Genomic DNA, 57,087 nt, shown 5'->3' with positions numbered 1-57,087 from the left:
GTCTGCCGGGGGCGACGGTCGGTCGCCCAGGTGTGCGGTCGACGTGACCGCGGGGCCGCTCGCGCGGATCGGGGGGACGGCTCGCACGGGCGCGGCCGGGCGATCTGCCGCGGTGGCGGCCGGGACTGCCGGTGTTCAGCCGAATGCGGGCATGGTGGGACCTCCTGGGTCCGGTGTCTGGACGGCCGACCGCGCCAGGTGGGGATCGGCCCGAAATCCGGAGTAAGCTATCCGGAGGCATGGCTCCGGTCAGTTCCGGAGGGGTGCCTCCACTAACCTAGCGGAGGGGTGCCTCCGGTTGCAAGGCAGGAGAGGTGACGCCCGTCATGGCCAGCGGCGAGCAGCTGGGGGAGGTCCTCGCGCGGCGCCCGAAACGGGCGGATGCCCGGCGCAACTACGACGCGTTGATCGCCGCCGCGCGGGAGGTCTTCGGGGAGTGCGGTGCGGGCGCCTCGCTGGAGGAGATCGCCCGGCGGGCCGGGGTCGGCATCGGGACGCTCTACCGGAACTTCCCCAACCGGCGTGACCTGTTCGAGGCGGTCTACGTCGAGGAGGTGGGGGCGCTCAGCCGGTCCGCCGCCGACCTGGCGGACCTCCCGCCGTGGGATGCCCTGGTCGCCTGGCTCAACCGGTTCGTCGCCTACGTCGGCACCAAGCGGGCCCTCGCCGAGGAGCTGGTGCACGACTCCGAGGTGTTTCGCAGCTGCCGCACCGAGATCTACGCCGCGGGCGAGCCGTTGCTGCGCCGCGCCCAGGAGGCCGGGGTGGCCCGGCCGGACGCCAGCTTCGACGACGTGGTGCGGCTGATCAGCGGGATCATGGCGTACCAGTTCCCCGAGCCGGCCCAGCGCGACCGGGTGCTGGCCATCGCCCTGGACGGCCTGCGCCACCCGGCCGCGCGCCCCTGACGCCCGGGTAGGTCCGCGCGCCGGGTCCGGTCGCGTCGAGCGCAGCCGGTGGGCCGGGTCGGCGGTGCCAGGCCGGCAGCCGCCGAGGCCAGCACCGGACGGCTGGGGTGGTCCTGCCAAGCCGGCGGCCGGCGGCCCCTCGGGAACCGCCGGCCGCCGCAGGTGCTCAGGAGTGGTCAGCCGCCAGGTCGGCGTTGCTCGGCCGGCCCCAGGGGCCGGTGATCGCGAAGACGTAGCCGGGGGACTGGATGTTGGCGAACAGAATCTTCCCGTCCGCGCTGAACGTCGGCCCGGTGAACTCGCTGTCGTTGAGCTCGTTGCGGGCCAGCGGGTACGCCTTGCCCTGCTCGGTCACCCCGACCAGGTGCGACAGGCCCTCGCCGTCCTCGGCCAGGATCACCCCGCCGTACGGCGACACGGTGATGTTGTCCGGGCCGTCGTAGTTGCCGGTCTCCTCGTCCGGGTTCTGGTTCACCCCGAAGATGGTCTTCAGCGTGACGGTCTCGGTCCGCGGGTCGTAGAACCACACCTGGCCGTCGTGCTCGTTGACGCTGCCGTCGGAGTGCCGGGCGAAGCTGGCCACGAAGTACGCGCCGCCGTCGGCCCACCAGGCGCCCTCCAGCTTGCGGCTGCGGGTCACCTGCTCGTCGGTGAACTGCTTGCGCACCGAGACGGTCTTCGCGTCCCGGTCCGGCACGTCCACCCACTCCACCTTGTACCGGGTGCCCGGCGTCGTCGCCTCGGACAGGTCGGCGACGTGCTGGCTGCCCCGGAAGCACTTCATCGCCTGGAGGCTGCCGGCGGTGTCCCCGTCGGGACGCTGCGCCAGCGCGCGCAGCGCGCCCTTGCCGCCCCGGAAGCCGGCCGGCGGCGTCCAGCGGAAGTAGAGCCCGTTCGGTCCGCCGGCGTCCTCGGTCAGGTAGATCGCGTGGGTGTACGGGTCGACCGCCACCGCCTCGTGCGCGTACCGGCCGAGGAACTTCAGCGGCACCGGGTCCAGGTTGGCGGACCGGTCGTGCGGGTCGACCTCGAAGGTGTAGCCGTGGTCCTTCAGGTACCGCCCGCCGGCCTTCTGCTCGGTCTCCTCGCAGGTCAGCCAGGTGCCCCACGGGGTGATGCCGCCGGCGCAGTTGTTGTGCGTCCCGGCCACGCTGACGTACTCGCGCAGCCGCCGGCCCTGGGCGTCCACCTCGATGGTGGTGGTGCCGCCGCGGGCACCGGGGTCGTAGGTGAGGCCGGCCAGCGCGGGCACCGGGAAGGGCTCGCTGCCGCCGATCTCGTGGTTGTTGACCAGCACCGAGCCCTCACGGCCGAGGAAGCAGCCGGTGCCGTCGGCGTCGCTCGGGGTCGGCTGCCCGGACTCCAGCAGGGTCGCGCCGGCCTGCGCCACGATGGTGTACGAGAAGCCGGGCGGCAGGGCCAGCAGGCCGGCCGGGTCCGGAACGAGTTCGCCGTAGCCGACCGCCGGGCGGGCCGCGGCGCGCGCCGCCGCCGGTCCGGCGATGACGTCCAGGTTACCGGCCACCACGATGCCCAGGGCGCCAGCGGCACCGCCGCGCAGCATGGACCGGCGGGAAATGGGGGAGGAGCTCACGTCGTCGCCTTCCTGTTCACGATGCTTCCGTCAGCAGGCAAACGGCGGCCGGGGAACGCCGCCGACGCGGCCGGGGTCCGCGAGGTGAACAGTAGAGAAATCCTGAAAGCGCGTCACGTGCTGTGCCGGCTCGGCGCGCTTCCGTTAGGGTTCCCTCGATCGGGACCGCGACGGCGTCGGAGGGACGGGACGGTGGGCAGGCTCGCGACGGCGTACGGGCAGGCGGTCGCCTTCCACCGGCAGGCCGTACGGCGCTGGGAGGCCGCGCGGCGGGCGCTTGCCGCCGCCGGGCCGGTCGCCCCCGGCAGCCCCGAGCTCGTCGCCCGGCTGGCCCGGCTCGGCGCCGAGCTGGCCGCCGCCGCACCGGGCACCGCCCGCCCGGTCACGACCCCGGTGCCGGTCCGCATCGGCGAGGCGACCACCCTGGACGGTCGCTTCCCGGTGCTGGTGCCGCTGGCCGGCGGCACGCACCTCGCGGTCGACACCGACGCCCGCGATCCCCGGGTCGGTGAGCTGCTGCGGGCCGCGGTGGTGCGGCTGCTCGCCGCCGCGCCGGCCGGCACGGTCCGGGTCGCCGGCATCGACCCCGCCGCGTTCGGCGCCGCGTTCCTGCCGCTGCGCCCGCTGCTGGACGCCGGGGTGCTCGGCCCCGCCGCGACCACCGCCGCCGAGGTGGCCGCCCTGCTCGACGAGGCGGAACGGCACGCCCGCAGCGCCCAGCAGGCGGCCCGGGACGACCAGGAACTGCTGCTGGTGGTCGCCGCGTCCGCCCCGCCGCCCCGCGAGCTGGCCCGGCTCGCCGCGCTCACCCACGCCGGTCCGGCCGCGGCGGTCTGTGTGCTGCTCGCCGGCTACCCCGCCGCCGGTCCCGGCGACCCGCCACCGCCGCTCGGCGCCACCACCCAGCTACGGCTCAACGACCGGTACGCGCTGGTCGGCGACCCACCCGGGCAGCCGTTCAGCGCCGACGGCAGCGGCCTGCCCGCCCCGGTGGTGCTCGACGGCGATCCGGCGCACGCCACCGTCACCGGGCTGGCCCGGCAGCTCGCCGCGGCCACCCGCCGGGCCGAGGCGGTGACCTTCGCCGACCTGCTCCCGGCCCGGCGCTGGGCCGAGTCGTCCGCCACCGGGCTGCGTACCGTGCTCGGCCGGTCGGTTCGACAACTCCAGCTCGGCGCGTCTGACGCCGCGCCGCTACGACGTCAGTTCGGCCCGGCTGACGCCGCGCCACGATCTGCAGCCGTCGCTGGAGCCGTCGGCCAGCCCGTCACGGTCGCCTTCGACGACGCCACCCCGCACTGGCTGGTCGGCGGGCGGACCGGCGCGGGCAAGACGGTGTTCCTGCTCGACGTGCTCTACGGCCTGGCCGCCCGGTACGCCCCGGCCGAGCTCCAGCTCCTCCTGCTCGACTTCAAGGAGGGCGTCAGCTTCACCGAGTTCGTCCCCACCGAGCGCGACCCGTCCTGGCTGCCGCACGCCCGCGCGGTCGGCATCGAGTCCGACCGCGAGTACGGCGTCGCCGTGCTGCGCGAGCTGCGCGAGGAGCTGACCCGGCGGGCCGACCTGCTCAAGCGCCACGGCGTCACCAAGCTCGCCGACCTGCCGGCCGAGCACCGGCCACCCCGGATCGTCACCGTGGTCGACGAGTTCCACGTGCTGTTCGCCGGCAACGACGCCCTCGCCCGGCAGGCCGTCGACCTGCTGGAGGAGTTGGCCCGCAAGGGTCGCTCGTACGGCCTGCACCTGGTGCTGGCCAGCCAGAGCACCACCGGCATCGAGGCCCTGTACGGCCGGGCCGAGGCCATCTTCGGCCAGTTCCCGCTGCGGGTGGCGCTTCCCGGCGGGAGCGGGGTGCTCGACCCGCTCAACGACGCCGCGCGGGCGCTGCGGGTGGGGACGGCCGTGGTCAACACCGCCGGGGGTGCGGTCGGTGCGAACACCGAGGTCTGCTTCCCCGACGCGCACGCCGCCGGCGCCGACCTGGCCACCCTCCGGCACGAGCTGTTCCAGGCCCGGCCGGCGGGCGCGCGTCCGCCCATCGTCTTCCGCGGGTACGAGACGCCGCGACTGGCCGCCGATCCCACCTGGGCCGCGCTGCGGCCGGGCACCGAGCCGCTGCTCGCGCTGGTCGGCCGGACGGTGGACGTGGCCGGCAGCACGGCAGCCTTCCGCCTGGACGCCAACCCCGGCCGGCACCTCGCCGTGGTCGGCACCGCCTCGGCCGGGGTGGACGTGCTCCGCTCGGCCACCCTCAGCCTGGCCCGGCAGCAGGCCCCCGGCACGGCCCGCTTCCTGCTCGCCCCCCTGGCGCCCGGCACCACCGATGCCGTCGACGATCTGGCGATGACGCTGGCCGCCGCCGGGCATCCGGTCCGCCGCCTCGACATGGCGGCACTGCGCGCCCAACTCGCCGAGTTGGCCGCCGGACCCGGAGGTGAGCGACCGGGCGGCCCGTCCGGCGCCCCGGCTGGCTCGGGGGGTGGTACGGCCGGGCGCACCTACCTCGTGGTGTTCGGGGTGGACGCCGCCTCCGGCGTGCTCGCCGCCACCGACCCGGCCACCTTCCGCTCCGGGCACGACGACCTGCGGGCCGTGCTGCGCCAGGGGCCGGCGCACGGGGTGCACCTGCTCGGGTGGTGGCGCGGGCTGCGCCGACTCGGCGAGGACCTCGGCGGTACGCAGAACCGCGACGACCTGGCCTGCCTGGTCGCGCTGAACGTGCCTGGCGCCGACCTCGGCCTGCATCTGGGCTGGCACGACCTCGGCTATGTCCCGCGCGACGGGCGGGCCCTGCTGGTGGACCGGCACGATCAGCGGACCACCCTGATCGTGCCCTTCGTCGGTGACGGAGGCGACCCGTGAGCGGATTCGAGGAGTACGCGGCCCTGGCCCGGGAGCTGTCCGCGCGGCAGCGCGGCGAGGAGCAGGCCGTCGCCGCCGAGGCGGAACGCCGCCGGTCCCTGCACACCGCCGTCGACCAGCTCGGCCAGCGGCTCGCCGCCCAGGGCCAGCGCCTCGACCAGCTCGGCCGGGCCGCCGGACTGCCGGCTTCGCCGCCGGCGAACCCGGCGGACCGGGTCCTGCCACAGGGCGGACCGGCGATCCCGGCTGGGCCGGCACCGGCCTGGTCGACGCCGACCGGTGTGTCGAGTCTGGCCGGACCCGGGCCCAGCACGGGGCCGGGGGCCCAAGCGCCGCCGGCGGGTGCACCGCGCCTGGCGGGGGCACCCGGACCTGCGCCCGGAACCGGGGCGGGGGCGACCGGCGGGGCAGCCGCCGCGCCGGGGCGGCCGGGCGTCGGGGCGTACCCGGAAAATGCGGTGCCCGCCCCATGCGCGGAGGCGGACCCGGCGGCGGAGCTGGCCGCGGCCCGGCTACTGGTCGACGAGGCCGACCGGTACGGGCAGCAGGCCGAGGCGATCGCGCACCGGCCCGCGCTGCTGCCGACCTGGTCGCCGCCGGCCCGAGCGGTCGCGGTCTACGCGACCTGCGCGCTGGCCGGCTCGGTGCTGATGCTGGTCGCGCTGGTGGGCTCGCAGATCCCGGCCACCGGGCTCGATCTGGTGGCCGCCGCCTCGTGCGCCGGCGTGCCGCTGCTGTCGTTCCTCGCCGGGCAGCTGGTGCTCGCCCGCTGGGGTCGGCCGCCGGTCAGCTCCGACTCCCCGCCGTCGCGGTACGTCCCGCTCGGCTTCGTGATCTGTGCGCTGTTCTCCCCGTCGCTGTTCTGCGTCTACCTCCTGGTGTTCCGCCTGATGCGCTGACCGGGTCCGGCCGGCGTGATCGGGTGGTCGCGGGGCGTGCGGTGATCTCGTAGGCTCCATGGTGGCCGGTGCGGCGGTGCCCGTCGGGCGACGCGGCGGGATGGGGAGGGCGCGTGAGCGAGCGGAGCGAGCGAACCATTCAGTTCAGCAGCGCGGCGCCTCGCGCCGCCGTCGAGCGGAGCGAGGCGGTGGCGTGAGCGAGCGGAGCGAGCGAACCATTCAGCTCAGCAGCGCGGCGCCTCGCGCCGCCGTCGAGCGGAGCGAGGCGGTGGCGTGAGCGCAGCGCAGATCATCGCCAGGCTGGCGGCGGCGGCGCAGAAGCTGGACGAGGCGAAGGCCAAGACGGCGGCTGCGGCCCAGGACGCGGCCGAGGCGCGCGCGCTGGTGGCCGGCGCGCTGGAGGGCGTGGCGGCGGGACCGTTGCTCGGCGTGGTCGACGCCTATCGGCAGGCCCTGGCCCAGGCCGCCCAGGGCGGCGAGCCCGCCCGGCAGCATGTCCAGGAGACCATCGCCAAGGTCCAGGCGCTGGGAAACTGAGCCCGGGATGAGCGATCGGGACGGTTCCGTCGCCCGCGACGGCGGTGAGCTGGACGGCTTCCACGTCGGTCACGTGCCGGCCGGCGCCGGCACCGAGGTGTCGGACTTCGCCAGCGAGTGGGATGAGGTCAGCTTCGCCACCCGGGTCTGGGAGCGCCAGGTCGCGGAGGGCTACCGGGTCGACCTGCGGGTGCACGTGCTCCGGGGGGAGCGGCTCATCGACCTCACCGCGTTGCACGATTTCCTCGCCGACTACCACGAGCGCGACCCGGCTGGTGGGGAGTGGGTCGAGTTCGCCCATCCCGACGGCCCCGGCCTGATCGGTGTGGGGGAGGCGTTCTGGCTGGTCGAGCCGGGCGTCGCGGTCGACGTGCTGGCCGACCCGGAGCGGTGCGACCGGGCCGGGCTGGCGGCGACCGCTCGCGCGATCACCCGCGTGGCCGCCTCGGCGGGAGCGCCGCCGTCGGTTCGGCGGCCCGAAACCGGTGCGGGCGGTCCGGCGCGTCCCGCCACTCCATAGGGGAGAGTTGCCCGGTACGCCGGTTTGTGCATCTCGTGCAACAACGGGTTACCGGCGCGTAACTTTTCATTGACGTATGCGAAATCTGCCACGCATCATCGTTCCCACGATCGATCGGATCCCCTCACCCGTCCCTCCCGGTTCCCCGGGTGCCTCCCACCGGAGGTGCAGCCATGCTGCTCCGAAAGATCCTGGTCGCCACCACCACCGTCGCCGCCCTGCTGCTCCCCGCCACCGCCGCCCAGGCCGCCGCGGAGGGTGCCACCCGCGCCGGCGCCACCGAGACCGTCGGCCGCACCGCCGCGGCCACCGGCAACCCGGTCATCGTCGTCGGTGGCCTGATCGGGGTCTCCATCGCGTACGAGCCGATCGCCGCCCGGCTGCGCGCCGACGGCTACCGGGTCTCCATCTACCAGCTTCCCGACCTCGGCTTCGGCGACATCCGGGCATCCGCCCGCGCGCTCTCGTCCTACGTGGACCAGGTCCGCGCCGCCACCGGGGCGGCCAAGGTGGACCTGGTCACCCACTCCGAGGGCGGCCTGGTCTCCCGCTGGTACGTGAAGTTCCTCGGCGGCGTCGACAAGGTCGGCCGCTACGTCAGCCTGGGCACCCCCCAGCAGGGCACCTACGTCGCGAACATGGTGAAGTTCCTCGGCCTGGGCAGCTGCGCCGGCATCGTCGCCTGCCAGCAGATGTCGGTCGGCTCGGGTCTGCTCGCCGACCTCAACGGCGGTGACGACACCCCGGGCGCGGTCCGCTGGACCACGATCCGGACCTGGCAGGACGAGCTGGTGATCCCGGTCGACAACGCCATCCTCGCCGACGGCGCGACCAACGTGCTGATCCAGTCGTCGTGCCCGCTGCGAGTGGTCGGCCACCTCGGTCTCGTCCTCGACGGCACGGCCTACAGCATCGTCCGGCAGGCGCTCGCCGGCGCCGCCATCCACCCGAACTGCTTCGCCATCTGATCCGAGCATCCGACCGGCGGCCGAATGCCGCCCGCCGGTCCGGCCGTGGTTCACGCCAGCGGCCGTCCCCCGGGTCCCGGCGGCGGGGCGTCGACCGGCTACAGCGTGCCGTCGAAGCCGGCCAGGAACCGTCGTCGGGACGAACGGCGCGGCGGGTCGGGAACCCGGCGGCGCCCCGGGCAGTTGGGTCGAGCGACCGCGGCGGCCGTGCGAGCCGTGCGACGCTGGGCCGGGGCGTACGTCTGGAGGTGCGACATGACGGGAACACCGCAGGTCGACTTCGCGCTCGACACGTACGAGTGCATCGTGCTCTACCCGGGGCCGTCCGGCCGGGTCCTGCCCGAGGAGACGGTGCAGCGGTTGCAGGCCGAGCACCAGGAGCACATGCAGGCGCTGCTCCGGCGGGGCATCGTCCTGATCGACGGCTCGGTGGACGGTCCGGCCCGCGAGCCGGACCCGCCGATCGGCTTCGGCCTGGCGCGCACCGGCTCGGTGGACGACGTGCGTACCGTCATGGAGGCCGACCCGGCCGTGCAGGCCGGGCTCTACCGGGTGGACGTGCTGACCTTCCTCTGCCCGGCCGGCTCGCTGGAGTTCCCGCTGGCCCCGGCGCAGCGCTGAGCGCGGTCGGGCAACGGTCGACGCCGCCTCGACCGGCGCTCGCGGGTGGGTCGGGAGCGCCCCGACGGGAGCCGGCGGCGGGGGGTACGATTTCCGCCGCGGTCGCCGATGCCCGCGACCCACGACGTTCCGGCTGCGGTTCCTCTCCGCCCCGCCGCGCGGGGATCGCCCGTCGTTGGACAATTCCGCACTCTGAAAGGGGTCGGCCGGCAGGTCGACCCGGAGGAGAGACTAGCCTGATGGGCGTGACACGCCGCGCGAAGATCGTCTGCACCCTCGGCCCCGCCACCTCGTCCCCGGAGCGCATTCGGGGCCTGGTCGAGGCGGGCATGAACGTGGCGAGGCTCAACTTCAGCCACGGCAGTCACGCCGACCACGAGGCGGTCTGCCGGTTGGTCCGCGAGGCGGCCGAGGCGGCCGGGCGCCCGGTGGCGGTCCTCGCGGACCTGCAGGGCCCGAAGATCCGGCTCGGCCGGTTCGCCGACGGCCCGCACGAGTGGCGCACCGGCGACTCGGTGGTGATCACCGGTGACGACATCCTCGGCACCAAGGAGCGGGTCTCCTGCACCTACCGCAAGCTGCCGCAGGAGGTGAAGCCGGGTGACCGGCTGCTGATCGACGACGGCCGCGTCGCGGTCGAGGTCAGCGACGTCACCGGCAACGACATCCGCTGCCTGGTCACCGAGGGCGGCGCGGTCTCCAACAACAAGGGCGTCTCGCTGCCGAACGTGGCGGTCAGCGTCCCGGCCCTGTCCGAGAAGGACGCCGAGGACCTGCGGTTCGCCCTCGGCCTGGGCGTCGACCTGATCGCGCTCTCCTTCGTGCGCTCGCCGGAGGACATCAAGCTGGTGCACGCGATCATGGCCGAGGAGGGCGTGCAGCGCCCGGTCCTGGCCAAGGTCGAGAAGCCCGAGGCGGTCGACCACCTGGAGGCGATCGTGCTCGCCTTCGACGGGGTCATGGTCGCCCGCGGCGACCTCGGCGTCGAGATGCCGCTGGACCAGGTGCCGCTGGTGCAGAAGCGCGCCGTGCAGCTCTGCCGGGAGAACGCCAAGCCGGTCATCGTGGCCACCCAGATGCTCGACTCCATGATCGAGAATTCGCGGCCGACCCGCGCCGAGGCCTCCGACGTGGCCAACGCGGTGCTCGACGGCGCGGACGCCGTGATGCTCTCCGGCGAGACCAGCGTCGGCAAGTACCCGGTGCTCACGGTCAGCACCATGGCCAAGATCATCTCCACCACCGAGTCCGGCTCGATCGCCGTGCCGCGGCTGCAGCACGACCCGCGTACCCACGGCGGCGCCCTCACCGTCGGCGCGTCCTCCATCGCCCGGGCCATCGGCGCCAAGGCGCTGGTCGCCTTCTCGCAGACCGGCGACACCGTCCGGCGGCTCAGCCGGCTGCACTGCGACCTGCCGCTGCTCGCCTTCACCCCGGTGCCCGAGGTGCGCAACCAGCTCGCCCTCTCCTGGGGCGTGGAGACCTTCCTGATGCCGTTCGTCGCGCACACCGACGACATGTTCCGCCAGGTCGACCAGGCGCTGCTCGGCCTCAACCGGGCCAACCCCGGCGATCACGTGGTGATCGTGGCCGGCAGCCCGCCCGGCACCCCCGGCTCCACCAACACCCTGCGGGTGCACCAGCTCGGCTCGCTGGTCGACGCCGCCTCGGCCCGAGCGCTGCAGTGAGCGAGCGGGGCGCCCGAGCCATCCGGCTCGGTGGCGAGGCGCCCGGCGTGAGCGCGAGGAGTGAGCCGGTCTTGCGAGCCTCGCAGTCGCGAACTGAGGTGGCCCCGTGAGCGCGAGGAGTGAGCCGGTTTTGCGAGCCCCGCAGTCGCGAACTGAGGTGGCCCCGTGAGCGACCAGCCGGTGGCGACCGGCCAGGCCGCGGTCGACCAGCTCCTCGAGGTCCTCGACCTGGACAAGGTCGGCGAGATGATCTTCCGGGGGATCAGCCCGCCGGTCGGCCCGCAGCGGGTGTACGGCGGCCAGGTTGCCGGCCAGGCGCTGGTGGCCGCCGGCCGCACCGTCGACCCGGAGCGCTTCGTGCACTCCCTGCACGGCTACTTCGTCCGCCCCGGTGACCCGGCCGAGCCGATCGAATACCGGGTCGAGGACATCCGGGACGGCCGGTCCTTTTCGGTCCGCCGCTCGGTCGCGCTGCAGCACGACAAGCCGATCTTTTTCATGTCGGCCTCGTTCCAGCGGCAGGAGGAGGGGCTGGACCACCACGCGCCGGCCCCGCCGGACGTGCCCGGGCCGGACGAGATCCCGACCATGACCGACCGGCTCGCCCGCTACCCGGAGCGCCTCGGCATCTGGGGTCAGATCCCGCGCCCGATCGACGTCCGCTACGTCGGCGAGCCCGGCTGGGTACGCCCCGGCGACCGCCCCGCCGAGCCGCACCAGCGGGTGTGGATGCGCATCGACGGCAAGCTGCCCGACGACCCGCTGCTGCACGCCTGCGCCCTCACGTACGCCTCCGACCTGACCCTGCTCGACTCGGTGCTGTCCGTGCACGGCGAGGTGTGGGGGCCCGGGGGAGTGGTGGGCGCGAGCCTCGACCACGCGCTCTGGTTCCACCGGCGGTTCCGCGCCGACGAGTGGTTCCTCTACGACTGCTGGAGCCCGTCCGCCTCGGGCGCCCGCGGGCTGGCCACCGGCCGGATGTTCACCACCGACGGCCGGCACATCGCCAGCGCGGTGCAGGAGGGCTTGCTGCGCCGCGAGGGCGCCTGACCGGGCCACCGTGCCCGCTCGGGCGAGGGCCGGCAATCCGGCTGGCTGAGCAGCCGACTAATCTTGCCGGCATGCGTCTCTCCGCCCGGGTCGACTACGCCCTCCGCGCGGCCGCCGAGCTGGCCTCGGTCGCCGACGGGACGGTCACCGGACGGAGCCGCCCGGTGACCGCCGAGCAGATCGCCCGCGCCCAGGACATCCCGCCGAAGTTCCTGGAGAGCATCCTGCTCCAGCTGCGCCGGGGCGGGATCGTGCACGCCCAGCGGGGGCCCGAGGGCGGCTACTGGCTGGCCCGGCCGGCGGCGGAGATCTCCCTCGCCGAGGTGATCCGGGTGATCGACGGTCCGCTCGCCCACATCCGCGGTCAGCGCCCCGAGGATCTCGGCTACCAGGGAGCGGCCCGGGCGTTGCAGGACGTCTGGATCGCCCTGCGGGCCAGTGAGCGACAGATCCTGGAGCAGGTCTCCCTCGCCGACGTGGCCAGCGGTGCACTGCCCGGCCGGGTCAACGAGCTCGCCGCCGACCCGAGCGCCTGGAGCTGACCGACCCGGCCGTCCGCCGGCCCGCCCCTCAGCCCGTGACCGGGCTGCCCGCGCTCCGCCCGCCGGTCCCGCCCCGGCCGGCTGACCCGCGACCATTCCGCGCCGTCCGGTGCGTCCCACGAACTGGATGGGGGACTTGACCGGAGCGGTCGCGTACCGCATTGTCGACCAAGTCGATAGGAGATGCCGAAAAGTCGGAGGACCTCGTGCGCAAGCTGCTGATCCTCGCCCTGGTCGGGCTCGCCGCGCAGCTGGTCGACGGCGCGCTCGGCATGGCGTACGGGCTGACCTCCTCCACCCTGCTGCTGTTCGCCGGGGTGGCGCCGGCCGCCGCGTCCGCCTCGGTGCACCTGGCGGAGATCGGCACCACGCTCGCCGCCGGGGTGGCGCACTGGCGGTTCGGCAACGTCGACTGGCGGGTGGTCGCCCGGATCGCGGTACCCGGCGCGATCGGCGCATTCGCCGGCGCCACCTTCCTCAGCTCGATCTCCACCGAGGCCGCCGCCCCGTGGATGGCCGCGATCCTGTTCACCCTGGGCGCGTACCTGCTGGTGCGCTTCTCCCGACCGCTGCGCGCCAACCGGACCGCCGGCCGGCTGCGGGGCCGCTTCCTGAGCCCGCTCGGCCTGGTCGCGGGCTTCATCGACGCCACCGGCGGAGGGGGCTGGGGCCCGGTCGCCACGCCCGCGCTGCTCGTCTCCGGCCGGATGGAGCCGCGCAAGGTCATCGGTTCGGTCGACACCGCCGAGTTCATGGTCGCCGGCGCGGCCAGCATCGGGTTCCTGATCGGCCTCGGCTCCGAGGGCTTCCTGCTGCCCACCGTGGCCGCACTGCTGATCGGTGGCCTGGTCGCGGCGCCGATCGCCGCCTGGCTGGTCCGCATCGTTCCCGCCCAACTGCTGGGCGCGACGATCGGCGGCGTGATCGTGCTGACCAACGCCCGGACGCTGCTGCGCGCCGGTGAGCTGGCCGGCCCGGTCCCGTTCCTGGTCTACGCGGTGCTCGGCGCCGGCTGGCTGGTCGCGCTGGCGCTGGCCGTGCGGGCGCTGCGCCGCACCCGCCACGCCCGGGCGGTCGCCGAGGCCGCCCTCGCCGTCCCGGTCGCCGGCGCCCCGGTGGGCCAGGCCGACGCCGCGCCGCCCGAGGAGCCCCGGCGGCTCGCCGCCGCCGTCGAGGGCTGATCCGGGGTACGCCGCCAGCTGCGGTTGCTCCGTGGGCGCCGGGCTGGGGTGACCGGCGCGGCTGTGGGCGGTGGTTGCGCTTGTGGGCTGGGGGCGAGGGTGACCGGCTCCGGGCGGTCAGGCTTGATCCCTGCTCTTCGCTCGGGGGCTGGCGGCGACCGTGCCCGGCTCCGGGCGGTCACGCTTGATCCCTGCCGGTCACGGTCGCCCCCAGCCCTGTCGTGGGCCTTCGCCGCCCGTGCGTTGCCTGGTACGACCTGCTGCCGGGTCGTCGGGCGCTTCTGCGCCAGCAGTGAGTGTTTCGGGATCTTGGATGGTTTCCAGTCAGCGCTGGACGGGCGACTGTCCAAGGTCCGGAAACGGCTGCTGGCCGGCACCCGTCTTGGGGTGCCGGCCAGCGGCGTTGTGTGCTTGTTCGGTTGTCAGCTGTGGTGCTCAGCTGTTTGGGTCAGCTGATCAGGTGGGTCAGCTGTTCCAGTGCTGGGCGACGAGGTCGGCGGCCTGCTGTTCCCACTGGGCGTAGGCGTCCGGGTAGGCCGACACCTGCACCGTCTGGGCGGCCTTGGTCAGCGGCATGTCCTGCCAACCGTCGATCTGCTTCAGACCCTTCTCGAACGCCAGGGTCGCGTACTCCGGGTCCGTGATCTGCTCCGGCGTACCCCAACCACTGGAGGGGCGCTGCTGGAACAGGCCCAGCGAGTCATGGTCGTTGGCGTCGCCGAGGTGGCCCAGGTTCTCCAGCTTCGACTCCTGCAGGCTCGTGGCGATCGAGATCACCGCGGCCCGTTCCGGCAGGCCGGCCTTCTTGGTGGCGGCGATGATCGCCTTCGCGTTGGCGGTCTGCTCGTCGTTCAGGGTGATCTTCGACTGGGCGCCCTGCACACCATGCGGGATCAGCTTGCCCATGTCCGGCTTGTCGGCCTGCACCGCCGCCACCGGGTTGGCGTGCACCGGCTCAGCGGCGTGGGCGGCGATCGGGCCGGCGAACACACCACCGGTGAAAGCCAGACCAGCAACACCAAGAATGCTCTTACGCAGGATCGTGTTCATGATCAAAGCTCCATTCGGGGGTTTGGCGCACACACCGATGGGGGTCGGCTACATGTGCGCAAGCACCGTCAGGCGCTCAAAAAGGGGGGAAAGTCTGTGGACCAGCAGCTCGCTCTGCGCGGCGCCGGGACCATATCCAACGACCGGCGGCCCGCCATCATTCCGGGCCCGACCACCCCACCACACGGGGCGGCTTTCCTCGGTCGCGAGTCATCTGCAACGACCGGCGGCCCGCCAACATTCCGGGCCCGACCACCCCGCCTCACGGGGCATCGGTCGCGGGTTCATCTACAACGACCGGCGGCCCATCGTCATTCCGACCCGGGCCCTGGCGGCCTGGCTCGCCGGGTGCCTTCCTCAGCCGTGCACCCGGGTTCAACGACCCCCGGCCGCCCGAGATTCCGCGCCCAGGATGCCGGCCGTCACACCCACAAACCGGACATCACCCACCACGAGACCCGGCTAGTCGGGCCCGAACCATCCTTGATCCACTCCAGGTCGCGGAAACGGCGGCAACCTACACCCGCCGACACCGCCACATCCCCGACACGGCGTCGGGGACAGCCGCCTGTCGCCGCCGAACGTCGTGTTGCCCAGACGTTCTGAGACATCGGCCCTCGACGCGGCGAGGCCACACTTTCCCCGAAAACGGCCACTCCGAGCGCCCAAAGGCCACACTTTCGGTGAAACTGCACGCTCGGGGGCGCCCGGAGCCGGGCACGGGTGGGCCACACCCTAAGCGCAACCAGAAACGAACCGGGCACGCCGGGTCAGGCGGCGAGCAGGTCGTCGGCCGCGGCGGAGAGCAGCTCCCAGGCCTCGTCGACGTGCTCCTGCCCGGTGAGCGGCGAGCCGACCGCCAGGCGCAGCGCGTACCGTCCCTCGATCCGGGTGTGCGTGAGGTGCACCCGCCCGGTGCCGTTCACCCGGCGCAGCAGCTCCGCGCTCGCCTCGTCGCCGGCCCGCAGCCGGAAGCAGACCAGCGAGAACGGGTGCGGCGCGGCCAGTTCGAACCGGTCGTCGGCCGCCACCCGCGCGGCGAGCCGGTCGGCGAGCGCCACCCCCGAGCGGATGTGCGCCCGCAGCCCCTCGACGCCGTACCAGCGCAGCACGAACCAGAGCTTGAGCGCGCGGAACCGGCGGCCCAGCGGGACCTGCCAGTCCCGGTAGTCGATCACCGCGCCGGACTCGGTCGCCGCGTTGCGCAGGAACTCTGGCATCACCGTCAGCGCCTCGATCAGCTCGCCCCGGTCGGCCACCCAGAACGCGTCGCAGTCGAAGCCGGTGAGCAGCCACTTGTGCGGGTCGAAGCAGTACGAATCGGCGTACTCGACCCCGGCGTGCGACCAGCGCAGCTCCGGGCAGACCGCGGCCGCCCCCGCGTACGCGGCGTCGACGTGCAGCCAGACGCCGTACTCGGCGCAGATCGCGCCGATCTCCGGCAGCGGGTCGACCGCGGTGGTGGACGTGGTGCCGATGGTGGCGACCACGATCGCCGGCACCACCCCGGCGGACAGGTCCGCCTCGATCGCCGCCCGCAGCGCCGCCGGGCGCAACGCCTGCGTCGCCGGATCCACCTCGATCGCCCGTACCCCGTCGGCGCCCAGCCCGGCGATCCGGGCCGCCTTCTCGATCGACGAGTGCCCCTGCGTGGAGGTGTACGCGCGGTAGCGCCGGTCGACGCCGTCGGTCCGCCAGCGGCCCTTGCTGGCCCGGTGCAGCGCGCCCAGCGTGGCGACCAGCGTCGCCGACGAGGCGGAGTCCTGGATCACCCCGCCGCCGCGGCCGGTCGAGCGGAACCGCTCCGGCAGGTCGAGCAGGCCGGCGAGCCAGTCCAGCAGCACCGTCTCCAGCTCCGTGCAGGCCGGGCCGGTGGCCCAGAGCATCCCCTGCACGCCGAGCCCGGAGCTGACCAGGTCGCCGAGCACGCTCGGGCCGGAGGTGTTGGCCGGGAAGTAGCCGAAGAAGCCCGGATGCTGCCAGTGGGTCAGCCGGGGCGTGACGATCCGGTCCAGGTCGGCCAGGACGGCCTCGACCGGCTCGCCCCGCTCGGTCGGCCCGGCGGGCAGCGCGGCGGCCACCGCGCCCGGCGGGTCCTGCGACGTCACCGGCCGCTGTCCGAGCGTCGTCCAGTAGTCGGCGATCCAGTCCACCACGGCGTGCCCGGCGCGGCGGAACTCCTCCGGGTCCATGTGCTCAGCCATGGGGTGGAGTCGATCAGGTGGGCCGCTGTGGGGGCAAGCGTCGGGCGGCGGGCGGGACCGGCCGGACGAAAAAGCACCGGGCCGCCAGCCGCGGAACCCGCAGCGCTGGCGACCCGGTGCACCACACCACGGCACCCCCGACCCGTCCCGACCGGGAGTGCCGTACCACCACCGGTCATCAACCTACGGGTGCCGCGCGACGGAGGGGTGACACGGCTATGAAGAGCATGTTTCAGGCACCCCGGCGAAGTCCGCCGGCCACCTTCTCGGCGATCAACTCGAACGAACGGACCCGGTCCGCCACGTCGTACACCATCGTGGTCAGCATCAGCTCGTCCGCGCCGGTGCGCGCCAGCAGCGCGCCGAGCTGCCGGGCCACCGTCTCCGGCGAACCGGTCGCCTGGCCCTCCCGGCGCTGGACCACGAACTCCCGCTCCAACTCGGTGTACGGGTAGGCCGCCGCCTCCTCGGGCGTCGCCAGCGGCTCCGGCCGGCCCGAGCGCAGCTTCAGAAAGGACAGCCCGGCCGGCCCGGCCAGCCACTCCGCCCGCTCGTCGGTCTCCGCGCAGACCGCGTTCACGGCGACCATCGCGTACGGCTGCTCCAGCCACTGCGACGGCCGGAAACTCTGCCGGTAGAGCTGCAGCGCGGGCAGCGTGTTCTGCGCGCTGAAGTGGTGCGCGAACGAGAACGGCAGCCCGAGCAGCCCGGCGAGCTGGGCACTGAAGCCGCTCGACCCGAGCAGCCAGACCGCCGGCGACTGGCCCCGGCCCGGGGTCGCGGTGATCGGCCCCGGCTCCGCGCCGCTGAAATAGTTCATCAGGTCGGCCAGCTCCCGCGGGAAGTGCTCGGCCGACAGCCCCTCCATGCTCCGGCGCAGCGCCAACGCGGTCACCTGGTCGGTGCCGGGCGCCCGGCCGATGCCCAGGTCGATCCGGCCCGGGTGCAGCGCCTCCAGGGTGCCGAACTGCTCCGCCACCACCAGCGGCGCGTGGTTGGGCAGCATCACCCCGCCGGAGCCGAGCCGGATCGCCGAGGTGTGGGCCGCCAGGTGGGCGAGCAGCACCGCCGGAGCCGAACTGGCGATCGCGGGCATGTTGTGGTGCTCGGCCACCCAGAACCGGCGGTAGCCCAGCTCCTCGGTGCGCCGGGCCAACTCGGTCGTGTGTCGCAGGGCCTCACCGGCGCTGCCGCCGGCCGCGACCGGAGCAAGATCAAGAACAGACAAGGGTACGTCGATCACGCCTTTGAGCAACCCGCCGGACGCCGGACTTGTTCCGGACGGTGCCCTAACCCATACCGCGCGCCTGCTCGAAGATCAGGCTGGTCTGGGTGTGCTGCACCGCCGGATCCACCGCCAGATGGTCCAGCACGAAGTCCCGCAGCGCATCCCCGGACGCCGCCCGCACGTGCAGCACGTAGTCCTCCGCACCGGCCACGTGGAACACCGACACCACCCCCGGCAACCGCACCGACCGGGCCCGGAACGCGTCCACCGCCGCCCGCTCGTGCGCGGCCAACCGCACCGACACCAGCGCCTGCAACGGCAACCCCACCGCCGCCGGGTCCACCTCCGCGTGGAACCCGCGGATCGCCCCGCACTCGCGCAGCGCCCGGGTACGCGTCAGACACGTCGACGGGGCCACCCCGACCCGCTCGGCGAGGGCGTTGTTCGGCAGCCGGCCGTCGACGGCCAGCTCGGTCAGGATCGCGCGGTCGATGTCGTCCAGCGCCGCGAACGGCCGTACATCATTCGGTGCCACGGGCATGCGAGCATCATCCATCGAATCTGGGGATGGCGAAAGTGCAATCCGCAGAATCTTGTTCGCCTCTATTGCCCTGTGCTGGTCTGATGTTCGACGCTTCGGGCCATGACCGCCGTGGACACCAGAGCCGTGCACGCCGGGCGCGACGACCTCGCCGGTCTCGGCGTCCACGTACCGCCCATCGACCTCTCCACCACCAACCCGCTGCCGTCGGTCGCCGGCGGCGGCGACGCCTACGAGACCCTCGCCACCGGCGGCACCCTCCCGCCCGACGGCAGCGCCGTCTACCAGCGGCTCTGGAACCCCACCGTGGCCCGCTTCGAGACCGCCCTCGCCGAACTCGAAGGCACCGCCGAAGCCGTCGCCTTCGCCAGCGGCATGGCCGCCCTCACCGCCACCCTGCTCGCCGCCACCCGCGACGGACGCCGCCACGTCGTCGCCATCCGCCCCCTCTACGGCGGCACCGACCACGTGCTCGCCACCGGCCTGCTCGGCACCGAGGTCACCTGGGCCCGACCCGACCAGGTCGCCGCCGCGATCCGCCCCGACACCGCCCTGGTCGTCGTCGAGACCCCGGCCAACCCCACCCTCGACCTCGTCGACATCGCCGCCCTCGCCACCGCCGCCGGCCACGTCCCACTGCTCGTCGACAACACCGTCGCCACCCCCGTACTCCAGCAGCCCGCCCGGCACGGCGCCGCACTCGTGCTGCACAGCGCCACCAAGAGCATCGGCGGCCACGGTGACGTCCTCGCCGGCGTCGTCGCCTGCGACCCCGGCTGGGCCGCCCGGCTACGCCAGGTCCGCGCCGTCACCGGCGCGATCCTGCACCCGCTCGGCGCGTACCTGCTGCACCGCGGCCTGCAGACCCTGCCGCTGCGGGTCCGCGCCCAGCAGGCCGGCGCCGAGAAACTCGCCGGCTGGCTCGCCGGCCATTCCGCCGTCACGCGCGTGCACCACCCCGCGCACCACGACCCGGCCGGGCTGGTCGGCCGCCAGATGTCCGGCCCCGGCAGCCTGCTCGCCTTCGAGGTACGCGGCGGCGCCCCCGCCGCGGCCGCCGTCGCGGGTGCCTGCCGGCTGATCACCCACGCCGTGTCGCTCGGCGGCGTCGACACCCTTATCCAGCACCCCGCCTCGCTCACCCACCGGCCGGTCGAGGGCGACGCCAAGCCGTGCGGGGGCCTGTTGCGGCTCTCCGTCGGCCTGGAGGACCCGGAGGATCTGCGGGCGGACCTGGAACAGGCGCTCGCGGCGAGCTGACACCTGGCCCTCTCCGTGCCCGTGGTGTTGCCCGGTCTCAGGACTTCGGGCCGACGTGACCATCCAGGGCGGCGACCGCGTCCCGCCGGGCGACCGACAGCGACCACGGCAGGTTCATCCGCCAGGCGATGCCCAGCAGGTCCAGCGCCCACTGGCAGAGGCCCATGATGTCGGGGGACCGGTTGGAGAACATGTAGCGCGGATAAACGTATTCCTTGCCGCGGACGGTGACCCGGTTGGCGAACCGGCACCCGTCGGAGTGGAACAGGCCGCGTAGAAAGTCGCCCGGTTGCGCCGCCACGATCTCCCGCTGCCAATCGGCCAGGACGATCGGCCGCTCATGCTTCTTGCCGGGCCCGTGCTGCGGGAACAGGCACGGCCAGTGGTTGCCGTAGCTCTGCACGTTGACGCAGCCCTGCTTCTGCACGCGCTGCACCGAGGCCGCGAGGACGCTCTTCATAGCTTGCTCGCAGGCTTCGATCAGGCCGGGCCAGGCATCGGCGCAACTGATGCGCAGCACCGGAACCCGCGCGGCGGTGACGAGGTGTCCGTCGCCGAGGTAGAGGCCGAGGAGATAGGCATACTGACCGGGATCTGTCGGATTGTCTACATCAGAGCGGCAGCGGAAGCAGCGTAGTGCGCTGCTCTGTTGCTTCGGCTCCGGTCGATCCTTGCACCAGTGGCGGACGGTGGGATAGGAGAGCCCGACGGCCCGGGCGGCCTCCGCGACGGTCGCGCCAGCCAGGTACAGGCGCCGCGCTCGGGCGCGCATTTCGGGTGGGTGCATATAGGCATCTTCGAACACCCGTGCGACAGTTTGTGCCCCCGGTGGGACTCGAACCCACACTGTCGGAGGTTTGAGCTCCGTCTCTCTTCCGGTTGGAGTACAGGGGCTTCCGTGATCCGGCCTTGACAGACTACCCACTAGGCTAGGGGCGGCGACACCCGGCACGGCGGGTGTCGGGCTCGAACTGGTGGGAGAGGCTCGTGGCCGAGACGCAGACGGATGGGGAGCGCAGGCGCGTACTGATCGCCGAGGACGAGGCGCTCATCCGGCTGGACCTGGCCGAGATGCTGGTCGAAGAGGGCTACGAGGTGGTCGGCGAGGCCGGTGACGGCGAGACTGCCGTGAAGCTCGCCGAGGAGCTGAAGCCGGATCTGGTCATCCTCGACATCAAGATGCCGATCATGGACGGGCTGGCCGCCGCCGAGCGGATCGCCGGCGCCCGGATCGCCCCGGTGATCATCCTCACCGCGTTCAGCCAGCGGGACCTGGTGGAGCGGGCCCGGGCCGCCGGCGCGATGGCGTACCTGGTCAAGCCGTTCCAGAAGAGCGATCTGGTGCCGGCGGTGGAGATCGCCCTGTCCCGCTACTCGGAGATCGCCGCGCTCGAGGCGGAGGTGGCCGGCCTCACCGACCGGCTGGAGATCCGCAAGACCGTGGAACGCGCCAAGGGCGCGCTGATGACCACGTATGGGATGACCGAGCCGCAGGCGTTCAAGTGGATCCAGCGGACGGCGATGGACCACCGGATGACCATGAAGGAGGTCGCCGAGCGGATCCTCGCCGAGACTGCCGGCGGCGAGGTGGCCCAGCCGGCCTCCTGACGGTGCCGGTCGGCCGGTGCGCTGGAGCGGCGGGGATCGATAGACTCCGGTCCGTGGCGGCGCGGCGGCTGGTGGCGATGCTCGGTGTCGTCGTCGTGCTGCTCGCCGGTTGCGTACGGGCGAAGGCGCACGTCGAGCCCGGGCCGCTCCGCCCGCGGTGGCAGCCGCTGGCGCTGCCGGTGCCGCCGGGAACGCCCGGCCGGTTGGTGCTGCGCGAAGTGGTGTCCTGCGCCGGGCGCTGGTTCGTGGTGGGTGGGGTGGTCGACCCGGCGGGGGAGACCCGCCCGGCGGCGTGGGCCAGTGCCGACGGTCTCTCCTGGTCGTCCGTGCCGATCGCGTCGTCGAGTTTTTACGGGGCGCGGCACGTGCTCTACGCGGCGGCCTGCCGGCAGGGCCGGCTGGGGGCGTTGGGTGCGCGGAACGGGGGCGTGCACGGCAATCCACGTACGGGCACCTGGGTCCAGGACCCGGACGGCACGCTGCGGGAGGCGGTGGCCCCGTTCGAGTTGTACGGGGGGCCCCGGGCGGTGAGCGTTTCCCGGCTGGTCGCGGGGCCGGGCGGGTGGCTGGTGGTCGGGTCCCGGGCCGACGGGGCGGCGGTGTGGACGTCACCGGACGGGGCGCGGTTCACGCTGCATGAGGGTGTGCCGGAGTTGGCCGGCGACGCTCGGGGCCGGACGGTCGGGTTGGACGCGGTGGCCGTACCGCCGGGGTGGCTGGTGGTGGGGGCGGTGCTGCCGCCGCACGGGACGGCGGCGCTGCCGCTCGCCTGGACGTCGGTGGACGGGCGGGCCTGGCGGCGGATGGAGTTGCCGGCGTCGGATGGGCGGAGCCAGGCGCAGCGGGTTGCTCTGGTGGGCGGCGCGGTGGTGGCGGTCGGTCCGGTGCGGGACGGGTTCGGGGTGTGGCGGGCGGCTGGCGCCGGCGGCGGTGCGGGGCGGGCCGGTGCCGCGGGCTGGCGGCGGGTCGGTGGTTTCGGTGCGGCGGGTCCGGGGGTGTCGTCGGTGCGCGGGCTGGTGTCGGCTGCCGGCGGCGGGTTGCTTGCGGTGACCGGCGACGGGAATCGTCACGGTCTGTGGTTCTCGGTCGATTCGGGCGGTTCATGGCGGCCGATGGTGCTGCCGGTCGCGGTGCCTGACGGTGGGGATACCGCGGTGGCGGCGGCGTTCGACGAGGATCGACTGATGTTGGTCGCCGATGATGGTGGGGAGTCTCGTGCCTGGTGGGCGGCGGTGCCGATCGTCGGTCGGTAGCGGGTGGAGCGGCGTTGGCTGCTTACCGATGAAACAAAGGTGAAAGCCTCTCGCGACCGACGGTTCTTACAGCGATCGCTTCCAATCCGCCACGGCGTGTAACGGTTCGGTCAACCCGCTCTCCTGGGACTTACGCCACAGCTCCCACGTGGGATAACGTCCCGGCCCAGACCGGCGACGACGGTCTGGTTCGTTCGCCCCCCGCAAGGGCCAATTGGCAGCGGGTGGTTGGGGCCATGCGACGGAGGAGGGTTCGGGCCTTGAGGCAGAAGCTCGCGCGCGTGATCGGTGGAGCTGCCATGCTGGCGCTCGTCGCCGGCGGCACCGCCTGCAGCAGCAGCGGTGGTGACAGCGCGTCCGGTGGTGACAAGTGTGGCAACAAGATCGCGTTCTTCGGTGCGCTGACGGGTAGCTCGGCGGCGCTCGGCATCAACGAGAACAACGGCGTCAAGCTGGCCGTCGACAAGTACAACAAGGAGAACGCCGACTGCAAGGTCGAGCTGGTTCCGCTCGACTCGCAGGGCAGCCCGGACCAGGCCCCGAGCCTGGCGCAGAAGGCCATCGACGACCCGAAGATCCTCGGCATCGTCGGCCCGGCCTACTCCGGTGAGTCGGAGGCCGCCGACCCGCTGTTCTCCGAGGCCGGCCTGGTGCACATCACCGCGTCCGCGACCCGGCCCAGCCTGAGCCAGCAGGGCTGGAAGACCTTCTTCCGGGCGGTCGGTAACGACTTCAGCCAGGGCCCCGCGGCCGGTAGCTACATCCAGAACGTGATGAAGGCCGACCGGGTCTACGTCATCGACGACCAGTCGGCGTACGGCGCGGGCCTGGCCGACGAGGTCAAGAAGGTGCTCGGCGCGGCCGTGGTCGGCTCGGACAAGGTCCAGGGCGACGGCAAGCAGACCGACTTCTCCGGCGTGGTCACCAAGGTGAAGGCCGGGAACGTCAAGGCGGTCTTCTACGGCGGCTACTACCAGGAGGCCGGCCTGATCCGCAAGCAGCTCACCGCTGCCGGGGTCACCGCTCCGCTGGTCGCCGGCGACGGCGTCAACGACCCGGCCTACATCGCCTCCGCGGGCGCGGCGGCGGCCGAGGGCACCATCCTCACCTGCCCGTGCCAGCCGGCCAGCGAGGCGCGCGGCACCTTCGCCCAGGAGTACAAGGCGCTCAACGGCACCGACCCGGGCACCTACAGCGACACCGCCTACGACGCGGCGAACATCCTGCTCGCCGGCATCAAGGCGGGCAAGACCAGCCGCACCGACCTGCTGGACTTCGTGAAGAACTACTCCGGCGAGGGCGTGGCGGCCAACTACAAGTTCGTCGAGGGTGGCGAGCTGGACCCGGCGCAGGTGAAGGTCTGGGCCTTCAAGGTTCAGGGTGGCCAGGTCGTCCCGGACCAGGAGATCAAGAAGTCCTGACGACGGTCGCTGCTACAGCGGTTGAGTCGTGATCGCGGGTGCGGCCGGGAGCTCGCTCCCGGCCGCACCCGGTTTTTTTCGCCACACCTGATGGAGCGTCCCTCCCTTGAACTTCGACGGACTGTTCTCCAACTTCGGGGAACTCACCACGACCGGCCTGACACAGGGCTCCATCTACGCCCTGGTCGCGCTCGGCTACACGCTGGTCTACGGCGTGCTGAGACTCATCAACTTCGCCCACTCCGAGGTCTTCATCGCCGGCGCGTTCGCGGCACTGTGGACCTGGAACGGCTTCGGCCTCGACCAGAACTCGCAAGTCAGCGGGCTCGGATCGATCATGTTCTATCTGCTCGTGGCGGTGATCGCCGCGGCCATCGCCTCGGCGGGTACGGCGACCGTGATCGAGCGGGTGGCGTACCGCCCGTTGCGTAAGCGGAACGCCCCGCCGCTGGCCTTCCTCATCACGGCCATCGGCGCCTCGATCGCGATCTCGGAGGCGTTCGGCGTCTACACCCGCCGGCTTCCGCAGGGCGCGCCCGGGCTGGTCAACACCAAGCCGTTGTTCGAGATCGCCGGCGTGCCGATCGACGCGGTGCAGCTGCTCACCGTCGGCGCCGCGCTGGTGATGATGGTCGCGCTGGACCTGTTCATCAACCGCAGCCGGCTCGGCCGCGGCGTCCGGGCGGTGGCCCAGGACGCCAACACCGCCGCGCTGATGGGCGTGAACAAGGACCGCATCATCATGCTGGTCTTCATCGCCGGCGGATCGATGGCCGGCGTGGCCGGCCTGCTCTACGACGTGAAGATCGGCACGCTGACCTACAGCGTCGGCTTCCTGCTGGGCCTCAAGGCGTTCACCGCCGCGGTGCTCGGTGGCATCGGCAACCTGCGCGGCGCGCTGGTCGGCGGCCTGCTGCTGGGCGTGGTGGAGAACTACGCCTCGGGTCTGTTCGGCTCCCAGTGGAAGGACTTCGCGGCGTTCGCCGTGCTGGTGGTGCTGCTGATGTTCCGGCCGACCGGTCTGCTGGGCGAATCGCTGGGGAGGGCACGGGCATGACGACGACCGTTAATCCGCCGAACCCGGAGCAACGGGATGCGGCAATGGACCGGCTGCGCCACGGCCGCGAGGCGATCGCGCAGCGGTGGCGCGACGCGCCGCGGTGGGTGCGCTGGGCGGTGCTGGCGGCGGTCATCGTGTTCTTCTACGCGCTGCCGAACAAGGAGTTCTACCAGTACCTCGGGCCGATCCCGACCCCGGGCGCGAACTTCACCCAGGTGATGTTCACCGTCTCGATCTACGTGCTGATGGCTGTCGGGCTCAACATCGTGGTCGGCTTCGCCGGCCTGCTGGACCTCGGCTACTTCGGCTTCTTCGCCGTCGGCGCGTACACCGTGGCGGTGCTGACCTCGCCGAGCAGCAACATCAAGGCGCTCTGGCCGTGGCTGCTGGTGGTGCCGGTGGCGATCGCGCTGACCATGGTCTCGGGTGTCATGCTGGGCACGCCGACGCTGCGGCTGCGTGGCGACTACCTGGCGCTGGTGACGCTCGGCTTCGCCGAGATGATCCGGATCGCGGCGGTCAGCTCCGACTTCCTCAAGGGGCAGCGGGGCTTCAACCAGATCCCGCACCCGCCGGGCAAGTACGCCGACGGCAAGCCGATCTTCGGCGTGCTCGACGCCAGGCCGTACTACTGGCTGGTGCTCACGCTGATCATCGTGGTGGTGATCGGGGTGCGTAACCTCACCCACAGCCGGGTGGGCCGGGCGTGGATCTCCATCCGGGAGGACGAGGACGCCGCCCAGCTGATGGGCGTGCCGACGTTCAAGTTCAAGCTCTGGGCGTTCGCGTCGGGTGCGGCGATCGCCGGCCTGGCCGGGGCGCTCTTCGCGGGCAAGCAGAACTTCGTCAACTCGCAGAACTTCGAGCTGCTGAACTCGATCATCATCCTGGCCGCGGTCATCTTCGGCGGGTCCGGCAACATCGTCGGCGCCATCGTCGGCGGTGGCCTGGTGGCGTACATGATCGAGCGGTTTCGCGGCATCGAGCTGTTCGGCCTGGAGCTCTACGAGTACCGGTTCCTCTTCTTCGGCCTGGTGCTCGTGGTGATGATGATCTTCCGGCCGCAGGGCCTCATCCCGAACCGACGACGGGCGGCGGAGTTCAAGGACCGCCGCAAGGAGGTGATCGTCGGTGAGTGACGTCGAGCAGACGCCGGCCGTTCCGGCGCAGGCCGCCGCACCCGCGGTGGAGGCGGTGCCCGCGCGGGAGCCGCTGCTGGAGGTCGACAACGTCACGCTGCGCTTCGGTGGTGTGGTCGCGCTGAACCAGGTGGACTTCACCCTCTACAAGGGTGAGATTCTCGGTCTGATCGGCCCGAACGGCGCCGGCAAGACCACCTGCTTCAACGCGATGACCGGCATCTACCAGCCCACCGAGGGGCAGATCCGGTTCCGCGGCGAGAAGATCAGCGGTAAGAAGCGCCACCAGATCACCAAGATGGGTATGGCGCGGACGTTCCAGAACATCCGCCTCTTCCCCGAGATGACCGCGCTGGAGAACGTCCAGGTCGGTGCCGACGCGCACCACAAGACCAGCGTTATCTCCGCGCTGCTCCGGCTGCCGCGGCACTGGCGGGAGGAGCGGGAGGGCCGCGAGAAGGCCGAGCGCCTGCTGGAGTTCGTCGGTATCCGCAAGCGGATGCACGAGTTCGCCCGCAACCTCTCCTACGGCGAGCAGCGGCGGCTGGAGATCGCCCGCGCGCTGGCCACCGACCCGGTGCTGCTCTGCCTGGACGAGCCGGCCGCCGGCTTCAACCCGGCGGAGAAGGAGGAACTGCTCCAGCTCATCCGGCAGATCCGGGACACCGGCGTGACCGTGCTGCTCATCGAGCACGACATGCGCCTGGTCATGGGGGTCACCGACCGGATCGTGGTGCTGGAGTTCGGAAAGAAGATCGCCGAGGGCCTGCCCGCCGAGGTGCGGGACGACGCGAAGGTGATCGCGGCGTACCTGGGGGTGCCGGACGATGCTGCTTGAGATCGACGATGTGAGCCTGCTGTACGGGCGGATCCAGGCGCTGCACGGCATCAGCCTCACCGTGGACGAGGGTGAGATCGTCGCCCTGATCGGCGCCAACGGCGCCGGCAAGTCGACCACGATGCGGGCCATCTCCGGGATCCGGCCGGTGGCCTCCGGGCGGATCCGGTTCAACGGCGAGGACATCACCAAGCTCCGGGCGGACCTGCGGGTGCGGCGCGGGCTGTGCCAGGCCCCGGAGGGGCGCGGCATCTTCCCGGGCATGACGGTGCTGGAGAACCTGGACATGGGGGCGTACACCCGGCGGGACCGGGCGGGCATCGCGCAGGACCTCAACCGCGTGATGGAGCTCTTCCCCCGGCTGGCGGAGCGGCGCAAGCAGGCCGGGGGTACCCTTTCCGGCGGCGAGCAGCAGATGCTGGCCGTCGGGCGGGCGCTGATGAGCCGACCGAAGCTGCTGCTGCTCGACGAGCCCTCGATGGGTCTCGCGCCGATGTTGATCCAGCAGATCTTCAACATCATCACCGAGATCAACGAGCAGGGCACGACGATCCTGCTGGTGGAGCAGAACGCGCAGCAGGCGCTGGCCCGGGCGCACCGCGCGTACGTGTTGGAGACCGGACGGATCGTCAAGAGCGGCACCGGCGCCGAACTGCTGCACGACCCGTCGGTCAAAGAGGCCTACCTCGGCGTGGCCTGACCGGCCGTCACCCCTATCGCAAGGAGCAGGACATGTTCAACATCAGTGGTGGCCGGCGTGCGGTCGTCGGGGTCACCGGCGCCGCGCTGCTGGCCCTGTCGGTCGCCGGGTGCGGCGAGAAGGAAGCCACCGACCAGCCCGGTGGCGGCCCGTCCGTGACCGCCGCGGCGGACTCGGCGCTGGCCGCGAAGGTGCCGGACGCGATCAAGGCGGACGGCAAGATCGTGGTCGGCAGTGACACGTCCTACGCCCCGGCCGAGTTCCTCGACACCGACGGCAAGACGGCCATCGGGTTCGACGTCGAGCTGTTCACCGCGGTCGCCGCGAAGCTGGGGCTGAAGGCGGAGTTCGTTTCCGCTGACTTCGGCGCCATCATCACCGGCGTGTCCTCGGGCAAGTACGAGGTCGGCGTCTCGTCGTTCACCATCAACGACGAGCGCAAGGCCCAGGCCAACATGGTCAGCTACTACCAGGTCGGCACCCAGTGGGTGACCAAGAAGGGCAACCCGGCTGGCGTCTCGATCGACAACGCCTGTGGCAAGAAGATCGCCGTGCAGAAGGACACCGTCCAGGTCGAGGACATCGAGAAGCGGTCGAAGGCGTGCACCGACGCCGGCAAGCCGGCGATCACCGTCGAGCAGTTCCCGGGCCAGGACGCGGCGACCGCCGCCGTGGCTTCTGGCAAGGACGACGCGATGCTCGCCGACTACCCGGTCGGGGTGTATGCGGTGACCCAGTCCGAGGGCGCGCTGGACCTGCTCGACAAAATGTACGAGGCGGCACCGTACGGCTACGTGGTGGCCAAGGACCAGGTCGCGTTCGCCGAGGCCGTCCGGGACGCGACGAAGGCGCTGATCGCGGACGGGACGTACAAGAGCATCCTGGACAAGTGGAAGGTCGGGGACGGCGCGATCACGGACCCCGCGATCAACCCGTAACGCGATGACAACCGAGGAAACGACGACCGTACGGGCACGGCCTGAGCCGATCAAGGCCGTGCCCGTACGGCACCCCGGCCGCTGGGCCGCCATCGCAGTGCTGGCGGTCCTGGCGGCGATGTTCGTGCATCTGCTGGTCACGAACGACAAGTTCAAGTGGTCGTTCATGGTCGACAACATGTTCCGGCCACCGATCATCGAGGGGCTGCTGCGCGGCACGGTGGTGATGACCATCTGTGCGATGGTGCTCGGGGTGTCCCTGGGCATCGTGGTGGCGATCATGCGGCTCTCGACCAACCCGATCCTGCGGGTGGTCGCCTGGCTCTACACCTGGGTCTTCCGGGCGGTGCCCCGGCTGGTGCTGCTGGCCGTCTTCGGCAACCTCGGCATCCTGTGGAGCCGGATCGAGTTCGGCGTGCCCTTCGACACCCAGATCGGCCAACTCTTCGGGATCGACAACCTGCAGCTGCGGGTCTTCGGGTTCACCTCCCGGGACGTGCTGACCGGCTTCGTGGCCGGCCTGCTCGGGCTGGCGCTCTCCGAGGCGGGCTACATGGCGGAGATCGTGCGGGCAGGTATCCAGTCGGTGGACGAGGGGCAGAGTGAGGCGGCCTCGGCGCTGGGTATGAGCCGGGGTCAGATCCTGCGCCGGATCGTGCTGCCGCAGGCGATGCGCGTGATCATCCCGCCGACCGGCAACGAGACCATCGCGATGCTGAAGGACACGTCGCTGCTGCTGGCCGTGCCATACAGCGTCGAGCTGTTCTTCCAGCTCGACGCGGTGGGGAAGCGGACTTTCCAGATCTTCCCGATGTACGTCGCGGCCGTTCTCTGGTACCTCTTCCTGACCAGCATCCTGCTGATCGGGCAGTACTTCCTGGAACGGCACTTCGGCAAGGGGTATGGAACGAGCGGGCGGGCCCGGATGCGTCTCCGCGGGATGACGGCGGAGGCCGGAGGCAACGCGGGGGTGGTGGATCCGTCATGAGCGAGCTGATCGTTCCCGCCCAGGCCGGGGCGCCTACAGCGGAGTCGGGCCCGATGGTCCGGGCCGAGCAGGTGCACAAGTCGTTCGGGCCCCTCGAAGTGCTCAAGGGCATCGACCTGGAGGTCCGCGCCGGGGAGGTGTGCTGCCTGCTCGGGCCCTCCGGCTCCGGCAAGTCGACCTTCCTGCGCTGCATCAACCACCTGGAGAAGATCAACGCCGGCCGGATCTGGGTGGACGGCGACCTGATCGGCTACCGGGAGCGCGGCGGGAAGCTGCACGAGCTGCGCGACAAGGAGGTGGCCGCGCAGCGCCGGGCGATCGGCATGGTGTTCCAGCGGTTCAACCTGTTCCCGCACATGACCGTGATGCAGAACGTCGTCGAGGCGCCGGTGCTGCTGCGCCGGGCCAAGAAGGCGGAGGCCCGGGACCGGGCGGCGCAGCTGCTGGACCGGGTCGGGCTGGGGGACAAGCTCGGGGCGTACCCGGGTCAGCTCTCCGGCGGGCAGCAGCAGCGGGTGGCGATCGCCCGGGCCCTGGCCATGCAGCCGAAGCTGATGCTCTTCGACGAGCCGACCAGCGCGCTGGACCCGGAGCTGGTCGGCGAGGTCCTGGACGTGATGAAGAACCTGGCCCGCGACGGCATGACGATGATCGTGGTGACCCACGAGATCGGCTTCGCCCGGGAGGTCGGCGACTCGCTGGTCTTCATGGACGGCGGCGTGGTGGTCGAGCAGGGCAACCCGCGCGAGGTGATCGCCGCCCCGAAGCACGAACGGACGAAGGCGTTCCTGGCCAAGGTCCTCTGATCGTCGGGTCCGGTGCGGCACGCGCCGCACCGGACCCCGACAGACCGGGCATCGCCGCCGATGTCCGGCGGATCGCGGCCGTTCGGGCCGCGCCGCGGGTCGGGCTTGTCGGCGGTACGGACTAGAGTCGCTGCCGTGACAGCTACGACGCCGCGCCTGCTCCTCGTCGACGGACACTCCCTGGCATACCGGGCCTTCTTCGCCCTGCCGGTGGAGAACTTCTCCACCACCACGGGGCAGCCGACCAACGCCGTCTACGGCTTCACCTCGATGCTGATCAACGTGCTCCGCGACGAGCAGCCCACCCACATCGTGGTCGCCTTCGACGTCTCCCGCCGTTCCTTCCGCACGGAGAAATACGCCGAGTACAAGGCCGGCCGCAGCGAGACCCCGACCGACTTCAAGGGCCAGGTCAGCCTGGTCAAGGAGGTGCTGGCCGCGCTGCGCATCCCGGTGGTGGAGAAGGAGGGGTACGAGGCGGACGACGTCATCGCCACCCTCGCCTGCCAGGCCCGCGACCAGGGCATGGAGGTGCTGATCACCACGGGCGACCGGGACGCGTTCCAGCTGGTCGGCGACCAGATCACCGTGCTCTACCCGCGCAAGGGCGTCTCCGACCTGGCCCGGATGGACCCGGCCGCGGTCGAGGCGAAGTACGGCGTCGGCCCGGACCGCTACCGCGACCTGGCCGCCCTGGTCGGCGAGAGCAGCGACAACCTGCCCGGCATCCCGGGCGTCGGCCCGAAGACCGCCGCCAAGTGGATCAACACCTACGGTGGGGTCGACGGCGTGGTGGCCCGGGCAGACGAGATCAAGGGCAAGGCCGGCGACAGCCTGCGCGAGCGGCTCGCCGACGTGATCCGCAACTACGAGATCAACTGCCTGGTCGCCGACCTGGAGCTGCCGGTGCGCCCGGAGGACGCCCGCTGGCAGGGCTGGGACCGGGAGGCCGTGCACCAGGTCTTCGACACCCTCCAGTTCCGCATCCTGCGCGACCGGCTGTACCAGTACCTGGAGGCCGTCGAGCCGGAGGCCGAGGCGGGCTTCGAGCTGGCCGGGCAGCTGCTCACCGAGCCGGGCGCCCTCGCCGGCTGGCTGGAGACGCACGCCCCGGCCGGCACCCCGGTGGGCCTGGCGGTCAAGCTCGACACCGGCCCGAACCGGCGGCACACCGCCTCGGTGACCGGGATGGCCCTGGCCACCAACGGCGGCGCCGCCGCCTGGTTCGACCCGGCCACGCTCGACCCGGCCGACGAGACGGCGCTCGCGGGCTGGCTGGCCGACGCCGCCCGCCCCAAGGTGCTGCACGACAGCAAGCCGGCCGTGCTCGCCTTCGCCGCGCACGGCTGGGATCTGCAGGGCATCTCCCGCGACACCCAGATCGCCGCCTACCTGGCCCGCCCCGACCAGCGCTCCTACGACCTGACCGACCTGGCGCTGCGCTACCTGCACCGGGAGCTGCGGGTCGACGCGCCGGAGACCGGCCAGCTCACCCTGGAAGGGCTGGGCAACGACGGCGAGGCCGAGCAGAACCTCATGCTCCAGGCCCGGGCCACCCTCGACCTGGCTGACGCGATCGACGCCGAGCTGTCCCGCGACGGCGAGCAGTCGGCCCGGCTGATGGCCGGCGTGGAGCTGCCGCTCATGCGGGTGCTCGCCACCATGGAGCGCACCGGCATCGCCGCCGACACCGAATACCTGTCCGAGCTGGAGGCGCACTTCGCCGCCGAGGTGAAGGCCGCCGCGCAGGGCGCGTACGCGGAGATCGGGCGGGAGTTCAACCTGGGCTCGCCCAAGCAGCTCCAGGAGATCCTCTTCGGCGAGCTGGGCCTGCCCAAGACCAAGAAGATCAAGACCGGCTACACCACCGACGCGGACGCCCTCCAGTGGCTCTACGCCCAGCAGCCGCACCCGGTGCTGGCGCACCTGCTGCGCCACCGGGACGTCGCCAAGCTCAAGTCGACCGTCGACGGGCTGCTCAAGTCCGTCTCCGACGACGGCCGGATCCACACCACGTTCAACCAGACCGTGGCGGCCACCGGCCGGCTCTCCTCGACCGAGCCCAACCTGCAGAACATCCCGATCCGCACCGAGGAGGGGCGGCGGATCCGCCGCGCCTTCGTCGTCGGCCAGGGCTACGAGTGCCTGCTCACCGCCGACTACAGCCAGATCGAGATGCGGATCATGGCGCACCTGTCGTCGGACGACGCGCTGATCGAGGCGTTCAACTCCGGGCACGACTTCCACGCGGCCACCGCCTCCTCGGTCTTCGGCGTCCCGGTGGACCAGGTCACCGCCGACCAGCGGCGCAAGATCAAGGCGATGAACTACGGCCTGGCGTACGGGCTGAGCGCGTTCGGCCTCTCCCAGCAGCTCGGGATCAGCGCCGAGGAGGCGCGCGGGCTGATGGAGAACTACTTCGCCGGCTTCGGCGGGGTCCGCGACTACCTCCAAGAGGTGGTGGCCCGAGCCCGGCAGGACGGCTACACCTCCACCATCCTGGGCCGCCGCCGCTACCTGCCCGACCTGGTCAGCGACAACCGTCAGCGCCGGGAGATGGCCGAGCGGATGGCGCTCAACGCCCCGATCCAGGGCTCGGCGGCCGACATCATCAAGGTCGCCATGCTGCACGTCGACACCGCGCTGCGCGAGGCCGGGCTGCGCTCCCGGATGCTGCTCCAGGTGCACGACGAGCTGGTCTTCGAGGTCGCCTCCGGCGAGCGGGCCACCCTGGAGGCCCTGGTCCGCAAGGAGATGGGCGAGGCGTACCCGCTGTCGGTGCCGCTGGAGGTCTCCGTCGGCGAGGGCCGCGACTGGAACAGCGCCGACCACTGACCGTCGCCCGCCCCCGCCCCGGGACCCAGGGGCGGGGGACGGGGTGGTCCGCGGGTCAGCGACCCGGCCCGCGGCGCGCCTTCGGCGGGGCGCCGTGCCGCTGCAGGGCCTTCCGGGACGGACCGCCCGGCGGGGGCAGCGGGGCCTTGACGGGGTCGTGACCCCAGTTCATCAGGGAGTACCGCCACCGGGTCGCGCGGACGTCGCCGCTCGGTCGCTGCGCCATGTGCCGCCGGACGTATCCGACCACCTTGCGCATGTGCCGGTAGTCGCTCTCGGAGAGCTCGTCGCGCCTGCGGCGCAGCAGCTCGACGATCTTCCGGCCGGACTCGTGGCCGACCGACTCACCGCCCCTGCTGCCCTTCTTCCGCCAGCCGACATGCTTCGACTCGTCCGTCTCCAGCCACTTCCGGAGTTCGCCGGGCTTCATGTTCACCGCCTCGGTGAACTCCCGATAGGTGTCCCGCCCATCCTCACTTCGACTCACGGCGGAGCGCCTCCGGTCGGTGCGCGACATCCCGGCCCGAGTGGTCGTTGCGGATCCGGTACTGCGGGTCCTCCGGCGAGGCGTTCACCGGGTGCCCGCGGACGTGCGTCCGGTCGACCAGCTTCTCCTTCACCACGCCGTACGCCCGGCCGCTGTGGCTGGCCCAGGAGACGTGGTCGCCCTTGCGGAACTCCTTCTCGGCCATGCCCTCCGGGTACCCGGGGCCGCCGGTTGGAAACGACGGCTACCCGTCGGCCGGCTTCTCCGCGACGAAGATCGCGGTGCCGGGGAAGAGTCGGCCGCGCAGCGGGCTCCACTGCCCCCAGATCCCCTCGTGCCGCTCCGGCCACTCCGGCTCCACCAGGTCCAGCAGGCGGAACCCGGCGCCGACCAGCTCCCGGATCCGGTCGCCGAGGGTGCGGTGCTGCTCGACGTATGTGGCCACCCCGTGCTCGTCCTGCTCGACGTACGGGGAGCGGTCGAAGTACGAATGCACGGCGGCCAGTCCGCCCGGACCGGGGTCGTCGAGGAAGATCCACCGCATCGGGTGGGTGACCGAGAAGACCCAGCGACCGCCGGGTCGCAGCACCCGGGACACCTCCCGCATCACCGCCGCCGAGTCGGCCACGAACGGGATCGCGCCGAACGCCGTGCAGACCGTGTCGAAGGCGGCGTCGGCGAACGGCAGGGCGAGCGCGTCGGCCTGCACCAGCGGTACGCGTACCCCGGTGCGCGCGGCGGCCTGCGCGGCGTGTCGCAACATGCCCGCGGAGAGGTCCAGGGCGACCGGCCGGGCCCCCTGGGTGGCCAGCCAGCGGGCGGCGGCGGCCGCCCCGCAGCCGAGTTCGAGGATCCGCCGCCCGGCCACCTCGCCGAGCAGCCGGGCGTCGGCCTCGCGCAGCCCCTCGGGGCACCAGACGAAGTCCACGTCGCCCAGGAACGCGCCGTGCTCGGCCTGGTACTCGTCGGCGTCGGCGTCCCACCAGCCGCGGTTGGCCTGGCGAACCTCCGCGGCGCCCACCCGGCGCCGGGTCACCCTGTCCTCGTTCATTGGAGTCACGCTAGCTTCAACCCGGCGGGCCGCCGTCATGGGTCGGTGGGGCTGATGTGACGGATGAGACAGCTACCGGACCTTACCGCGCGAAATCTCCGCTTTCGCAGCTGACGAGGTCGTCAGGACCCGGGAGGGCTTGCACGCTGTGGTAATGCAGCGGGTAGGCTAGAGGATGCGCTCGCGGATCGTGTGCCTCGGCAGGGAGCAGGTGCGCGGTCACCGGAGCCACTAATGATCTTCTGACGGCGATCGTTCGGTGTGCCCGGCGACGGATCCGCTGGCGCGAACGAGTCACCGCGACGCCCATGCCTGCTGTGACAACCCATCCGACCGGAGCAACCGCCCACATGACGAGCAGCATCGAGGCCACCTCGAGCGCCAACAAGGTCACCGTCGACGACCTCGGTTCCGAGGAGGCTTTCCTCGCCGCGATCGACGAGACCATCAAGTACTTCAACGACGGCGACATTGTCGAAGGCACCGTCGTCAAGGTCGATCGGGACGAGGTCCTGCTCGACATCGGCTACAAGACCGAGGGCGTGATCCCCTCTCGGGAGCTGTCGATCAAGCACGACGTGGATCCGGCCGAGGTGGTTTCGGTCGGTGACCACATCGAGGCCCTGGTCCTCCAGAAGGAGGACAAGGAGGGTCGCCTGATCCTCTCCAAGAAGCGGGCGCAGTACGAGCGGGCTTGGGGCACGATCGAGAAGATCAAGGACGAGGACGGGGTCGTCCGCGGCTCGGTCATCGAGGTCGTCAAGGGTGGTCTCATCCTCGACATCGGCCTGCGCGGCTTCCTGCCCGCCTCGCTCGTCGAGATGCGGCGGGTGCGCGACCTGCAGCCGTACGTCGGCCGTGAGCTCGAGGCCAAGATCATTGAGCTGGACAAGAACCGCAACAACGTGGTTCTGTCCCGCCGGGCCTGGCTGGAGCAGACGCAGTCCGAGGTGCGCACCGAGTTCCTCAACAAGCTGCAGAAGGGCCAGGTCCGCAAGGGCGTCGTCTCCTCGATCGTCAACTTTGGCGCGTTCGTCGACCTGGGCGGCGTGGACGGTCTGGTGCACGTCTCCGAGCTGTCCTGGAAGCACATCGACCACCCGTCCGAGGTCGTCGAGGTCGGCCAGGAGGTCGAGGTCGAGGTCCTGGACGTCGACCTGGACCGCGAGCGGGTCTCGCTGTCGCTGAAGGCGACCCAGGAGGACCCGTGGCGTCAGTTCGCCCGTACCCACGCGATCCAGCAGATCGTGCCGGGTAAGGTCACCAAGCTGGTGCCGTTCGGCGCGTTCGTCCGGGTGGACGACGGCATCGAGGGCCTGGTCCACATCTCCGAGCTGGCCGAGCGCCACGTGGAGATCCCGGAGCAGGTCGTCCAGGTCGGCTCCGAGGTCATGGTCAAGGTCATCGACATCGACCTGGAGCGTCGCCGGATCTCGCTGTCGCTCAAGCAGGCCAACGAGGGCTTCGTCGAGGGCGAGGAGCACTTCGACCCGACCCTCTACGGCATGGCCGCGACCTACGACGAGCAGGGCAACTACATCTACCCGGAGGGCTTCGACCCGGAGACGGGCGAGTGGCTCGAGGGCTACGACAAGCAGCGCGAGACCTGGGAGCAGCAGTACGCCGAGGCGCGCCAGCGCTGGGAGGCCCACACCAAGCAGGTGCAGACCTCCCGGGCCGCCGACGCCGAGGCTGCCGCCAACCCGGCTCCGGCTGCGGCCGGCGGCACCACCACCTCGACCGCGGCCCCGAGCCGGCAGGCCGAGGAGCCGGCCGGCACCCTGGCCACCGACGAGGCGCTCGCCGCGCTGCGGGAGAAGCTCGCCGGCGGCAAGTGACCCTCCTGCGACGACACCTCCAAATCGGCGCGTCTGACACCATGTCGATCTGGAGCCGTCGCTGACGACGACGGGCCCCGTCCCCGCGATCCGGTCTCACCGGGCCGCCGGGGGCGGGGCCCTCGCGTATCTCCGCCCGACCCCGTCGTCGGCCGGCCCGGCCGGGGGGCTTGATCGACTCGGTGTGGTGTTGCCGTCCCGCCGACCGGACACCCCGCCATCCCGCATCCCGCGTCGACCCGCGGCCCGTCGGGGTTGGCGTCCAGTTTGGCGCCGGCTCAGTGATCGGGTTGACTGGGCGGGTGCTGATGGTGGGGTTGACCGGTGGTATCGGGTCCGGCAAGAGCGCGGTGGCCAGCCGGCTGGCCGCGCTCGGCGCGGTGATCATCGACGCGGACGAGGTCGCCCGCCACGTGGTCGCGCCGGGCACCGAGGGACTGGCCGAGATCGTCGCCGCCTTCTCCGACCGGGTGCTCGACGCACAGGGCGCGCTCGACCGGGCGGCCCTGGGCGCCGTCGTCTTCGCCGACGCGGCGGCCCGCCGCCGGCTGGAGGCGATCACCCATCCCCGGGTACGCGCGCGTACCGCCGAACTGGCCGCCGCCGCGCCCCCGGACGCGGTCGTGGTCAACGACGTACCGCTGCTGGTGGAGGTGGGGCTCGCGCCGACGTACCACCTGGTGGTCGTGGTGCAGACGGCGGTGGCCACGCGGCTGGCGAGGCTGGCGCACGACCGGGGCATGGACCGCGCGGAGGCCGAGCGGCGGATCGCCGCGCAGGCCGACGACGCCCGCCGGCAGGCGGCGGCCGACGTGGTGCTGACCAACGACGGCCCGCTGGACGAACTGCACGCGGCGGTGGACGCGCTCTGGCACGAGCGCCTGGTGCCCTACGAGCGCAACGTCCGCGAACGCCACGCGGTCCGGCCGGAACAGGTGGTGCTCACCGGACCGGACCCGTCCTGGCCCCAGCAGTACGCCCGACTGGCCGCCCGGATCCGGCGCGCGGCCGGGGCCGACATGCGCGTGGATCACATCGGCTCCACCGCGGTGCCCGGGCTGGCCGCCAAGGACGTCATCGACATCCAGCTCACCGTCTCGTCGCTGGCGGAGGCGGACGGGCCGCTCGCCGAGCGGCTGGCCGACGCGGGGTTCCCCCGGCTGCCCGGCGACTGGTGGGACAACCCCCGCCCACCGGGCAGTGCCCCGTGGGCGAAGCGGCTGCACGGCAGCGCCGACCCGGGCCGCCCGGTCTACCTGCACCTGCGGGTGGCCGGCTCGCCCGGCTGGCGGTACGCGCTGCTGATGCGGGACCACCTGCGCGTCGACCCGGGCCAGCGGGCCGCCTACCTCCAGCTGAAGCGGGAGTTGGTCGCCTCGGCCCCGGACAGCGCCACGTACGGGACGTTGAAGGACCCCTGGTTCGACGAGGAGCACCTGCGGGCCGAGGAGTGGGCCGCGCAGACCGGCTGGCGGCCCTGACCGGGCTCAGCGTGCGGTCGGTCCGGGCGCGGCCACGGGCAGCGCCGGCACCCTGCCGGGGGTGAGATCGAGCTGGGCCCAGACGCCCCGCCCGGTCCGCAGCTCCAACCGGCGCGGCAGACCGCTCCGGTCGATCCACCAGCGCAGCGCGGTCGCGCCGGACCGCACCTCGATGACGTCCACCGCGCGGTCGGCCACCCGGTCGTCCCGGACCCGCACCGTCGTCCCCGCCGGCCCGGGGCCGCTGCCGGCCCGCAGCGCCGCGTCCAGCAGCCGCTCCAGGTCGTCCCCCGGCGGCTTGTCAGCCGGCCAGGTCACCCCGGTCGGCGGCGGTAGCGGCGGCGCGGCCGGGATCTCCGTCGCCGCGCCGTCGCCCGGGACCTCCGCCCGGGCCACCTGCCCGGACCGCCACCGCAGGAGGGTCCGGCGTCCCGGGGTGTCGACCTCGACCAGTGCCAGGTACGCGGCGGACTGCGCCCAGCTCAGCCAGCCGGCGGCCCGCAGGTTGGCGGTCGGGCCGAGCGGAGCGGTCAGGGTCAGCGTGGCGCCTCCGTTCGCCCGCAGCCGGTCGGGCAGCCGGACCAGCCGGTCGGCCTCGCCGTCGGCGAGCGCGCGGGGCAGGCCCGGTCGGCCGCCGAGCGCGTCCACCGGGCGGAGCGTGGGGCGGTCGCTGCGGGCCAGCTCGACGGTGATCGGGGTGTCGTCCGGCAGCCGCCCCTCCAGCCGGTGCAGCCGCGCGTCCCGGTCCAGCCAGAGACGCGGTCGCCAGCTCGGCCCGTCGCCGGTTGCCGGCCCGCTGGCGCCTCCTCCGGCGGTCGGTGCGGCGGCGGTCGGTGCGGCGGCGGTCGGTACGGCGGTGGTCGGTGCGGCGGTGGTCGGGACGGTCGGGGTCGGGGCCGTCGGCAGGGATGCCTGGAGAATGTCGACCCGGCTGCCCTCGACGGTGTCCTGGCCCAGCCAGCGGGCCTCGGTGGAGGTGGGGTCGGTCCGGTTCGCGCTCAGCCCGAGGAGCAGGTCCCGGACGGCGGCCACGGCACGCCCGGCGGGCGGCTCCCGCAGCCGCCAGCGGTCGGCCGGGGGCACCAGCGGGGGCGGGGCGGGGCTGGGCGCCGCGGCCGGATCGGGCCGGACCACCAGCGCCGACCGGTTGGCCTGGACCAGCCCGCGTTCGGTGCCGGCACCCGGTCCGCCGACGTCCAGGTAGACCAGCGGCCGGGCCCAGTCGACCCAGCCGACGAACTCGGTGCGCGCGTCGCCCGTCCCGACCGAGCCCCGTACGCCGGCGCGGACGTCGCGCTGGTTGGTGACCCGCATCGCCGCCAGCAGCTCGGCCTCTGGCGCGGTGAGCGGCCGGGCCGGCTCGGCCGGCTCGGGCGACCAGCTCAGCAGCCCGGCGACCAGCGCCGCCGCCGAGGCCGCCGCGGTGACGCCGAGCGCGACCAGCACCGCTCGGCGCCGGGCCGACCGCTCCGGCGGGTCGTCGGTACCGTCCGCGTCGGTGTCGGGCGGTGGTCCGGCCTCCTTGCCGGGCGGCAGCGGACCCGTGGCGGCTGCCGGGTCGGCCCGCCGACGGCGGAGCGGGAGGGCCAGGAGCCGGTCACCGGCCGTCGAGCGGGCGCGACGGTGGCGGCGGCCCGGTTCGCGTGGCACGGCGGTCGGCGCCGGTCCCCCGTCCGGGCTGGTGCTGGATGGCTCGACGCGGGTGCCGGGGGCGGGGGTGGTGCGGCGTGGAGCTCTGCCGGCGGTGCCTGGTGGCGGCGGGTCGGTGCCGGGCCGGCCGGCGGTGCGTGGGGGCGCTGCGCCGGCGTTGGGCTGGTCGATCGCGCGGGGCGCCGGCGGGTCGGCGCCGGGCTGGTCGGCGGTGCGGGCGAGCGGTGCGCCGACGCCTTGCTGGTCGGCTGCGTGCGGGCGTGGCGGGTCGAGGTGGGGCTGGTCGGTCGACTGCGGGGGAGGGGTGCCGGTGCCGGGCTGGTCGGCGGCGCGCGGGATCCGGGTGCCGGGGGCCGGCTCGTCGGCACCGTCGGTGGTCGGCTCCGCGGGACCGTCAGCGGGCGGGTGACGGCGGGGGTCGTCGGCGGGGGGCGGGCTGACGTCGGGCGACGGAGCGGGCCGGGACCGGCGGCCGGGGGAGGTCTCCACGAGTGGACAACGCGGCTGTCGGGATCCGGTGACGAGCAGGGGCGCCCGCGGCGGCCGGTCAGCGCCTCCAGCGCGACCACCTGGGTGCGCACGCCGGTCGTCCCGGGTGCTGCGACCCTGTGCCGGGGGCGGCCGCGCCCTTGACGGGCGGCCACCGGGCCCGGTCGGCCGCCGCGAGCGGCCTACGGTACGAGGGTAGTCGGGTGTGCTGGGGCACACAATGGGAATATCGAAGCCAATCACGGACGGTCCGTGGTCGGCCCGAAGTGTCGGACCGCGGGCGTACCGTTGGGGTCATGGCGCTCGACATTCCCCGGCTCGACGGCCGCTTCCAGGTCGTGAGCGAGTTCCAGCCGGCCGGCGACCAGCCGGCAGCCATCGACGAGCTTGAGCGTCGCGTGCGGCGTGGCGACCGTAACACGGTGCTGCTCGGCGCGACCGGCACCGGCAAGAGCGCCACCACGGCGTGGCTGGTCGAGCGGCTGCAACGGCCGACCCTGGTGCTCGCCCCCAATAAGACCCTCGCCGCCCAGCTCGCCAAGGAGTTCAGCGAGCTGCTCCCGCACAACGCGGTGGAATACTTCGTCTCCTACTACGATTACTACCAGCCCGAGGCGTACATCCCGCAGACCGACACCTACATCGAGAAGGACTCCTCGATCAACGAGGAGGTCGAGCGGTTGCGCCACTCGGCGACCATGTCGCTGCTCACCCGCCGCGACGTCATCGTGGTGGCGACCGTCTCGGCGATCTACGGTCTGGGCACCCCGGAGGAATACCTGGACCGCGCGGTCCGGGTGGCCGTCGGCCAGGAGCTCGACCGTGACCAGTTGTTGCGCCGGCTGGTCGACATCCAGTACACCCGCAACGACATGGCGTTCCAGCGCGGCACCTTCCGGGTCCGCGGGGACACGCTGGAGATCATCCCGGCCTACGAGGAACTGGCCGTCCGGATCGAGCTGTTCGGTGACGAGATCGAGAAGCTCTACTACCTCAACCCGCTCACCGGGGACGTGGTCCGCGAGGTCGACCAGTTGATGATCTTCCCGGCCACGCACTACGCGGCCGGGCCGGAGCGGATGGAGCGGGCGATCCGCGACATCGAGACCGAGCTGGGCGAGCGGCTGGCCGAGCTGGAGCGGCAGGGCAAGCTGCTGGAGGCGCAGCGGCTGCGGATGCGCACCACCTACGACATCGAGATGATGCGGCAGGTCGGCTTCTGCTCCGGCATCGAGAACTACTCCATGCACATCGACGGCCGGTTGCCCGGCAGCCCGCCGCACTGCCTGCTCGACTACTTCCCCGACGACTTCCTCACCGTGGTGGACGAGTCGCACGTGACCATCCCGCAGATCGGCGGCATGTACGAGGGCGACGCCTCCCGCAAGCGGATGCTGATCGACCACGGCTTCCGGCTGCCCAGCGCGGCCGACAACCGGCCGCTGCGCTTCGACGAGTACCTGGAGCGGGTCGGCCAGATGGTGTTCCTCTCCGCCACCCCGGGCCCGTGGGAGTTGGAGCAGGCCCAGGGCGAGTTCGTCGAGCAGGTGATCCGCCCCACCGGCCTGATCGACCCCGAGGTGGTGGTGAAGCCCACCAAGGGGCAGATCGACGACCTGATGCACGAGATCAAGCTGCGGACCGAGCGGGACGAGCGGGTCCTGGTCACCACCCTGACCAAGAAGATGGCCGAGGACCTGTCGGACTACCTCCTGGAGAACGGCATCCGGGTGCGCTACCTGCACTCGGAGGTCGACACGCTGCGCCGGGTGGAGCTGCTGCGCGAGCTGCGCAAGGGCGAGTACGACGTGCTGGTCGGCATCAACCTGCTCCGGGAGGGCCTCGACCTGCCCGAGGTGTCCCTGGTGGCGATCCTCGACGCCGACAAGGAGGGCTTCCTGCGCAGCGGCCGGTCGCTCATCCAGACCATCGGCCGGGCGGCGCGTAACGTGTCCGGCCAGGTCCACATGTACGCCGACAAGATCACTCCGTCGATGGCGGACGCGATCGAGGAGACCGACCGGCGCCGGGCCAAGCAGATCGCGCACAACGAGGCGCACGGGATCAGACCCGAGCCGCTGCGCAAGAAGATCCACGACATCCTCGACGACATCTACCGCGAGGCGGAGGACACCGAGAACACCCGCGTCGGCGGGGCGGTCCGGCAACTGTCCCGGGGCAAGGCCCCGGTCAAGGAGACCCGCAGCCGCGGCCGGGGCGGTGCCGCCGCCCCGTCCCGGGAGGGCATGGCCCGGGCCGACCTGGCCAACCTCATCCAGGAGCTCAACGACCAGATGCTCGCCGCCGCGCGGGAGTTGCAGTTCGAGCTGGCGGCCCGGATCCGGGACGAGGTGGCCGACCTCAAGAAGGAACTGCGCGGGATGGACGCGGCCGGCGTGAAGTGAGCGGGCCGGGCGGCGGTGGACGTGCGCCCGGGACGGACTCCAGGTTGGTTGCACTGCGCGAGTGAGGTATTGCCGTGAGTGACGGCAATGCGTACTCTCCCACGGTGGGGAGGCTGGTATGCGGCTGTCAGCAAGTCCTGTCGTCCGGCGGGTGCGCCTCGGCGCGGAGCTGCGCCGGCTGCGTCGCCGGGAGGCGCTCACCCTGGAGCAGGTCTGTGTCCGGCTCGGGTGGGCGTCCACCTCGAAGCTGTCCCGCATCGAGCTGGGCCAGAGCCGGCCGGACCTGGCCGATGTGCTCGACCTGCTCGACGCCTACCAGGTGCCCGCCGACCAGCGCAACGAGCTGATCGTCATCGCCCGGGACGCCGCCACCGGGCGGGGCCTGTCCAAGGCCCTGGGCGAGATGGGCGAGCGGCAGCGGGCGTACGCCGAACTGGAGGCGGGCGCCGCCCGCATCGTGGAGTACCAACCGGCCCTCGTGCCCGGGCTGCTGCAGACCCCGGCCTACGCCCGCCTGCGGGTGAGCGCCGGGGCGCTGCTCGGCGACGACGTGGACGTGGAGTCCGACGTACGGGGCCGGACGGTGCGCCAGGAGGTGCTGCGCCGCCCGGATCCGCCGCACTACACGGCGCTGGTCGACGAGCGGGTCTGCGACCCGGGTGGCACGCCGGCCGACGTCTGGCGGGACCAGTTGCGGCACATGGTCGCCCTCGCCGAGTGGCCGCACATCACCATCCGGGTGGTGCCGAGCGACGCCGCCCCGGACGGCGGCGTCCGCCCGCTGACCGCCTTCTCCTACTATGCGTACCCGGACCCGGCCGACCCCCGCACGGTGCTGGTGGAGACCCTCACCACCGACCTGCGGCTGGTCGCCGAGGCGGACATCGCCCGCTACGAGCGGCTGGTCGACCGACTGCTGGCGGCGGCGCTGCCCGAGGAGGAGACGGTCGAGCTGCTGGCCCGGCGGCTCGGCCCGGTGCACGTGCCGCGGCCCCGCGAGCCCCGCGACGCCCCGGTCCCCGAACTGCACTGAGCGGCGAAGCCCCCGCGGTCGGACCGCGTCCTCCGGGCTGCGCACGTGCTGGCCGGACCGAGTCCTCCGGGGTGCGCACGTGCTGGCCGCCCTTTCGGCCGGGGCGGGCGGCCGCGAACTCTGCCACGAGCAGCAGGGGCGCCCGGAAGTTGATCAATCGGGCGCGGCTGGCCGGAGCCAAGCCGCGCCGCCACCGGGCCCGGCGCCCCCGATACCCGTCGGGACCGGTGGCCGGCGCGTCCCCCGCAGGCTATGCGAGGGGTATGACAGGTCAGGCCGGCACGTCCACGAAGTGCTCGACCAGCGGCGGGTTCGCGAAGTGCGGACCGATCAGCGCCCGCCACTGCGGGAACCGCTCGCTCTGCCGGAAGTTGACGTCGTGCGCCTCGACCGAGTCCCACTCCACCAGCAGCACGAACCGGGACGGCGACTCCACGCCCCGGGTCATCCGCACCGAGCGGCAGCCCTCCGCGCCGCTGAGGAGAGGGTAGGCCTGCGCGTAGGCGGCGGCGAAGGCGTCCTCTTGCCCGGGTGTCACGTCGATCAGCGCGACCTCAAGAACCATTCCCGAAGCCTCGCACGCCGGCCGTCGGCCCGTCCGCCCCGGGGGCTGTTCCGGCCGCCACACCATCCGCCGGGCGCCGCCCGACAGTCGCCCCCATCTCGCCGACCTGGGTTCCATCGGCCGGGATGCCGCCGTATCGCCGATCCGGCTGCCGACCACGGAGCCGTTCACCTAGCCTCCTAGGAAGCGTCGGCGGGAGAGATCCGTCCCGCGGCGGAACGTGATTCCCTCATCAATCCGGGCACCCGGAGATGCGCCGAGCCGCCTTCATGGTGAACAATGGCGCCCGAGGAGGGGAGTATTCCCCCGCAATGGAGTCGTCAGCACGGAAGAGCGCCGGCCCCCCGGTGGCACGACCCGGCTCCGTTGGTCAGCGAACCGGCACCCCCGGTCGGTGGCGGAAGAGACCTCCGACAGTCACCAGTGTCAGCGTCGACGCACCTTAGCCCCCCACGGGGCGTACGGTGTGCCCGACGCTGTGTGTCTGCCGGAGGTTAGATCTTGAACGTGTCCGGATGGGTGTGGGCAGCGACCCTCGTCGCATTGACCGCCGTCCTGCTCGTCGACCTGCTCATCATCGGTCGGCGTCCGCACGAGCCCAGCGTCCGTGAGTCGAGCATCTGGGTCGGCTTCTACGTCGGGCTGGCCCTGCTCTTCGGCGTGGGGCTGTGGCTCGCCGCCGGGCCCAGTGTGGCCGGCCAGTTCTACACCGGGTGGCTCACCGAGTACAGCCTCTCGGTGGACAACCTCTTCGTCTTCGTGATCATCATGGGTCGCTTCGCGGTGCCCCGGCAGTACCAGCAGAAGGTGCTGCTCATCGGCATCCTGCTGGCGCTGGCGATGCGAGGTGGCTTCATCGCCGCCGGCGCGGCCCTGCTCGCCCAGTTCACCTGGGTCTTCTACATCTTCGGCGCGTTCCTGATCTACACGGCGATCAACCTGGCCCGACAGGGCGAGCCGGACGAGGACGAGTTCAGCGAGAACGTGCTGATCCGGTGGAGCCGCAAGGCGCTGCCGCTGTCCCGGGACTTCGACGGCGCGAAGCTGACCACCCACGAGAAGGGGCGGCGGCTCTTCACCCCGATGCTGATCGTGATGATCGCGATCGGCACCACCGACCTGATCTTCGCGCTCGACTCGATCCCGGCGATCTTCGGCATCACCCAGGAGCCGTACCTGGTCTTCACCGCGAACGTCTTCGCGCTGATGGGGCTCCGGCAGCTCTACTTCCTGCTCGGCGGGCTGCTGGACCGGCTGATCTACCTCAGCTACGGCCTGGCCGTGGTGCTCGGCTTCATCGGGGTCAAGCTGGTCCTGGAGGCCCTCGCCGACAACAACCTGCCGTTCATCAACAACGGCGAGCACGTGGCCTGGGCCCCGCACATCCCGATCTGGCTGTCGCTGGCCGTCATCCTGGGCACCCTGGGGATCGCCACCGCGGCCAGCCTGGTCAAGTCGTCCCGGGACCGGCGCCGCGAGCTGGCCGCGGCGCGACACTGACCGGACCCACACCCGGCGAATGGGGCGCTCCCGAGGTCGGGAGCGCCCCATTCGCGTACGGAGGTCAGACGCGGTGGGCCGCGACCAGGGTGGCCTCCCGGTAATCGGGAAGCCGCTGCTCGATCACCACGCGCTGGATGTAGCAGGCGTGCAGCATCCGCCGGACCTCACCCTGCGGCTCGCTGCTCACGATGCCGATGTGGTGGATCCGGCGGCCGGGCCGGGCGAAGAAGTAGAGGTCGCCGGGACGCTCCTCGCCAAGCGCCAGGGGACTGGTCGCCTCGGCCTGGTCGTCGGCGTCGCGGGGCAGCGTCACCCCGTACCGCCGCCAGGCCAGGTGCACCAGACCGGAGCAGTCGATCCCGTGGCTGGAGACCCCGCCCCAGACGTAGACCAGGTCGTGCAGCCGCTCCGCCACGGCGAGCACCTCCTTGGCCTCCGGTCGCTCGGTGGGCAGCGGGACCACATCGGCCTCGGGCACCCAGAGCGGGTCCATCCGGCCGGGTACGTGCACCGGCCGCCATCCGTCCACCGTCCGGCCCGCCGGTGCGAGACGGGTGCCGAGGACCACCTCGGGCAGGGCCACCGGGCCGTCCGGGGCGGTGCGCAGCGCGGTGAGCGTGGCGTCCACCACCAACGGGCCCGCCGACGCGTCGGTCTCTGCCGGGGCGGTGAGCTGGGCGGTGGGCAGCCAGCCGGGGTAGCCCCGGGGGTCGAGCTTGGCGGCGGGCTGTTCGAGGGCGACGACCTGCGCCCAGCCGTCCGCGCGCAGCTCGGTGACGAGCACCCGCTCGCCGAGCAGCAGCTGGCTCAGCACGCACTCGCCGACCTGCTGGTCGCGGTCCATGCCGGCGACCCAGGCGGCGGTGTCCGGCGTGTCGCCGAGTGCGGCACCGTCGATCGGGCGGACGGCCTCGGGGGCGCTCCATAGGGTCGCGACCGGGACCCGGACGGCGGCCTCGCGGCCCGGCTGCAGCTCCACGTCCACTCCCACCTCGCGGTTCTCTCCGGCGACCCTATGAAAAATTTCACCAACCATCAAGCGCGGGCGTGCACATTGACTTCACGTACCGCCGAGATGCCGAGGCCGGGCTCGTCGGGCAGCAGGACGCTCGCGCCGTCGTACCGGATTCCGCCGCCCACCGGCGACCAGGCGAGCCACCAGGCGGCGTCGAGGTCGGAGACGGCCGTGGTGCCGTAGGCGGCGACCAGGCTGGCCGCGGCGCCCACGCCCACCGGGCTCTCCATCATCGAGCCGACGATGGTGCCCATCCCGTGCGCGGCGGCCAGGTCGAGCAGCGTCCGCGCGGTGTGCAGGCCGCCGCACTTGGCCAGCTTGACGTTGACCATGTCGGCCGCCCGCCGGCGGATCACCTCGACCAGGTCGCGGACATCGAAGACCGACTCATCGGCGAGGATCGGCAGGTCCACCCGGTCACTGACCCAGGCCAGCCCGTCCAGGTCCCGCCGGTGGACTGGCTGCTCGACCAGTTCGACGTCCAGCCCGGCGTCCTCGATGCCCCGGATGACCCGGACCGCCTCGCGCGGGGTCCAACCCTGGTTGGCGTCCAGCCGGATGCGCACGTCGGGGCCGACCGCCGCGCGGACCGCGCGGACCCGGTCCAGGTCGCCCCGGGCGTCGGTGCCGACCTTTAGCTTGAGCACGGTGAACCCCTCGGCCCGGCGCTGCTTCGCGGCGGCGGCCAGGTCCACGGCGTCGCCGGCGGCCAGCGTGACGTCCGTCGGGACCCGCAGGCTGGTGCCGCCGAGCAGCCGCACCAGCGGTACGCCGAGCCGCCGCGCGGCCAGGTCGTGCAGGGCGACGTCGACGGCCGCCTTGGCGGACTCGTTGCCGACCACCGTCCGGCGCACCTCGGCGCAGCGGGCCTGGAGGTCGTCGGCGTCCCGTCCGGTCAGCGTGGGGGCGAGGAGGTCCCGGACGCACGCCTCGGCGCCGGCGATCGACGCCCCGGTGACCTGCCAGACCTGCGGGGCCTCGCCGAACCCGGACCGCCCGTCGCTGTCGACGACCTCGACGACCAGGGTGTCCACCGTGGTCGTGCGGCGCAGCGCGGTGACGAACGGGGTGTGCAAGGGGGCGGAGAGCCGGTGGGTGCGTACCGCGGCGATCGTCATGTGCGGCACCCTATACGGAGGTTTGCCGGCGACTGGGGAGGGCCGATGGCGGAACGGGACTGGGCACTGGTGGGCGCACCGAACGCGCGTGACCTCGGCGGTCTGCCGACATCGGACGGGCGGCGGGTCCGCCCGGGTCGGCTGATCCGCACCGCCGCGCTGGGCCGGCTCACCGACGAGGACCTGCCGGTGCTGGGCAAGCTGGCGCCCGCCTGCGTGGTGGACCTGCGGCACGCCAGCGAGCAGGAGGTCGCCCCGCCGGACCGCCTGGCCGGTGAGCCGCGGGTGGTGCACCTGCCGGTCTACGACCGGGCCCACCCCGTCTTCACGTACGTCTCGGCGGTGCTGCTCGGCCACGACCTGAGCGCGTACGAGCAGCTGGCCCGGGAGGGTATGCCGGCGGCGATGGTGGCGATCTACCGGTGGTTCGTCACCGGGGAGTCCGCCCGCGCCGGGTTCGGGGCGGCGGTGCGACTGGCGGCCGAGGGGGCGAACCTGCCGCTGCTGTTCCACTGCTCGGCCGGCAAGGACCGGACCGGCTGGCTGTCGGTGGTGCTGCTGACCGCGCTCGGCGTGGACGAGGCGGCGATCCGGGCAGACTACCTGCGGCACAACGAGTTGACCGAGAGCTTGCGCGAGGTGCTGCTGACGGCGATGACCCGGGGTCGGTCGAATCTGGACCCGGCGAGCGCGCGCCCGCTGCTGGAGGTGCGGCCGGAATACCTGGATGCCGCGTACGACGAGGTCCGGCGGGTGCACGGCTCGTTCGGGGCGTATCTGCGCGACGGGTTGGGGGTGACCGACGAGACGGTCGCCGCGCTGCGCGCGCAGCTGCTGGAGTGAGCTCTGGCCGCCGGCCCGCCCGTCGGCGGGCCGGCGGGGTGCGGTCAGTCGGCCAGGTCGTGCCGGGACGCCCAGACGTGCGCGGAGACGTGCGCGATCAGGCGGCAGGCGTCGTCGTCCTCCTCGCCGCTCGGGCCGCCGTCGGCCAGGTCGGTGGTGGTGCAGACGACGATCACGTACGGCGGCGCGTCGGCCGGGAAGACCACTCCGGCGCCGTGCCGGATGCCGTGCACCCAGCCGTTCTTGTGCGCGATCCGGGTTCCCGCGGGCAGCCCGGCGGCGAGGTCCTCACGGTGTTCCTGGGCGAACAGGACGTCCAGCATGGACGCGCAGCCGGCCGGGGAGGCCAGCGGGCCGGGCTCCCGGGCGCCGCGGGCCAGTCCGCCGAGCAGGGCGGCGAGGTCGGCTGCGGTGACCAGGTTGTCGATGCCCGCCTCCCGGGCGGCGGAGTCCTCGATGCCGCGGCCGGTGACGCTGTGCCGCGCCCCGCCCAGCGCCCACGCCTCGGCCACCGCCGGCAGTCCGACCGCGCCGATGACGATGTTGGTGGCCAGGTTGCTGGATCGGACGATCATGCGTTCGGCGAGCCAGCGTAGCGACGCGGTGCTGCCGACCCGGTCCCAGACCGCGTCGTCGTTGTCGTAGTCCCGGGCGTTGGCGAACCGGGGTGCGCCCGGCAGGGCGGAGTCGAAGGCGTTGTGCACCGGCACCGGCGCGTCCAGGTTCAGCCGGCCGGCCTCGGCGGCGCGGTGCAGCGCCACCAGCACCCCGATCTTCATGGTGCTGGCCGCGTAGTGGGTGGCGTCGGGCAGGCGGGTCCAGGTGGGCGGGGCACCCAGTCGCCCCACGTACGCGGAGATGGTGCCGGGTGCCTTGTCGAGGTACGAGTCGAGATCCTCCCAGGTCATGCCGGTGACCGTAGCCGATCACCGGCGGGGCTGCGGCCCGCCCGACGGCCGTCTAGCGTGCGGGGATGACGACCGCCGCGTACGACGCCATCGCCGACTGGTACGAGCAGTTCGCCACCGACACCTCGGCGGACTACCAGCACCGGGTCCGTCGCCAGCTCGCCGACCTGCTCGGCAACGGTCCGGGTCGTTGTCTCGACGTCTGTTGCGGCACCGGGGTGCATGCCGCCGAGCTGCGCCGGCTGGGCTGGCAGCCGGTCGGGGTCGACCTCTCCGGCGGACAGCTGCGGTACGCCCGTACCCGGCTGCCGGTGGCCCGGGGCGACGCGGCCCGGCTCCCGGTCGCCGACGCGAGCGTCTGTGCCGTCACCTGCGTACTCGGGCACACCGACCTGCCCGTCTACCCGGCGGTGGTCGCGGAGGCCGCCCGGGTGCTCGCCCCGGGCGGGCGCTTCGTCCACATCGGCGTGCACCCCTGTTTCATCGGCCCGTTCGCGGACCGTTCCGACCCGGCGCGCATCGTCATCGACGGCGGGTACGGCGAGCGGGAGCGCAGCTTCCGGTCGTGGAACTCCAGCGGTGTCCGGGCCCGGGTGGGCGCCTGGCACCTGCCGCTGGCGGACCTGCTCAACGCGGTCACCGCGGCCGGCCTGACCCTGACCCGCGTCCAGGAGTCCGGCGCCACCCCCATTCCCGACATCCTGGCCTTCCAGGCCACCAAACCCGCCTGACCTACCCACGCCCCGCGATGACCCGGGTTGATCATGAGGTTGGCGGGCGATTTCGCGCTGCAGGACTGCCGCCAACTCCATGATCGACGCCGACGCCGACGCCGACGCCGACGCCGACGCCGACGCCGACGTCGGGGGTGGGGGAAACGGCGGAGCCCGGGCGCTGGGGGCGGTCCGGGCTCCGGGGTGGGCTGGGGTCAGCCGGCGTGCTTGCGGCGGGCGGCCATCCGGCCGCGCTGGGTCTGGTCGAGGATCACCTTGCGGATGCGGACCGCGGCCGGGGTCACCTCGACGCACTCGTCCTCGCGGCAGAACTCGAGGGCCTGCTCCAGCGACAGCTTGCGCGGCGGGATCAGCTTCTCGGTCTCCTCTGAGGTCGAGGAGCGCATGTTGGTGAGCTTCTTCTCCTTGGTGATGTTCACGTCCATGTCGTCGGAGCGGGAGTTCTCCCCGACGATCATGCCCTCGTACACCTCGGTGCCGGGCTCGATGAAGAGTTGGCCGCGCTCCTGCAGGTTGGTCATGGCGAACGCGGTGACCGCGCCCGAGCGGTCGGCGACGAGCGAGCCGGTGGCCCGGGTCCGCAGCTCGCCGAACCACGGCTCGTACGACTCGAAGACGTGGTGCAGGATGCCGGTGCCGCGGGTCTCGGTGAGGAACTCGGTGCGGAAGCCGATCAGGCCCCGGGCCGGGACCAGCCACTCCATCCGGATCCAGCCGGTGCCGTGGTTGACCAGCTGCTCCATCCGGCCCTTGCGGGTGGCCAGCAGCTGGGTGATCGCGCCGAGGTACTCGTCGGGGGCGTCGATGGTCAGCCGCTCGACCGGCTCGCAGGTCTTCCCGTCGATCTCCCGGGTGACCACCTGCGGCTTGCCGACGGTCAGCTCGTACTGCTCGCGGCGCATCTGCTCGACCAGGATCGCCAGCGCCAGCTCGCCGCGGCCCTGCACCTCCCAGGCGTCGGGACGCTCGGTGGGCAGCACCCGCAGCGAGACGTTGCCGATCAGCTCCTTGTCGAGGCGGTCCTTGACCATCCGGGCGGTGACCTTGGCGCCCTTGACCCGGCCGACCAGCGGCGAGGTGTTGGTGCCGATGGTCATCGAGATGGCCGGCTCGTCGACGGTGATCAGCGGCAGCGGGGTCGGGTTCTCCGCGTCGGCCAGGGTCTCGCCGATCATGATCTCCGGGATGCCGGCGACCGCGATGATGTCGCCTGGGCCGGCGGAATCCGCCGGCTTGCGCTCCAGGCCCTCGGTCATCAGCAGCTCGGAGATGCGGACCCGCTGGGTGCTGCCGTCGGTGCGGCACCAGGCCACGGTCTGGCCCTTGCTGATGGTGCCCTGCCGGACCCGGCACAGCGCCAGCCGGCCCAGGAACGGCGAGGCGTCGAGGTTGGTGACGTGCGCCTGCAGCGGCGCGTCCTCCTCGTACGCGGGCGGCGGGATGGTGTCCAGCAGGGTGCGGAACAGCGGCTCCAGGTTGTGGCTGTCGTCCGGCACCGCGCCGTCGGCCGGCTGGGTCAGCGAGGCGATGCCGTCGCGGGCGCAGGCGTAGACGATCGGGAAGTCGATCTGCTCCTCGTCGGCGTCCAGGTCGAGGAAGAGCTCGTAGGTGTCGTCCACGACCTCCTTGATCCGGGCGTCGGGCCGGTCCACCTTGTTGATCACCAGGATGATCGGCAGCCGGGCCTTGAGGGCCTTGCGGAGCACGAACCGGGTCTGCGGCAGCGGGCCCTCGCTGGCGTCGACCAGCAGCACCACCCCGTCGACCATGGTCAGGCCGCGCTCGACCTCGCCGCCGAAGTCGGCGTGGCCCGGGGTGTCGATGATGTTGATGGTGACCGGGTCGGACCCGTCCGCCGGCAGGTAGTGCACGCCGGTGTTCTTGGCCAGGATGGTGATGCCCTTTTCCCGCTCGAGGTCCATCGAGTCCATGACCCGTTCGGTGACCTCACCGCGGGCGCCGTAGGCGCCGGCCTGCCGCAACATGGCGTCGACCAGGGTTGTCTTGCCGTGGTCGACGTGGGCGATGATGGCGACGTTGCGGAGGTCGGTGCGAAGCTGCATACCCTCCATACTCCTGTCTGCGGTTGCCGGGGCGCGTGTCGGGGTCACCCCGAGATCGCCCGGATCTCTGCCGAAACTGCTGTTCCGACCGTTCCAGTGACTGGCATGCTGGTCCTCGTGCGGGGGACCGGATGCCTGACCTGCTGACGTGGCTGCAGGATCTGCCGGCCCTGCTGATCTACCTGGTCGCCGCGATGATCGTTGCGGGCGAGACCGCGGTGATCTTCGGACTGCTGGTGCCGGGCGAGGCGACCCTGCTGCTGGTCGGCTTCCTAGCGTACGCGGGGACGCTGCGGCTCGTCCCGACGCTGCTGGCCATGACAGCCGCCGCCGTGATCGGTGACACACTCGCCTTCCGGGCCGGGCGCCGGTACGGGCCCCGGCTGCGCGCCTCCGGCCTCGGGGCCCGGATCGGCGCCGCCCGGTGGCAGCGGGCCGACTCGCTGCTCGACCGGCTGGGCGGTCGCGGTGTGCTGGCCGCCCGCTGGGTGGCCTTCGCCCGTACCCTGGCGCCCCGGCTTGCCGGCGCGGCGGGCCTGCCGTACCGGCGGTTCGCGCCGTGGAACCTGGCCGGGGTGGTGAGCTGGGTCGGCGCGTCCGTGCTGGCCGGGTACGCCGCCGGCGAGTCGTACGCGCAGGTGTCCCGGCTGCTCGGCCGGGCCACCGGGGCGGTGCTGGTGCTGCTGCTCTGCCTCGTCGGGGTGGTGCTGGCCGGTCGCTGGCTCGGCCGCAACCCGGACCCGGCCCGGGCCCTGGCCGCCCGGGCGGCCGCCGTGCCCCCGCTGCGCTGGCTGCGCGCCCGGTACGGGGTGCTGTTCTTCCTGGTCGCCATGCGGATCGGGCCGGCCTGGACGCTGCTGCTCAACCTCGCTGCCGGCCTGCTGCTGCTCTTCACCGCCGGGCTGGCCGTCGCCGCGGTGCTGGAGGCGGTGGTCCGGCACAGCGGGCTCGGGGTGGTCGACGGCCTCATCGCGGAGTGGTTCGCCGCCCGGCGTACCCCCGGGGTGGCCGACGCGGCGCTGGCCGCCGTCTCGGTGCTGCGCGGGTCGTCCCTGATCGCCGCGGTGGCGGTCGTCGCGGCGGTGCTGGCCTGGCGGAGCCGCCCCTGGCGGGCCGACCTGCTCAGCGTGGTCGGCACGGTGGGGGCGTTCGTGCCGCTGGTCGTGCTGGCCGTGGTCGCCGACCTGACCGGCCCGGGCGGCCCTGGTGACACGCCAGTGCTCCTGCCCACCCAGATCACGGTGGTGACGGCGAGCTTCGGCACGCTGGCCTGGCTGCTGTCCCGCGGGGCGCGCTGGCCGGTCGCCGTGGCGGTGTGGACGGGTGCCGTGGCCGGGGTGTTCGCCGTCGGCGGCGCCCGGCTCTACCTGGGCTGGAGTACGGCCAGCGGCACCGCCACGTCCGTCCTGCTCGGCGCCGCCTGGACCACGGTGTTCATGGTCGCCTGGGCCACCCGGGACCGGGCCGTCGGCGTGGCCGATCCGCCGTCCACAGCGGAGCCCGACGGCCCGGCGGAGTGGCTGGGCGCGGGACCCCCGCCTCGGCCGCGCCCGTCCGGAGCGGCGTCGCACGCCCCCCGGGGCCCCGCCGATCCTGGTTAGGGTGCGGCGGGCGACCACGGGGAGGACTGATGCGTCGAGGAACCGGCCGGTGGCCCACGTCGTTGATGACCTCGATGCGGGAGCACCGGGACGCCGTCCGCGCGGCCCGGGGCGAACCGGCCCGACGGGCGGCGGGCGCCGACCCGGCCGCCGCGGGATCGCCCGCGGACTGAACATGGACGGGCTGCTCACCCGGCTTGCCGCCGCCGCGCTGCGGCTGCCCGCCGCCCGGACGCGGCGGGTCGCGGTGAGGCGGGACATCCCGGTCCGGGTGCGGGACGGGGTCACGCTGCGCACCGATCACTACGCCCCGGATCTGCCGGGCGCGCCCACCGTGCTCATCCGGACCCCGTACGGGCGCGGTGGGCCGATCCGGCTGCTGGGCCGGCTCGTCGCCGAGCGCGGCTACCACGTGGTGATCCAGTCCTGCCGGGGTACCTACGGCTCCGGCGGTGCGTTCGTCCCGCTGGTGCATGAGCGCGACGACGGCCTGGACACCCTCGACTGGCTGCGCCGGCAGCGCTGGTGGTCCGGGTCGTTCGGCACGTTCGGCGCCAGCTACCAGGGCTTCGTGCAGTGGGCGCTCGCCGCCGAGGCGGCCGACGAGCTACGCGCGATGGTCACGGTGGTGACCGCATCGGCCACCCGGGATTCGACGTACGCGGGGGAGTCGTTCGCACTGGACACGGTGCTCACCTGGGCGGAGCTGCTGCAGGCGCAGACCGTGCCGTGGCTGGCCCGACAGTGGGAGCTCCGGCGGGGGCAGCCCCGGTTGGCCCGCGCGCTGGCCCACCTGCCGCTGGCCGAGGCGGATCACATCGCCACCGGGGTGACCGTGCCGTTCTTCCAGGAGTGGTTGCGCCACCACACTCCCGACGCCGACTACTGGCGGCTGCGGGTCTTCGGCGACCGGATCGCCGAGGTGCGGGCACCGGTGGCGATGATCAGCGGCTGGCACGACATCTTCCTCCCCGCCCAGCTCGACGACTACGCCCGGCTCCGGTCGGCCGGGGCCCGGCCGCGGCTGACCGTCGGCCCGTGGACCCACGGCAGCCCGGGGCTCCTGGTGGCGGCCCTCAGAGAGGGACTGGACTGGCTCGACGCGCACCTGGCCGGCCGCCCGGCGGTCCGGCGCGCACCGGTGCGGGTGCACGTCGGGGGCGTCGGCGGCGGGTGGCGGGACCTGCCCGACTGGCCCCCGCCGGCCGGGCCGGCCCGGTGGCACCTGCACGCCGGCCGGGCCCTCGACCCGGCCGCGCCGGCGTCGTCCCCGCCCGACCGGATCTGGTACGACCCGGCCGACCCCACCCCGTCGCTCGGTGGCCCGCTGCTGGTCGCCCAGCGGGCCGGCGCCGTGGACAACCGGCCGGTGGAGGCCCGGCCCGACGTGCTGACCTACACCAGCGAGCCGCTGGACGGCCCGGTCGAGGTGGTCGGCCCGGTCCACGCCGAGATCCACGTTCGCAGTGAACTCTCCTACCTGGACGTCTTCGTACGCCTCTGCGACGTGGACCATCGCGGTCGGTCCTGGAACGTCTGCGACGGTCTGGTCCGGGTGGCGCCGGGGCGTTTCCCGGTCGATCCGTCCGGCGTGGTCCGGGTGCCGGTCACCCTCTGGCCGACGGCGTACCGCTTCGCGCCGGGGCACCGGCTGCGCGTGCAGGTGTCCGGCGGTGCGCATCCGCGCTACGCGCGCAACCCCGGCACCGGGGAACCGCTGGGCACAGCCGTCACCCTCCGTGCTGGATGGCGGGAGGTGCTGCATGACCCCGCGCACCCGTCCGCCCTGGTGCTGCCGCAGGCCGCGGCGGCGCCCGCAGCCCCTTCATAGTTGCAGATAGTGCCTCTGAGCTGGGCAACTGCATGTCGGTGTGGATATTCTCGGGTCAGTTGCCCGGCGCCGTGCACCGTACCGACCGGGCGCGTCCCCGGATCGTCCGCATCACGCGGAGTGATTGTCGTGCCCGGCCGGCTGACGATCCACAAGGGGGGAATCCGATGACGCGGGCCCCGAACAACCTGCTGGCCGTCCGCAATTTGCTGCTCACCTACCTCAACGTCGACAAGAAGGCCGTGCGGCCGGAGGATCTCGAACCCGGCGAGGTCGGCATCGTCGGCGACGCCAACCACCGGGGCGGATATCACTGCGGCTCCGACCGGGTCGTGAAGAACGACTACTCCGTGGTGGAGTCCACCCGGGACTCCTCCGGCCTGACCCTCGACGCGTCCGCCCTGGACGTCGGGATGTTCACGGTCCGCTCCGGCGGCCGAACCCACAACCTGCGCACCTTCTCCGCCTGGTGCGTCGCGCAGTGCGTTGCCAACGCGGCGGACACCCGGGACATCAGAGAGATCATCTACTCACCGGACGGCAAGGTGGTGAAGCGGTGGGACCGGCTGCGGAAGCGCACCACCGGCGACTCCAGCCACCTCACCCACACCCACTTCAGCTTCTTCCGCGACTCCACCAAGGCGGGCCGGGACCAGACCCCGCTGTTCCGCCGCTACCTGACCGGCATCGGACTTCTGGAGGACCCCATGGCCCAGTTCACCGACGCGCACGCCGCTGTCCTCAACCAGCTCGCCGCGGTGCTGCCCACCCTGGTCAGCCAGTCCGGGTTCACCGACGGGCGGATGGAGGCCATCGCCAACGGCCGCACCAAGATACGGAGCGACCTGAAGGGGGCCGGCGGGCCCGTGTGGCTCGTCGACCAGGTGAACGGCATCCGCGTCGACCTGGCCACGGTCGCCGGCCGGCAGCCGGTCGACGTGCCGGCGTTGGCCGCCGCGCTCGCGCCGCTGCTGCTGGCGCAGCTCACCCCGGAGGCGATCGCCGCCGCGTTGTCGCCGGAAATCGCCCGGCAGGTCGCCGACGAGCTGTCCCGGCGGCTGGCCGCCTGACCGGCCGGCGCGCCTGGCTGGGGATGCGCTTCGGCGGGGGGGGGGGGGGGCCCCCCCCCCCCCCCCCCCCCCCCCAAAAAACTGTCGGAAGAGTAGGACCGGCGGCCCCCCGGACCCCCCGGGGCCCCCACAAACCCCCAAAAAAAACCAAAGAAACACACGC

Annotated in this window: 49 protein-coding genes and 1 tRNA gene; 34 read left to right on the top strand and 16 right to left on the bottom strand. The window is 72.7% G+C overall.

All coding sequences use genetic code 11. The annotated features are described in order from the left end of the window. Positions 1-326: 326 nt before the first annotated feature. Positions 327-908 (top strand): TetR/AcrR family transcriptional regulator, encoded by a 582-nt coding sequence (locus ACFYM6_RS03795; protein ID WP_387272776.1) that lies wholly within the window; start codon positions 327-329, stop codon positions 906-908. A 166-nt stretch (positions 909-1,074) separates the two neighbouring features. On the opposite strand, the gene ACFYM6_RS03790 is transcribed toward ACFYM6_RS03795, so the two are convergent. Continuing rightward, positions 1,075-2,502, bottom strand: coding sequence for an alkaline phosphatase PhoX (locus ACFYM6_RS03790; protein WP_387271964.1), 1,428 nt, complete (start codon positions 2,500-2,502; stop codon positions 1,075-1,077). A 192-nt stretch (positions 2,503-2,694) separates the two neighbouring features. Between ACFYM6_RS03790 and ACFYM6_RS03785 the strand changes: the two genes are divergently transcribed. From ACFYM6_RS03785 to ACFYM6_RS03740, 10 genes are all read left to right on the top strand, one after another. Beyond that, complete coding sequence (locus ACFYM6_RS03785) at positions 2,695-5,364, top strand: FtsK/SpoIIIE domain-containing protein (protein WP_387271962.1); 2,670 nt, start codon at positions 2,695-2,697, stop codon at positions 5,362-5,364. Further along, on the top strand, positions 5,361-6,263 hold the full coding sequence (locus ACFYM6_RS03780; protein WP_387271960.1) for a hypothetical protein: 903 nt from the start codon (positions 5,361-5,363) through the stop codon (positions 6,261-6,263). Before ACFYM6_RS03785 ends, ACFYM6_RS03780 begins: the two co-directional genes overlap by 4 nt. A gap of 273 nt (positions 6,264-6,536) precedes the next feature. Further along, complete coding sequence (locus tag ACFYM6_RS03775) at positions 6,537-6,800, top strand: DUF6244 family protein (protein WP_357435273.1); 264 nt, start codon at positions 6,537-6,539, stop codon at positions 6,798-6,800. 7 nt (positions 6,801-6,807) lie between these two features. Beyond that, positions 6,808-7,320, top strand: coding sequence for a hypothetical protein (locus ACFYM6_RS03770; protein ID WP_387271958.1), 513 nt, complete (start codon positions 6,808-6,810; stop codon positions 7,318-7,320). A 173-nt stretch (positions 7,321-7,493) separates the two neighbouring features. Continuing rightward, complete coding sequence (locus ACFYM6_RS03765; RefSeq protein WP_387271957.1) at positions 7,494-8,288, top strand: lipase family alpha/beta hydrolase; 795 nt, start codon at positions 7,494-7,496, stop codon at positions 8,286-8,288. 255 nt (positions 8,289-8,543) lie between these two features. Beyond that, positions 8,544-8,909, top strand: a complete 366-nt coding sequence (locus ACFYM6_RS03760) for a YciI family protein (protein WP_387271955.1) — start codon at positions 8,544-8,546, stop codon at positions 8,907-8,909. A gap of 239 nt (positions 8,910-9,148) precedes the next feature. Further along, positions 9,149-10,597 carry a pyruvate kinase gene (pyk, locus tag ACFYM6_RS03755; RefSeq protein WP_387271953.1) on the top strand — a complete coding sequence of 483 codons (1,449 nt, stop codon included), beginning with the start codon at positions 9,149-9,151 and terminating at the stop codon, positions 10,595-10,597. A 180-nt stretch (positions 10,598-10,777) separates the two neighbouring features. Further along, positions 10,778-11,647, top strand: a complete 870-nt coding sequence (locus ACFYM6_RS03750; RefSeq protein WP_387272774.1) for an acyl-CoA thioesterase — start codon at positions 10,778-10,780, stop codon at positions 11,645-11,647. Positions 11,648-11,718: 71 nt separating this feature from the next. After that, positions 11,719-12,189, top strand: a complete 471-nt coding sequence (locus tag ACFYM6_RS03745; RefSeq protein WP_387271951.1) for an RrF2 family transcriptional regulator — start codon at positions 11,719-11,721, stop codon at positions 12,187-12,189. A gap of 206 nt (positions 12,190-12,395) precedes the next feature. Continuing rightward, positions 12,396-13,370: a sulfite exporter TauE/SafE family protein gene (locus ACFYM6_RS03740; RefSeq protein ID WP_387271949.1), complete on the top strand. Its 975-nt coding sequence runs from the start codon at positions 12,396-12,398 to the stop codon at positions 13,368-13,370. 465 nt (positions 13,371-13,835) lie between these two features. Here ACFYM6_RS03740 and ACFYM6_RS03735 read toward each other — a convergent pair whose 3' ends face one another. From ACFYM6_RS03735 to ACFYM6_RS03720, 4 genes are all read right to left on the bottom strand, one after another. Further along, positions 13,836-14,420 (bottom strand): hypothetical protein, encoded by a 585-nt coding sequence (locus tag ACFYM6_RS03735; RefSeq protein ID WP_387271947.1) that lies wholly within the window; start codon positions 14,418-14,420, stop codon positions 13,836-13,838. Positions 14,421-15,190: 770 nt separating this feature from the next. Further along, the gene (locus ACFYM6_RS03730; protein ID WP_387271945.1) at positions 15,191-16,624 is read right to left on the bottom strand and encodes a pyridoxal-dependent decarboxylase; all 1,434 of its coding nucleotides are present in this window, start codon (positions 16,622-16,624) and stop codon (positions 15,191-15,193) included. A 232-nt stretch (positions 16,625-16,856) separates the two neighbouring features. Next, a complete protein-coding gene (locus ACFYM6_RS03725; RefSeq protein ID WP_387271943.1) occupies positions 16,857-17,867 on the bottom strand; it encodes an LLM class flavin-dependent oxidoreductase in 1,011 nt (336 codons plus the stop codon). 46 nt (positions 17,868-17,913) lie between these two features. Further along, the gene (locus tag ACFYM6_RS03720) at positions 17,914-18,393 is read right to left on the bottom strand and encodes an Lrp/AsnC family transcriptional regulator (RefSeq protein ID WP_387271941.1); all 480 of its coding nucleotides are present in this window, start codon (positions 18,391-18,393) and stop codon (positions 17,914-17,916) included. A 102-nt stretch (positions 18,394-18,495) separates the two neighbouring features. Between ACFYM6_RS03720 and ACFYM6_RS03715 the strand changes: the two genes are divergently transcribed. Further along, positions 18,496-19,653 carry a trans-sulfuration enzyme family protein gene (locus tag ACFYM6_RS03715; protein WP_387271939.1) on the top strand — a complete coding sequence of 386 codons (1,158 nt, stop codon included), beginning with the start codon at positions 18,496-18,498 and terminating at the stop codon, positions 19,651-19,653. Between the two features lie 37 nt (positions 19,654-19,690). Here the strand turns inward: ACFYM6_RS03715 and ACFYM6_RS03710 are convergent, their stop codons facing one another. Together ACFYM6_RS03710 and ACFYM6_RS03705 are read right to left on the bottom strand one after the other, a co-directional pair. Beyond that, positions 19,691-20,458: a helix-turn-helix domain-containing protein gene (locus ACFYM6_RS03710; protein ID WP_387271937.1), complete on the bottom strand. Its 768-nt coding sequence runs from the start codon at positions 20,456-20,458 to the stop codon at positions 19,691-19,693. 15 nt (positions 20,459-20,473) lie between these two features. After that, positions 20,474-20,547: transfer RNA gene (locus ACFYM6_RS03705), tRNA-Leu, on the bottom strand. A gap of 93 nt (positions 20,548-20,640) precedes the next feature. On the opposite strand from ACFYM6_RS03705, the gene ACFYM6_RS03700 reads away from it, so the two are divergent. The 11 genes from ACFYM6_RS03700 (at position 20,641) to polA (ending at position 33,239) form a co-directional block, all read left to right on the top strand. Next, a complete protein-coding gene (locus tag ACFYM6_RS03700; RefSeq protein ID WP_073833838.1) occupies positions 20,641-21,261 on the top strand; it encodes an ANTAR domain-containing response regulator in 621 nt (206 codons plus the stop codon). A 53-nt stretch (positions 21,262-21,314) separates the two neighbouring features. Then, positions 21,315-22,514, top strand: a complete 1,200-nt coding sequence (locus ACFYM6_RS03695; protein WP_387271935.1) for a hypothetical protein — start codon at positions 21,315-21,317, stop codon at positions 22,512-22,514. Between the two features lie 260 nt (positions 22,515-22,774). Then, the gene (locus ACFYM6_RS03690) at positions 22,775-23,935 is read left to right on the top strand and encodes a branched-chain amino acid ABC transporter substrate-binding protein (protein WP_387271933.1); all 1,161 of its coding nucleotides are present in this window, start codon (positions 22,775-22,777) and stop codon (positions 23,933-23,935) included. 106 nt (positions 23,936-24,041) lie between these two features. Then, positions 24,042-24,992: a branched-chain amino acid ABC transporter permease gene (locus ACFYM6_RS03685; protein WP_387271931.1), complete on the top strand. Its 951-nt coding sequence runs from the start codon at positions 24,042-24,044 to the stop codon at positions 24,990-24,992. After that, positions 24,989-26,134: a branched-chain amino acid ABC transporter permease gene (locus ACFYM6_RS03680; RefSeq protein ID WP_387271929.1), complete on the top strand. Its 1,146-nt coding sequence runs from the start codon at positions 24,989-24,991 to the stop codon at positions 26,132-26,134. Before ACFYM6_RS03685 ends, ACFYM6_RS03680 begins: the two co-directional genes overlap by 4 nt. Further along, positions 26,127-26,972 (top strand): ABC transporter ATP-binding protein, encoded by an 846-nt coding sequence (locus tag ACFYM6_RS03675; protein ID WP_387271927.1) that lies wholly within the window; start codon positions 26,127-26,129, stop codon positions 26,970-26,972. The genes ACFYM6_RS03680 and ACFYM6_RS03675 overlap by 8 nt, the downstream gene beginning before the upstream one ends. Beyond that, complete coding sequence (locus ACFYM6_RS03670; RefSeq protein WP_387271925.1) at positions 26,962-27,672, top strand: ABC transporter ATP-binding protein; 711 nt, start codon at positions 26,962-26,964, stop codon at positions 27,670-27,672. The genes ACFYM6_RS03675 and ACFYM6_RS03670 overlap by 11 nt, the downstream gene beginning before the upstream one ends. A gap of 32 nt (positions 27,673-27,704) precedes the next feature. Next, on the top strand, positions 27,705-28,610 hold the full coding sequence (locus ACFYM6_RS03665; protein WP_387271923.1) for an ABC transporter substrate-binding protein: 906 nt from the start codon (positions 27,705-27,707) through the stop codon (positions 28,608-28,610). 4 nt (positions 28,611-28,614) lie between these two features. Further along, positions 28,615-29,598: an amino acid ABC transporter permease gene (locus ACFYM6_RS03660; protein ID WP_387271921.1), complete on the top strand. Its 984-nt coding sequence runs from the start codon at positions 28,615-28,617 to the stop codon at positions 29,596-29,598. After that, positions 29,595-30,404 carry an amino acid ABC transporter ATP-binding protein gene (locus ACFYM6_RS03655; RefSeq protein ID WP_387271919.1) on the top strand — a complete coding sequence of 270 codons (810 nt, stop codon included), beginning with the start codon at positions 29,595-29,597 and terminating at the stop codon, positions 30,402-30,404. The genes ACFYM6_RS03660 and ACFYM6_RS03655 overlap by 4 nt, the downstream gene beginning before the upstream one ends. Positions 30,405-30,539: 135 nt before the next feature. Continuing rightward, positions 30,540-33,239: a DNA polymerase I gene (gene polA, locus ACFYM6_RS03650; RefSeq protein WP_387271916.1), complete on the top strand. Its 2,700-nt coding sequence runs from the start codon at positions 30,540-30,542 to the stop codon at positions 33,237-33,239. Positions 33,240-33,294: 55 nt separating this feature from the next. Here polA and ACFYM6_RS03645 read toward each other — a convergent pair whose 3' ends face one another. The 3 genes from ACFYM6_RS03645 to ACFYM6_RS03635 are packed head-to-tail and all read right to left on the bottom strand — an operon-like array spanning position 33,295 to position 34,777. Beyond that, positions 33,295-33,726, bottom strand: a complete 432-nt coding sequence (locus ACFYM6_RS03645; protein WP_387271914.1) for a DUF3140 domain-containing protein — start codon at positions 33,724-33,726, stop codon at positions 33,295-33,297. After that, positions 33,713-33,931, bottom strand: coding sequence for a DUF2945 domain-containing protein (locus tag ACFYM6_RS03640; protein WP_387271912.1), 219 nt, complete (start codon positions 33,929-33,931; stop codon positions 33,713-33,715). Before ACFYM6_RS03640 ends, ACFYM6_RS03645 begins: the two co-directional genes overlap by 14 nt. A 39-nt stretch (positions 33,932-33,970) precedes the next feature. Continuing rightward, positions 33,971-34,777 (bottom strand): class I SAM-dependent methyltransferase, encoded by an 807-nt coding sequence (locus ACFYM6_RS03635; RefSeq protein WP_387271910.1) that lies wholly within the window; start codon positions 34,775-34,777, stop codon positions 33,971-33,973. 308 nt (positions 34,778-35,085) lie between these two features. Between ACFYM6_RS03635 and rpsA the strand changes: the two genes are divergently transcribed. Together rpsA and coaE are read left to right on the top strand one after the other, a co-directional pair. Beyond that, positions 35,086-36,615 (top strand): 30S ribosomal protein S1, encoded by a 1,530-nt coding sequence (rpsA, locus tag ACFYM6_RS03630; RefSeq protein ID WP_387271908.1) that lies wholly within the window; start codon positions 35,086-35,088, stop codon positions 36,613-36,615. A 302-nt stretch (positions 36,616-36,917) separates the two neighbouring features. Next, positions 36,918-38,096: a dephospho-CoA kinase gene (gene coaE, locus ACFYM6_RS03625; protein ID WP_387271906.1), complete on the top strand. Its 1,179-nt coding sequence runs from the start codon at positions 36,918-36,920 to the stop codon at positions 38,094-38,096. A gap of 6 nt (positions 38,097-38,102) precedes the next feature. Here coaE and ACFYM6_RS03620 read toward each other — a convergent pair whose 3' ends face one another. Further along, on the bottom strand, positions 38,103-40,235 hold the full coding sequence (locus tag ACFYM6_RS03620) for a hypothetical protein (protein WP_387271904.1): 2,133 nt from the start codon (positions 40,233-40,235) through the stop codon (positions 38,103-38,105). 296 nt (positions 40,236-40,531) lie between these two features. On the opposite strand from ACFYM6_RS03620, the gene uvrB reads away from it, so the two are divergent. Then, a complete protein-coding gene (uvrB, locus tag ACFYM6_RS03615; RefSeq protein ID WP_387271902.1) occupies positions 40,532-42,640 on the top strand; it encodes an excinuclease ABC subunit UvrB in 2,109 nt (702 codons plus the stop codon). A gap of 118 nt (positions 42,641-42,758) precedes the next feature. Next, on the top strand, positions 42,759-43,673 hold the full coding sequence (locus ACFYM6_RS03610) for a DUF5753 domain-containing protein (RefSeq protein ID WP_387271900.1): 915 nt from the start codon (positions 42,759-42,761) through the stop codon (positions 43,671-43,673). A gap of 271 nt (positions 43,674-43,944) precedes the next feature. Here the strand turns inward: ACFYM6_RS03610 and ACFYM6_RS03605 are convergent, their stop codons facing one another. Continuing rightward, a complete protein-coding gene (locus tag ACFYM6_RS03605; protein WP_387271899.1) occupies positions 43,945-44,238 on the bottom strand; it encodes an antibiotic biosynthesis monooxygenase family protein in 294 nt (97 codons plus the stop codon). Between the two features lie 501 nt (positions 44,239-44,739). Here ACFYM6_RS03605 and ACFYM6_RS03600 point away from each other — a divergent pair. Further along, positions 44,740-45,738: a TerC family protein gene (locus tag ACFYM6_RS03600; protein WP_387271897.1), complete on the top strand. Its 999-nt coding sequence runs from the start codon at positions 44,740-44,742 to the stop codon at positions 45,736-45,738. A gap of 64 nt (positions 45,739-45,802) precedes the next feature. On the opposite strand, the gene ACFYM6_RS03595 is transcribed toward ACFYM6_RS03600, so the two are convergent. Beyond that, entirely contained in the window at positions 45,803-46,720 is a 918-nt protein-coding gene (locus ACFYM6_RS03595; RefSeq protein ID WP_387271895.1) for an NlpC/P60 family protein, read from the bottom strand. Positions 46,721-46,776: 56 nt separating this feature from the next. Next, positions 46,777-47,874, bottom strand: a complete 1,098-nt coding sequence (locus ACFYM6_RS03590; protein WP_387271893.1) for a mandelate racemase/muconate lactonizing enzyme family protein — start codon at positions 47,872-47,874, stop codon at positions 46,777-46,779. 45 nt (positions 47,875-47,919) lie between these two features. Between ACFYM6_RS03590 and ACFYM6_RS03585 the strand changes: the two genes are divergently transcribed. After that, a complete protein-coding gene (locus tag ACFYM6_RS03585) occupies positions 47,920-48,717 on the top strand; it encodes a tyrosine-protein phosphatase (protein ID WP_387271891.1) in 798 nt (265 codons plus the stop codon). A gap of 44 nt (positions 48,718-48,761) precedes the next feature. Here the strand turns inward: ACFYM6_RS03585 and ACFYM6_RS03580 are convergent, their stop codons facing one another. Continuing rightward, positions 48,762-49,625 carry a serine hydrolase gene (locus tag ACFYM6_RS03580; protein ID WP_387271889.1) on the bottom strand — a complete coding sequence of 288 codons (864 nt, stop codon included), beginning with the start codon at positions 49,623-49,625 and terminating at the stop codon, positions 48,762-48,764. A gap of 65 nt (positions 49,626-49,690) precedes the next feature. Here ACFYM6_RS03580 and ACFYM6_RS03575 point away from each other — a divergent pair, with 65 nt between their 5' ends. Beyond that, positions 49,691-50,356 carry a class I SAM-dependent methyltransferase gene (locus ACFYM6_RS03575; RefSeq protein WP_387271887.1) on the top strand — a complete coding sequence of 222 codons (666 nt, stop codon included), beginning with the start codon at positions 49,691-49,693 and terminating at the stop codon, positions 50,354-50,356. A gap of 197 nt (positions 50,357-50,553) precedes the next feature. Here the strand turns inward: ACFYM6_RS03575 and typA are convergent, their stop codons facing one another. Continuing rightward, positions 50,554-52,422, bottom strand: a complete 1,869-nt coding sequence (gene typA / locus ACFYM6_RS03570; RefSeq protein WP_387271885.1) for a translational GTPase TypA — start codon at positions 52,420-52,422, stop codon at positions 50,554-50,556. A gap of 131 nt (positions 52,423-52,553) precedes the next feature. Between typA and ACFYM6_RS03565 the strand changes: the two genes are divergently transcribed. The 4 genes from ACFYM6_RS03565 to ACFYM6_RS03550 all read left to right on the top strand — a co-directional run bounded on the left by ACFYM6_RS03565 (position 52,554) and on the right by ACFYM6_RS03550 (position 56,924). Continuing rightward, positions 52,554-54,023: a DedA family protein gene (locus ACFYM6_RS03565; protein ID WP_387271884.1), complete on the top strand. Its 1,470-nt coding sequence runs from the start codon at positions 52,554-52,556 to the stop codon at positions 54,021-54,023. 29 nt (positions 54,024-54,052) lie between these two features. Then, entirely contained in the window at positions 54,053-54,196 is a 144-nt protein-coding gene (locus ACFYM6_RS03560) for a hypothetical protein (RefSeq protein WP_387271882.1), read from the top strand. A 2-nt stretch (positions 54,197-54,198) separates the two neighbouring features. Then, positions 54,199-55,854: a CocE/NonD family hydrolase gene (locus ACFYM6_RS03555; RefSeq protein ID WP_387271880.1), complete on the top strand. Its 1,656-nt coding sequence runs from the start codon at positions 54,199-54,201 to the stop codon at positions 55,852-55,854. Positions 55,855-56,021: 167 nt separating this feature from the next. Continuing rightward, positions 56,022-56,924 carry a hypothetical protein gene (locus tag ACFYM6_RS03550; RefSeq protein ID WP_387271878.1) on the top strand — a complete coding sequence of 301 codons (903 nt, stop codon included), beginning with the start codon at positions 56,022-56,024 and terminating at the stop codon, positions 56,922-56,924. Positions 56,925-57,087 lie beyond the last annotated feature (163 nt).

This window comes from Micromonospora sp. NPDC006431 (genome assembly GCF_042870725.1).
GTDB lineage: Bacteria > Actinomycetota > Actinomycetes > Mycobacteriales > Micromonosporaceae > Micromonospora.
The sequence above is the reverse complement of the archived record's forward strand: the minus strand, read 5'-3'. Positions and strand labels throughout refer to the sequence as shown.

Excerpts from the sequence above, each read along its gene's own strand:
- ACFYM6_RS03795 (WP_387272776.1), top strand. The coding sequence starts at position 327 with ATGGCCAGCGGCGAGCAGCTGGGGGAGGTCCTCGCGCGGCGCCCGAAA.
- ACFYM6_RS03770 (WP_387271958.1), top strand. The coding sequence starts at position 6,808 with ATGAGCGATCGGGACGGTTCCGTCGCCCGCGACGGCGGTGAGCTGGAC.
- ACFYM6_RS03765 (WP_387271957.1), top strand. The coding sequence starts at position 7,494 with ATGCTGCTCCGAAAGATCCTGGTCGCCACCACCACCGTCGCCGCCCTG.
- ACFYM6_RS03760 (WP_387271955.1), top strand. The coding sequence starts at position 8,544 with ATGACGGGAACACCGCAGGTCGACTTCGCGCTCGACACGTACGAGTGC.
- pyk (WP_387271953.1), top strand. The coding sequence starts at position 9,149 with ATGGGCGTGACACGCCGCGCGAAGATCGTCTGCACCCTCGGCCCCGCC.
- ACFYM6_RS03745 (WP_387271951.1), top strand. The coding sequence starts at position 11,719 with ATGCGTCTCTCCGCCCGGGTCGACTACGCCCTCCGCGCGGCCGCCGAG.
- ACFYM6_RS03735 (WP_387271947.1), bottom strand. The coding sequence starts at position 14,420 with ATGAACACGATCCTGCGTAAGAGCATTCTTGGTGTTGCTGGTCTGGCT.
- ACFYM6_RS03730 (WP_387271945.1), bottom strand. The coding sequence starts at position 16,624 with ATGGCTGAGCACATGGACCCGGAGGAGTTCCGCCGCGCCGGGCACGCC.
- ACFYM6_RS03720 (WP_387271941.1), bottom strand. The coding sequence starts at position 18,393 with ATGCCCGTGGCACCGAATGATGTACGGCCGTTCGCGGCGCTGGACGAC.
- ACFYM6_RS03715 (WP_387271939.1), top strand. The coding sequence starts at position 18,496 with ATGACCGCCGTGGACACCAGAGCCGTGCACGCCGGGCGCGACGACCTC.
- ACFYM6_RS03680 (WP_387271929.1), top strand. The coding sequence starts at position 24,989 with ATGACGACGACCGTTAATCCGCCGAACCCGGAGCAACGGGATGCGGCA.
- ACFYM6_RS03670 (WP_387271925.1), top strand. The coding sequence starts at position 26,962 with ATGCTGCTTGAGATCGACGATGTGAGCCTGCTGTACGGGCGGATCCAG.
- ACFYM6_RS03665 (WP_387271923.1), top strand. The coding sequence starts at position 27,705 with ATGTTCAACATCAGTGGTGGCCGGCGTGCGGTCGTCGGGGTCACCGGC.
- ACFYM6_RS03660 (WP_387271921.1), top strand. The coding sequence starts at position 28,615 with ATGACAACCGAGGAAACGACGACCGTACGGGCACGGCCTGAGCCGATC.
- ACFYM6_RS03655 (WP_387271919.1), top strand. The coding sequence starts at position 29,595 with ATGAGCGAGCTGATCGTTCCCGCCCAGGCCGGGGCGCCTACAGCGGAG.
- ACFYM6_RS03640 (WP_387271912.1), bottom strand. The coding sequence starts at position 33,931 with ATGGCCGAGAAGGAGTTCCGCAAGGGCGACCACGTCTCCTGGGCCAGC.
- ACFYM6_RS03635 (WP_387271910.1), bottom strand. The coding sequence starts at position 34,777 with ATGAACGAGGACAGGGTGACCCGGCGCCGGGTGGGCGCCGCGGAGGTT.
- rpsA (WP_387271908.1), top strand. The coding sequence starts at position 35,086 with ATGCCTGCTGTGACAACCCATCCGACCGGAGCAACCGCCCACATGACG.
- uvrB (WP_387271902.1), top strand. The coding sequence starts at position 40,532 with ATGGCGCTCGACATTCCCCGGCTCGACGGCCGCTTCCAGGTCGTGAGC.
- ACFYM6_RS03610 (WP_387271900.1), top strand. The coding sequence starts at position 42,759 with ATGCGGCTGTCAGCAAGTCCTGTCGTCCGGCGGGTGCGCCTCGGCGCG.
- ACFYM6_RS03605 (WP_387271899.1), bottom strand. The coding sequence starts at position 44,238 with ATGGTTCTTGAGGTCGCGCTGATCGACGTGACACCCGGGCAAGAGGAC.
- ACFYM6_RS03590 (WP_387271893.1), bottom strand. The coding sequence starts at position 47,874 with ATGACGATCGCCGCGGTACGCACCCACCGGCTCTCCGCCCCCTTGCAC.
- ACFYM6_RS03585 (WP_387271891.1), top strand. The coding sequence starts at position 47,920 with ATGGCGGAACGGGACTGGGCACTGGTGGGCGCACCGAACGCGCGTGAC.
- ACFYM6_RS03580 (WP_387271889.1), bottom strand. The coding sequence starts at position 49,625 with ATGACCTGGGAGGATCTCGACTCGTACCTCGACAAGGCACCCGGCACC.
- ACFYM6_RS03575 (WP_387271887.1), top strand. The coding sequence starts at position 49,691 with ATGACGACCGCCGCGTACGACGCCATCGCCGACTGGTACGAGCAGTTC.
- typA (WP_387271885.1), bottom strand. The coding sequence starts at position 52,422 with ATGCAGCTTCGCACCGACCTCCGCAACGTCGCCATCATCGCCCACGTC.
- ACFYM6_RS03565 (WP_387271884.1), top strand. The coding sequence starts at position 52,554 with ATGCCTGACCTGCTGACGTGGCTGCAGGATCTGCCGGCCCTGCTGATC.
- ACFYM6_RS03560 (WP_387271882.1), top strand. The coding sequence starts at position 54,053 with ATGCGTCGAGGAACCGGCCGGTGGCCCACGTCGTTGATGACCTCGATG.
- ACFYM6_RS03555 (WP_387271880.1), top strand. The coding sequence starts at position 54,199 with ATGGACGGGCTGCTCACCCGGCTTGCCGCCGCCGCGCTGCGGCTGCCC.
- ACFYM6_RS03550 (WP_387271878.1), top strand. The coding sequence starts at position 56,022 with ATGACGCGGGCCCCGAACAACCTGCTGGCCGTCCGCAATTTGCTGCTC.